Here is a 57671-nt window from a genome sequence, read left to right as displayed (position 1 = left end):
CGCACCTGGGGCGGCGTACAGAGCGCCAGCGCGTCCACCATCGGGCCCTCCGAGAACAATGCGTCGAGGCTGGAGAAATGCGGCACCCCGTCCAGGCCCGCGTGATGCGGACTGACGGTCGCCGCCAGGGCAAACGCGGCATCTCCGCGGATCGCCGGGACGTGCTGGTCGCGCGCGATCTTGCCCATGCCGATCAGGGCGATGCGGATCGTTGCCATGCTCAGAGCGCCCGAACCGTAACCGGGCCCGCATCCGCGCTCCGGGCAAGCCGATTGCGCAACGGCAGGGCGAATGGCGGCGCTGCAATCTCGAAGACGTCCTCCGGCTCGGCGCGAACGCCATCGCTGAACGACAAGGTGGCCGTGCCGAAGAAATGGACGTGCACGTCACCCGGCGCACGGAACAGCGGGTATTTGAAATGATGATGCTCGAGATTGGCAAGGCTGTGCGACATGTTCGCCTCGCCCGACAGGAACGGTTTCTCCCATAGCGTCGTCCCCGCCCGCAGGATCCGGCTGGTGCCGCGCACGTCCGAGGGGGCGGCCCCGACCAGCAGCTCGGGGCCAAGCGCCGCCTGGCGCAGCTTGGAATGGGCGAGCCACAGATAGTTATGCCGCTCGGTTACATGGTCACTGAACTCGTTGGCGAGGCAGATGCCCAGGCGCCACGGCGTCCCGTCCGGACCGATCAGATAGATGCCGGCGAGCTCGGGTTCCTCGCCGCCGTCCTGAGCGAAGCCGGGCATCTCAAGCGGGTCGCCCGGGCCCGCGACATGCATGCCGTTGCCTTTGTAGAACCATTCCGGCTGCTGTCCGACCTCGCCGGCCGCAGGCTTTCCACCTTCCACACCTTCCAGGAACATGCGCATGCTGTCGGTCTGCCGAGCGGCCGCGGCCGCCTCGCGGTGCATCTTGTCCCGCCCCTCCGCCGAGCCGAGATGCGTCAGTCCGGTGCCAGTCAGGATCAGATGCGCGGGATCGGGATGATCGATGGGCGCGATCAGCCTGCCCTCGTCGAGCGCGGCCTCAAGGTCGACGGCACCGTGCGTGCCGAGCGCGTCGACCATCTCCGCGAGCGTGCGCCCGGATCCGATGGCCTGCAACGCCAGCGTGCGGATATCGGGCACATCGGCGACGAAGCCCGCTCCCTCCGCACGCGCCGCGACCACCCGCCTCGTCCCGTCCGACTCCCGATATTGCAGCAACCGCAATGTCACGCCAAACGCCTCCCCTTGCCTATCGTCCATGCGCAGATTCAATTAGTCCGACATATTATTCGAGTGCGTCAAACGCAACTTGCATGCGGTGCGTAGTACGCTGATAAGACCGCTTTACTTGGACAGGAGCACGGGCCGGATGGCATTGCAGGAGGAGGAGGCGCAACCGGCTGCAGCAACCGCCGCGGACCCGTTGACGCCGTCTCCCAAGGGTTCCGGCAGGCGCCTGCGCGGCGCGGTTGCCCATTATCTCGGCACGGCCATCGTTTCGGGCCGGATCGCGCCCGGCGAGCGGCTGACCGGCGAGGTTGCCAACTCCGAAGCGCTCGACGTGTCTCGAAGCGCCTATCGCGAGGCAGTACAGGTCCTCACTGCCAAGGGCCTGGTCGAGAGCCGCCCCAAGGCCGGCACGCGCGTATTGCCGCGCAGCAAGTGGAACATGCTCGATCCTGCGGTATTGGCATGGGCCTTCTCTGGAGAGCCCGACCTCGAATTCGTCCGCGATCTGTTCGAGCTTCGCGGGATCGTCGAGCCCAATGCCGCCCGGCTGGCAGCGGAACGCCGCGACAAGACCGATATCAAGGCGATGAAGGATGCGATCGGCAAGATGCGCCGCCACACGCTTGCGACCGAAGCCGGGCGCGCGGCGGACCGGGACTTCCATGACGCACTGCTCCGGGCGACGCACAACAGCACGCTCATCGCCCTGAGCGCGAGCATCGGCGCTGCGGTGAACTGGACCACCCAGTTCAAGCAGCGCGCCCGCGCGCTGCCTCGCGATCCGCTTCCGGACCATGTCCGCGTGTTCGACGCGATCGCCGCCGGCGATGGCGAGGCCGCGAGCCAGGCGATGCGCATACTCGTCGACCTCGCGCTCGAGGACACCCGCTCCGCGATGTAGGCCGCGCGGCCTAGCGTCGCAGCGCCGCATCGGCCCAAGCCAGCGGATCGGGAAAGCGCGGCGCTCCGGGCGTACGCGCAACCAGCTCGATCAACCCCTTGCCCGCGACATCCGCCTCGAGAGCTACCGCCGGCTCGCCGAAACGCATGGGACGTGAGCGCGCGAGCAGCTTCCCGTCGCCATAGACCTCGAACGTCACCGCCTGGCGGCGATCCCGCGCGGAATCATCGACGCCGACCAGCGCATTGAAACGGGAATAGCCCTTGTTGCGCACTTCGATCCGGGAATTGGCAAGGATGCCGATGCCGGTATCGAAGCGCTTCCCGGCAATGCCGATCTGCTCCGAATAGGGAGTGCTGTCGGCCTGTGCGCCACCCCAGCCGCCGTAGCGCGGCGGCTCGCGCGAGATGCGCGTGCCCGCCCAGGGCAGGATGGCGCGGTGCACGAGCGGGTCGACCTCGGGAGCGACGACTCCGTCGACCGCGGGGTTCACGCTGCCCGGCATTTCCGAGAGGTAGAGGCCATCGGGCAGAACGCGCTTGCCGGTAGCGCGGAACAGCAAGGTTTCGCGCGGCGCCAGCGTGAAGTCCCGCCGGTCGCGGAGCGTAGCATGCGTGCCGGACCAGAGATCGGTGAGCGAAACGTCCGCGTCGCTCGCGAATTTCAGATGCCCCGCCGTCAGCGACGCCGTGACCGGATCGGAGGTACGGTTCAGCACCGCGATCGCCTTGTCGCCGTTGGCGAGCGCTTTAACCAGGATGCTGACATCGTCGGAATCATAGGCGAGCACCGCCTGGTTGCCCGCAGGATCCTGATTGAGCGCGATCACCTCGCGCTTGCCGAGGATCTCCATCAGCGCGGGGTCGGCGCTCCGCAGATCATAGCCGATCATCAACGGTGCGTTCAGCATTGCCCAGAGACTGAAATGCGAGCGCGCTTCGGTCAGGTGCTTCGCGTCGAAATCGCCCGTGCCGATATAGAGCATGTCGGGATCGTTCCACGAGCCGGGATGCGCATATAGCGGACGGCGGATCGACGTATCCATATTGTGGAGCATGCGCCCCCAGATCGGAAAAATGTCCTCGCTGGTCCGCGAGATGCCCGCCATCTGCCGCGCCCAGGAACGCACGTCGGCCGCCCCCCACAGACAGAGCGAGAAGATGAAGTCGTTATCGGGATTGTTGCGCTCCAATGCCTGGCGGACATGGTCATAGAGCGCCCTCGTCGCCGCGATATCCGTCCTGCCGAGCGAGCCGCTATCGACCAGCGGGGTCAGGGCCCGGAACTCACCCGACAACACTTTCGGGGATTCCGGCCAGAGCCCGCGGATGCCGCAGCCGTCGACCTTGATCAGGTCGAAGCCCCATTCGCCGAAATAGAGCGCGATATCCTGATCGACATGACCATATAGGCCGACCTCGCGCTCCAAGAGCGTGCCGCTCGGCTTGTTGGGAATGTCGTCGCTGTGGATCTGCCCGCAACTGTTCCGGCCGATATCGGAATAGATACCCGCCTTCAGCCCCATGCCGTGCAGCTTGTCGGTCAGGGGGCGGAAGCTGGTGCGGCCATCGGGAAGCCGGGCCGAGGGGAATTTGTCGGCACGGATCACCATCCGGCCGTCGGCAGCGCGGCGCGCCCACCAGCCTTCGTCGAGGTCGATATAGCGATAGCCCTTGGCGGCCAGCCCCGACGAAACGATGATCCGGGCCGAGCCGATCAGCTTGGCTTCGCTGATGTCGAGCGCAAAGGCGTTCCAGCTGTTCCAGCCCATCGGCGGCAGTTGGGCCGCGCCGCGCGTATAGGCGCTCCAGCGGCCAATCGGCGCAAGCGGATCCGACTGGGCGGCGAGCGGGCCTGCCCGGAACAGGGAGAGCGCGAGCAGCCCGGCGACAGCAGCGCGCTTCATCGACATACCTCGAATTTGAGATTGCCGAGGATCGCGGGGGAGTGGACCTTGACCAAGGCGAGCGGGGCCGCAGCCACGCCGGAATGCCTTCGTAAAGCTCGGCGGCTGAGGCCGGCATTCCAAGTTCGGCGCGCCATGGTTCAGGCCCTAGACTCGATTGCCTCCGGTGGCAGCGCGTTCGTGGGCCGCGCACCCCACAGCGCATAGAACAGGACGTAGAGCGCACAGAGCGCGGTGACGATGAAGCCCCAATGCAGGCCATAGGTGTCGGCGATCTTGCCCTGGATCGAAGCGAGCGCGCCGCCCGCAATCGACATCACCAGCAGCCCCGACCCCTCCTCGGTCAGCGGCCCCAGGCCGCGGATCGCCAGCGCGAAGATCGCGGGAAACATGATCGAGAGACCCAGCCCGACGATGATCAGGCCGTACATCGCCGCCGGGCCGGTCGCGAACACGGCGACGAGCGACCCCGCGATCGCGATGAGCGCGAACAGCGCCAGCACGCGCTCCGCCGGGATCGCGCGCATCAGCGCGGCCCCCATGAAGCGGCCGACCATCATCCCGCCCCAGAAGAGAGTCAGATAGGTGGCCGCATGCTCCTGCGTCAGATTGGCAACGCTCGGCTGCGAGACGAAATTGATGAAATAGCTGCCCACGCCGATCTCGGCGAGCACGCAGAGCGCGATGCCGACACAACCAAGGATGAGGTTGCGGTGGTGGAACAGCGACAAGCCCTTGCGCGCCTCGGCCGAGACCCGCGCGGTCGCCGATCCGAGCGCCGGCAGCTTGGCCCGCGCGATCAGCACCGCGAGGACGGCGAGGACGATGGCAACGATCAGATAGGGCAGCTCGGTCGCCTGCGCATCGGCCACGCGCTGTGCCGGAGTCAGCTCAGTGCCCTGCAGCGTCGTGCCTGCGGTGGTGCGTGCGAGGATGAGATACTTGCCGAAGAGGATCGCGAGCACATCGCCCGTCGTATTGAACGCCTGCACGAACGTGAGCCGCGATTCCGCGCTTTCCGGCGGCCCGATCACAGCGACATAGGGGTTGGCTGCAACTTGGAGCAGCGCGATCCCGCATGAGACCGTGAAGAGCGAGGCGATCGTGACGACGTACGAAACCAGATATGCGGCCAGGATCATCCCGAGCGAACCGACTGTCATCACGGCCAGCCCGATAGTGAGCGCGCGCTGGTAGCCGATGCGCTCGATCAGCCTGGCGGCGGGGATCGATGCGAGCAGATAGCCGATGAACCAGACCGACTCGATCAGCCCTGTTTCGAAATAGGTGAGGTTGAACACGCTGCGCAGATGCGGGAGCAGCGTGCCATTGATCACGCTGATGAACCCCCACATGAAGAACAGCGAGGCGAGCAAGGTGAGCGCGGGACCATAGCGTGCCGGCGATGCTGCGTCGTTATGCGCGATCGGCGCGCTAGATCCTGGCGACAAGGCCATATCCGTGGGTCCCCTCTCCTAGCCACCGTTTTCGGCGGGTTGCACTTTGCCTTCTAGTCGGAGTATTGATTGCCCGCCCTGGCGTCAACAACCGATGGGTCGGGGCATGACGAATATGCCGAACGGGAGGGGTTCAATGAAGCGAATCATCGCGCTCGCTATGGCAATTCCACTCGCTGCGCCGGGCCTCGCGAACGCCGCGACCACCGAGCGGAAGGCCTTCGGAACCTTGCCGGACGGGCGGGCCGTCGAAGCAATAACTCTGGCTAACGCCAAGGGCATGCGCGCAACCATCCTCAGCTACGGCGCCATCCTTCAGTCGGTCGAGGTACCTGATCGCGCCGGCAAGGCCGAGGAAGTCACACTCGGCTATGCCGATCTCAGGGGCTATCTCGAAAAGCCCAACTATTTCGGCGCCACCGTCGGCCGCTACGCCAATCGTATCAAGGCGGGCAGGTTCGCGATCGACGGCAAGCAATATCGGCTGGCGCTGAACAACAATGGCAATGCGCTGCACGGCGGTCCGCTCGGCTATGACAAACGCCTCTGGACAGTCGAGAAGGTGAGCGACGGCGCTGTGGCACGGGTGGTGCTGCGCTATGTGAGCGCCGATGGCGAGGAAGGCTATCCCGGCGCTCTCACCGTCACCGCCACCTATTCGCTGGACGAGGACAATACGCTCAGCGTCGAGTACATGGCGACGACGACCAAGCCCACCATCGTCAACATCACCAATCACAGCTTCTTCAACCTTGCCGGCGAAGCGTCGCAACGGAGCATCTACGACCAGTTTCTGACGATCCCCGCCGATGCGACCACGCCAGTGGACGCATCGCTGATCCCCACTGGAGCGCTCCGCCCGGTCGAAGGAACGCCCTTCGACTTCCGCCGCGCGACGCGTATCGGCGAACGCATCCGCGACGGACGCGATCCGCAGATCGTCTTCGGACAGGGCTATGACGAGAATTTCGTGATCGCCCGCGACGTCGCCAGCACGCCGCGTCTCCATGCCCGGGTCGAGGATCCGATGACCGGCCGCATCCTCGACATCTCGTCGAACCAGCCCGGCTTGCAACTCTACACCGGCAACTTCCTTGACGGCACCGCGATCGGCCGCTCCGGCCACGCCTATCGCCAGGGCGACGGCATAGCGCTCGAGCCGCAGGTGTTTCCCGACACGCCCAACCAGCCGGCCTTCGGCTCCGCGCGGCTGGATCCCGGCCAGACCTATCGCAACCTGATCATCTACCGCTTCTCGACCACCGCGCCCTCGGCCCGGAATTGAGCACGGACACACAAGGCTTCCAAATGACCGATCCCGCCGCTCCCCAGCTGCGCAGCCGCGCCTGGTTCGACAATCCGGCCAATATCGACATGACTGCGCTCTACCTCGAGCGGTATTTGAACTTCGGCTTGAGCCTGGAGGAGCTGCGCTCGGGCAGACCGGTGATCGGTATCGCCCAGACCGGTTCGGACCTGAGCCCATGCAATCGGCACCATCTGGTCCTGGCCCAGCGCGTGCGGGAGGGCATCCGCGAGGCGGGGGGCATCGCACTCGAATTCCCGGTCCATCCCATCCAGGAGACCGGCAAGCGGCCCACGGCAGGCCTTGATCGCAACCTTGCCTATCTTGGCCTGGTCGAGCTTCTCTACGGCTATCCCCTTGACGGCGTGGTGCTGATGACCGGGTGCGACAAGACCACGCCCGCCTGCCTGATGGCGGCGGCGACGGTGAACATTCCGGCGATTGCCCTGTCGGTCGGGCCGATGCTCAACGGCTGGCATCGCGGCGAGCGGACGGGATCGGGCACGATCGTGTGGAAGGCACGCGAGATGCTCGCCGCCGGCGAGATCGACGACGAAGGCTTCATCAAGCTGGTAAGCTCGTCGGCGCCGTCGACCGGCTATTGCAACACCATGGGCACGGCAACGACGATGAACAGCCTCGCCGAGGCGCTCGGCATGATGCTGCCGGGCAGCGCGGCCATCCCGGCACCCTATCGCGACCGGCAGGAGGCAGCGTATCGTACGGGCAAGCGCATCGTCGAGATGGTGGCGGAGGACCTGAAGCCGTCAGACATCCTCACCCGCGAGGCCTTTCTCAATGCGATCGTGGTCAATTCCGCGATCGGGGGATCGACCAACGCGCCGATCCACCTGAACGCCATCGCCCGCCATATCGGCGTCCCGCTCGACATCGCCGACTGGCAGGAGCACGGCCATGACGTGCCGTTGCTGGTGAACCTGCAGCCGGCGGGCGAATATCTGGGCGAGGATTATTACCGCGCCGGCGGCGTCCCCGCCGTCGTCGCGCAGCTCCTGCGCCGCGGCTTGCTCAGCGAAGATGCCCTTACCGCCAACGGCCGAACGATCGGCGAGAATTGCCGCAACGCCGCCATCGAGGACGAGGCCGTGATCCGGCCGATCGATCGGCCCTTGTCCGAAGCCTCGGGCTTCCTGGTGCTGCGCGGCAATCTGTTCGACGCCGCGATCATGAAGACCAGCGTGATCGGCGAGGAGTTCCGCGCCCGCTATCTGTCCGATCCCGCCGATCCGAATGCGTTCGAAGGGCCGGTGGTCGTGTTCGACGGCCCGGAAGACTATCACGCCCGCATCGACGATCCCGCCCTGGCGATCACCGAGCAGACCCTGCTGGTGATGCGCGGGGCCGGCCCGATCGGCTATCCCGGCGCAGCGGAAGTCGTGAACATGCGGCCGCCCGCCTATCTCATCCGCGCCGGCATCCATGCGCTGCCCTGTATCGGTGACGGCCGGCAGTCGGGCACTTCGGCCTCGCCGTCGATCCTCAACGCCGCGCCGGAAGCCGCCGCGATGGGCGGACTGGCGTTGCTGCGCAGCGGAGACCGGGTACGCGTCGATCTCGGCAGCTTCACGGTCGACATGCTGGTGCCCGCCGAGGAACTGGCCGAGCGCCGCGCCGCACTCATATCCGCCGGCGGCTTCGCCTATCCCGCCGCCCAGACGCCTTGGCAGCAGATCCAGCGCGAAATGGTCGGCCAGATGAATACGGGCGCCATTCTCGAGGGAACCGAGCAATTCCAGCGCATCGCCCAGACCAGAGGCCTGCCGCGCGACAATCACTGACCTGCCAAGAAGGGATTCCAATCGTGGCAAGACGAATGCTTGCGGCCCTCGCCTGGCAGCCCGTGCCGCGGATCGGGGTCTTCAGCCGCTGGGGCGTGCCCGCGCTCGCCGGCTATGTCGGCAATCGATCCGGCTGCCGGGCCGCCGCCCGGACCCCGCCGCCGCCCTTGTCCGAGCGGGCGACAGCCCCAGCCGATAGCGCCATCGAGAAACAGGCAAATAGAGAATGACTCAGACTGTCGGTGCCGCGGCGGGCGACTGCGAGGGCGTGTTCGACGCGAACGTCAGCTTCATTGCGGTGGATTGGGGCAGCACCACGCGGCGCGTCTATTCTCTTGGTCGCGACGGCAGGCTGGTCGATGCGCGGCAAGCGCCGCTCGGCGTTGCCGGCCTCGCCCCTGGACAGGCACGGGCGGAGGTCGCCGCCTTGCGCGCCCGGCTCGGGAAACGGCCGATGCTGCTTGCTGGAATGATCGGATCGGACCGTGGCATCGGCGGCGTCGGCTATATCGCCTGCCCCGCCGGTCTCGACGACATCACGGCAGGACTCGTCGAGATCGATCCATATGGCGCAATCGTGCCCGGCCTCGCCGAATGCGAAGGCTTGCATCGCGATGTGATGCGCGGCGAGGAAGTGATCGTCCTGGGCGCGGTGGTCGATGGGAGCGTTCCACCCGACGCAATGGCCTGCCAGCCCGGCACCCATAACAAATGGGTGACGATCGAGCGGGGATGTGTCACCGGCATTCGCACGTTGATGACCGGCGAAATCTTCGGCTTGGTCCGTGACCACGGCCTGATCGCGCCGCTGATGACCACGCCGCCCCGCGACGACGGGGCATTCCGTGAAGGCGTCGAGGCCGGCCTTGATGGGCGCGGCGCGTTCGCGGCGTTGTTCTCCGCACGGGCACGTGCGCTGCTCGATCCGAGGCTTGCCGAAACGACGTCGAGTTACGTATCCGGCCTGCTGATCGGCGACGATGTGCGCGTCGGACTCGCTGGACATTCGGGACCTGTCCATGTTCTCGGGAGCGGGGAACTGGCCGGCCTCTACCGCAGCGCGATCGACGCTGCCGGGTATCGATCGATCGAGGTCGACAGCACAACGGCTTTCCTCGCCGGCGCGCGGGCGATCGCACTAAGACTGGGATGGCTACAATGAGAATCGAGGAAATCCCCTTCATCGCGATCTTGCGCGGAGTGCGGCCCGAAGAGGTCGAGGCAATCGGCACCGCGCTGGTCGATGCGGGGATCCGGGCGATCGAAGTGCCGCTCAATTCCCCCTCGCCGATCGAAAGCATCGCGCTGTTGGCAAGACGTTTCGGCGCCGCCGCCCTTGTCGGGGCAGGTACGGTCCTGGACCTCGCCAGCGTGGCGGCAGTCGCCGACGCGGGGGGACAGCTGATCGTTGCGCCCAACACGGATCGGACGGTGATCGCCGCCGCGGCTGGCAGAGGCCTGATCACCCTGCCGGGCTATCTCACGCCGACCGAGGCTTTCACGGCCATCGACGCGGGCGCAACGGGGCTCAAGCTCTTTCCTGCCGAAGCCGCTGGCCCGGCCGTCCTGCGCGCCCATCGTGCCATTCTGCCCCCCGAATTGCCGGTCTATGTAGTTGGCGGCATCACGCCGGCTTCAGTTGCCGCATGGCATGCTGCCGGGGCGACCGGTTTCGGTCTGGGCTCGGGGCTCTACAAACCAGGCATGGCCGCGAAGGAAGTCGGAGAGCGCGCCCGCGCCTATCTGGCCGCATTACCTTCTTGATGCCGAGCGCGCATGGCGATGCACCGGCGAGGTCGCGGTGCCTCTCCCGACCGGCCTGACGTCCGCATGACTATCCTTGATGCGGATGTCAGTCGCTGATCGAGCGGTAGCCCTCGGCCCCTGACGCTTGTAGAAGCGGAAGATCGAAAGTCCGGAGAGAGACATGGACGCCAAGAAGAATGTGACGCTGGAGGTTCGGCTTCCCGATGTCGCCAAGGCCGCGTTCATGGAGCATTGCCGAAAGCAGGATCGCACCGCCAGCGAAGCGATCCGCGTGTTCATCGATGCACAACTCGATCCCAGGCCGGCGACGAAGCGGCGATCCTGGTGGCGCGTCGTCCTGGCATGGGCCCTCGGCTTGGCGTTCGGCGCCGGTCTGGCCGTACCGTCCTTGGCACGTTCAGAGCGCAGCCCGGCGCCGTCTTTCGCTCAGCTCGACACCAATCACGACGGCGTGCTGACGCCGGACGAGTTCGACGCACGCTAGCTGAAACTTGTCCGGACACGAATTGCGGAGCGTCCGGACACGTTCGCATTGGATGGGCGGCGCGCGGTCTGATTGATCGGGCCGCATGACAGACACTGCCGCCGCCCAACCATCCACCCGTTCGACCTGGCGCGTGGAGCTTCGCTATTTCGCGCTGCTCGCGCTGCTCGCGCTGCTCGTGTTCTCGCTGCACAGCTGCGTCGGGAAACCATTCTACATTCCGTCGGAATCGATGATGCCCGGGTTGATGGCCGGCGACCGGCTGATCCTCAGCAAATACCCCTATGGCTGGTCGTACATCTCGCCCAGCTTTCACATTCTGCCGTTCATGCACGGCCGGCTGTTCGGCAGGCTGCCCGCGCGCGGTGACGTGGTGGTCCTGACCCCGCCGGGCGACGATCGTCGCGGCGAGGACCTGATCAAGCGCGTGATCGGGTTGCCGGGCGACACGGTACAGATGGTCGGCGGGCGCCTGTGGCTCAACGGCAAGCCTGTCCAGGTTCGCGACGAGGGACTGAAGCCCATCGCGATCGACGGCAATTTCCGCTGCGCCGGACGTGTGTCCGCGGGAGAATGCCGGCTGCACATGATCCGGGAAACCCTGCCGGGCGGGGCAAGCTACGAAACGATCGACCTGGGGCGCAGCCGGCTGGACGATACCGCGCCCTATGTCGTTCCCGCCGATCACGTCTTCGTGATGGGCGACAACCGCGACAACAGCTCCGACAGCCGCTTGCCGTTGGACGAAGGCGGCCTTGGCGGGGCGATCCCGGTCGAGAACATCAGCGGCCGCGCCGAGTTCATCACCTTCTCGCTGAGCGGCGACGCCGGCTGGAATCCGCTCACCTGGCACTCGGCCTTTCGAATGGAGCGCACCGGAACGACATTGCGCCCCGACAAACCACGGTGATTCCATACCGTCGACGCGCTCAGCTGCCCGGTTGCGAGTTGCATCTAGCGTTCCCTCTCCTCCGATGGGGCGGGCAGCTGCTCGGTCGTGCCGTCCTGGATGGCGATGCCCTGTTCCAGCACTTCGGCTACGATCCGTAACTCCTTGGCGCTGCGCTTGTCGAACGCAGCCTCACCGGCTGATCTGTTGCTATCCAGAACATCCCTCAGTTGCGAATAACCCGTATAATCTACTGGCACCCAACCTCTCAGAAAGGGCCACCAAGATGAGAACGCCGCGAAAGTACGTCGTCGAGCCTCAGAGTGGCTGTTCCATCCGAGTTGCACTGGGCGAGCATATCACCGTGGCCGATCCGGACGGACAGCAGGTAGCGGACCTTTGGGCCATTGCGCCTAGAGGATCCATCGACTGGGTCAGTACTGACCATACCCGGGATATCAATGAGAAGATGTTTCCGGATGTGGGGGATAGCTTCTACAGCAAGCAAAGCGAACCGCTGTTGACGCTGATTGAATCCAGCTCTCCCGGACCTCATGATATGCTCTTTCCGCCTTGCGACGATGCGCTTTACGTCAGGGCCGGCTTCCATGGGCATCCCAATTGCCGGGACAATTTTTTGAAAGCGCTGTCGCGCGAAGGTGTCACGCTACCTATTGTTCCAGACCCTGTGAACCTGTTTCAGAACTCGCCCCCGCAGCCAGACGGGCGATTGGAGGTGCTTCCCTCCATCAACCCACCAGGCGGTTACGTTGTTCTTCGCGCCGATGAGGATTTGCTCATAGTCGTAACGGCGTGCTCAGTTGATTTTCACCCGACCAACGGCAGCAAATGTACATCGATAGAAGTCACCATTAGCCAGGGTCAGGACCCTTTGATGTGGGGGCCGCGATCTGATCCAGCCTTGCACTAAAGCGCCTTCCGCGCAGTGACTGAAATTGGGCCGCAAGTAGACAGGCGGTCATGAGACCGCCTGTCCGGCGGGCTCATTACATCCCAGAGTAGAAGATCACGGTGGAGAGTGGCTCCATCTGGAGTGTGCTGCCGGCGGGCATGGCGTTGCCTGAAAGCAACTCGTTACCGCCATGCTGCGGCACCTGGAATGCGAAGCGCTTCGTCTCGCTCATGTTCACAGCAATCGTGTAGCCGGCATAGCGCATGACATAGCTGTCCCCGCGTCCGGCGAATGGGCTATCCTCGCCGGGCTTCACGGTCACGCCCGCAGGCGGCTGGACCATCGGCAGCGCCTCACCCGCCTCCGCCAGCGAGACGCCGTACCCCTTGGTGACACCCTCATTCTTGAGCAGGACAGCTTTGTCCGGCCGAGTCCAGCTCTGGCCACTCGGGGTGAAGCCGGTATCGACCGCCACGGTCGCGATGCGATTGCCGCGCGGCCCCGAGAGCCACACCCGCCCGAGATTGGTGACGCCGCGGTTCGCGCGCCAGTAGAGCGAGGCATAGAAGCGCTCCTTGCCGCGCTTTACCGCCACCACGCCGTCCTCAGGGTCGGCGAAGGCGAAGTCGGGCTGATCCTCGCCCATCGGCAGCCTCGCGGCAGAGGGTCGCATGTTCGCCAGGGCCATCACATCGTCGATCACATTCAGGAAGCCATAGGTGACCCGAAAGCCCTTGTCCTTCATGTGTTCCTGAAGCGTCGGCCATAGCTGATTGTCTTCGACCATCTGCTGGGCGTAGCCGACCAGCCGCGGATCGCCCGTGATCACCGCCGCCTCGAAGGGACTGGCCGCGCCGGGCCTCGGGCGCTGCAGATACGTCACTTCGCCGGGGGACTTGAGGTCGCGCCATCCGATGTCGCTCATCATGCGCATGGCGCGCTTGCCCTCATCGTCCGTCGAGGGATAGCGGAACGGCATACGCGCGCGCGCGATCTTCGCGAGCTGGTCCCGGATCTTCGCGTCACCCGGCGCGCCCGGCGACGGCCGCGTCGCATCATAGATGATGCCGACCCAGTCCAGCACCTCGCCATAGTTGCCGACATAGCCCAGCTCACGCGTGAGCCCGGTTCGGGTCACGAGATGATATCCCTTCGGCACCCGATAGGGCTGGGCCTTGGTGCCGTCCGGTCCCCCGGCGTCGAAGCTGTGCCCGCCATCGGGCATGTCGTCGCCGCGCCACTCCTCGATCCCGACGGCCTCATAGAGATAACGCCGAGCCTGGTCCTCGGGCATGGCCCTGGAAGGATCGAGGACTGCCACCCCGCGATTGGCCATGTAGATGCCGAAACAGTCCACGATCATCGACTGGTTGGTGTAGAAGCGCCGATGCGTGCGCAACCATTCGCGGCTTGCCAGCAGCATCTCGAGATAGGCAGCGCGGCGCGTCGTGCGCCCGCCATTCTTCCACGCGATTTCCTGATCGAGATACGGCGCATAGGCTGCGGGATCGAGTGCCAGCGACGCGCCGATCGGCCCGAACCCGAACCAGTCGGGATTCCAGGTGCTCTTCTCGTAGCGGACGATCGTCGGGTCCTTGGCATAGGCGGCGGCGAAATCGTCCATGCCCTTCACGATCGTGGCGAGAAGGCGCGGATCCCCGGAGAGCTTGGACCAGCTCTTGTGGCGCATCTGCGCCAGGAACGAGATTTCGTGCTGTCCGAGCGGACGCTGCGCCTTCAGCAATCCCTCGACCGCGCCCTCCAGCCGAGCGCGGATCTGGCTGAGCACCTCGCTTCCAGGCGCGTTCGGCGCGATGCGCCCCAGTCCTTCGCGCAGGGGCGCCGGCATGATGACCCCATCGTTTGCGCCGGCGGGCCCGGTCGCCCAGGGGTCGGTGTGGACCGATAGCGCATAGAGTCCGCGCGACGGACCGGTCATCGCCTTCTGAAACTTGTCGAAGTCCTCGGCGTACGAGAAGATCGGGCCGGTGGCCTCGATCCTGCACTCGATCGAAGTCCGCCCCTTGGTGACCGCATTGGGCAAGGCGGTCGTGCGATAGAAGAACGCTCCTGGGAACTGGGCGGCATGCGACCCGAAATCGAATGCGTCGTGATCGCTCAGCAGCCGGTCCCCCACCTGCTTGCCGCCGCAAAACAGGATCAGATTGCCGTCGACCGCGTCCCCGCCCCACAGGCGCACGCTGAGATAATTGAGCCGGTCCGGCACCACGGCGATCTTGAAGGCGACGCTGCCTCCCTGCCAGCCATCGGCCTTCAACGGGTCGAGCCGCAACCCCTGCTGGCCGAGTCCACCCGGCAAAAGCGCGCCGGCCGCGACGGCGACACCATGGCTGCGCATCGACGCTTCCTGGCTGAAATCGATGGTGTCGACCGGCGCGGTCTGCGCGATCGCCATCGGACTTGCGCAGGTCATCAGTCCCGTGAGGACAAGGGAACGGATCGTGGTCATTGGCTGAATTCCTCGGATCACTTCGTGAGATCGGGGTTTTGGATCGGTTCGAGCAACGCGGTTCCGCCCCTGCAGGGGACCGTCGTGCCGAGCTGGATGGAAACCTTGCATGCGAGGCGCACGCGCGCGGACGGCTGCCGGGACAACTCGACCCTGCCACTGGTCAGATCGACATGCGCGAAGACCTTCGAGAGGGAATCGAGCAGGACTTGCTCGTCTTTGCGCACATAGCTGCCGTCCGCGACGAAGAACCGATCGGGGGAAGTGCCCCGCGACGTTCCCGCCGGCCAGCTGATGGCGAGCAGATAGGCATCGGTCTCGAACCCGCCGAGCGTCGCGTTGGCATTGCGATGTCGAAGCCGGCCGTCGGCGAGCAGGTTGAGGTAGACTTCGGTGACGCGCTCGGCGCCGGAGATCCGCAGCCCGATCCAGTTGACGCCCTCGAGGCGCTCGATCCTGGCGGGGGCGCTCCGCGACTCAAGGGGCTGGATCGCGACGACGAACTTCTCCCGCTCGCTCTTGCCCGCCGGCTGGAAGCCAAGATAGGTCTGCTTGGCCTTGGGGTCCTCGTCCTTGAGCCCTTCATGCTCGACCAGCCGCATCGCCTCGGGATAGTCGGTAGGGAGGCCAGCCTCGGGAAAGGGTTGCGGAAACAGCGGCCGCACCGCGACGGCCGCGTCGCCATCCTCGATGCGAAGCACCTGTCCGCTCCGCCTGGCAGTCCCTTGATAGTGCAGCAGCCATTCGAACTGGCCGACGTCCCAGCTCTTCAGGTCGTCGATGATCAGGATCGTATCGCCGATCCAGAGGATGTTACGGAAATTGCGCTGGAAGTTCCGCGAGGTCGGCCCCGTCGCATCGGCCCATAGGTAGCGGAAGCCCGGCGCGTCGATGAGATGATCGACGCTCCCCATGAAGCGCGACCCGTCATAGAGGTCGCTCGGCGGCTCGGCCTTTCCGTCGATCGTCACGACATTGTGCGCGACGCTCTGCCGGTAATAGCCGTCATATTCGGGCGTCGCGTAGGACGAGTGCCCCGAGTCCGCGAGCAGCGCCTTGCCATGATGATAGAGAATGAAGCTGCCCGCATCGGCATGGTTGTGGTTCCAGGTGAAGCCCGACTTGAGCGCGAACATCGTCGCCCCTTCCGCCCAGCTGTTGCGCATCGTGACCAGACCCTGGCTCGGGAAGATCGCCGCAGTCGGCAGGCCGGCCGTGCCGGCGCGCGCGCGGTCGGCGGCATCGGGCAAATAGGGAAGATTGGTCGCGTCGCCCCACGCATCCTTGTCGGCGACGCCGGCGAAACCATCGATGTAGCGCAGATACGCGGGATCATGGTCGCCCAAGGCCCAGAGGTCGGCCAGGGTGTGGCAGCCGCAACTCGGCGGGCGGCTGTCACCGAAGTTCAGGGAAACCCACCCCCCGGCCTTCGGATAGCTTGCCGCCAGGAAATAGCTGGCGGTCCGTGAAATGCCAGGGATCGCCGCAGCCGGACTGCCAAAGGCTTCCTGCCAGCTACGTCGGAACAACATCAGACTGTGCAGGCCCAGCTCGGCATAGCCGATCGTCTCGGAATAGGCGCCGTCCGGACCAAAGGTCGCGGGCTTGGACTCGAAACGCGAGCCGGCATATTCGAACCATTCGACGCCAGCCTGATCGATGCGCCTCGCCCATTCCGCCGCCCTTGGTTCGTCGCGCAGAATCGCGAGCACGCCGACACCTGCACCGAAGACGATATGCCCCCACCAGTTATGGCCCATCGTGTCGAGCGCATGGATGCGCCGCCGCCCATCGACCCAGTCGTCCAGGATCGGCGCAATCGCCCCGCGCACTAGGCCAGCGACGATCGTCCGCCGGTCCTTGAGGGAGAGCGTGTCACGGATCGCATCATAGGCAATACCGTAGCTGGCCGCGGCGAACCCCATGCCCAGGTCCGAGCGCCAGGGCGGATCGCGCCTGGCCAGAGGCAGGTCGGTAAGCCAGTCGGACGTCGCCGCGCGCTGCAGCAGCAAGGTACGTGCGCCGTCGGCGAACCGTTGCTCGCCGGTGATCCGATAGGCCAGAGCCAATGCTTCGAGGGCCGCATCGATGCGCCGCGGATCACCAGGCGCCTTGGCGAGCGCAGCCTCGGCAAGGCGATATTGCGCCTGCCATCTGGCCACCGCGACCGGGTCGCTGGCGACCAGGCGCTTCGCACGCGCGATGTTCGCCGCATTGAACGACAAGGTCGCGCCCGAGCCCGCAGACTGCGCATGCACGATCCCCGGAGTCGCCGCCAGCAGGAGCGCCGCGAGCGTTCGCGCCAGATAGGCCATCAAGACTGTTCCTCCCCGTCACCACTTGGTTCGCCGCGCGTCGCGACGTCGGGTTAACGATATCGCCGTCTTGCGTGCGGCGTTACGTGGATATTGCACGCGGGCCGGAGCGCCGGTCAATCTCATAGAGACAAAAAAAGCCACTTGCGCGTCACGGCAGTTTAGGTATCGTTACCAGTAACACTGAGTCGGCCTGAGCAAGGGACCGCCGGTGAAGCTGCCGCACGAGACGGCAATGGGAGGGGAAATGAACGGCATGATTCCACAACGGCGTGTTATTGCCGGTTCGCGAGCGGCGGCCGTGCTGATGGCCACTGCATCGCTCATCGCCCTCGGCACCGCGGAAGCGCAGACGGCACCCGGCGGCGCCAAGAAGGGCCGGAGCACGGAGGCACCCGCCGACGCGAGGCCCGTCGCGGGGTCGCAGGAACAGCCGGCGGACGCCGCGCCCGCGCCGCGCGAGGAGGAAATCATCGTCACCGGCGTTGGCGCCGCCACTTCGGCGCGCAAGGCGAACGTAGCCTATTCGGTCCTCAGCGAGGACGACATGTCGAAGTTCACGCCGATCAGCGCTGACGACATGCTCCGCGACATGCCGGGCGTCGTCGTGGAGTCGAACGACGGCGTGGCGCGCAACGAAGTCTTCACGCGCGGCATGACGATCGGCACCGGCTCCAACACTTCCGGCTATTTCTGGACCACGATCCTCGAGGACGGGCTTCCCGTGGTGCCGTTCAAGTTCGGCGGGTTCCAGGACGGCTATTTCTACCGCGCCGACATTTCCACCAGCCGCGTCGAAGCAGTCCGCGGCGGCTCCTCGGCGACCGCCGTGTCGACCTCGGTGGGCGCGACCTTCAACTACATCACCGGCGCGGTCAAAGCCGGCGCCAGCCTCCAGACGCGCATCGGCTTCGAAGGCGACGATCTCCACCTCTCGTGGAAGCAGATCGACGGACAATATGGCTGGACCAACAAGGAAGGCGATTTCGGCATCGGCGTGAGCGGCTTCTATCGCAAGTCCAACGGCCAGGTGACTCCCGGATATGACGTCAACCACGGCGGCCAGTTCAGGGTCCGCGCGACGAAGCAATATGATACCGGAAATGGCTCGGGCATGTTCGTCGTCGCCTACAAGCATCTGGACGACACCAACGCCGAACTGACCGCGTTCCAGCAACCGGTGTACGGCTTGTCGAGTGCGGAGGAGATCCCGGGGTTCGGACGCGATGCCAACCTTTTCCTGAAGGGCGGAAAGCAGACCGTCCCTAATTATTTCAAGCCGGGCACGCATACGCTCGATCCAAGCGAAAGCTTCCGGTACCGTCAGGACGCTTCGTCGCTGAACTGGACGCATCACACCGACAGCGGCTGGAACTTCTCCGCGGCGTTGCGCGCCCAGCGCTCGACCTATCGCGGGCAGGGCTACAAGACCGACACGCCCGTCTCGCTGACTGCCTCGGCAGCGGAGCGCGAGCGCTACGGCCTCAGCATCAACAATCTCGACCGCACGCCCGGCTTTTATGAGTTCCGAGACGGAAACGGGAACCTTGTCGCGCGCGTCGCGAACAATGTGAACGGCTCGCAGCTGGGCACGAACTACCGCACCGGCGCTGCCTGCCCTCGCGTCACCCAAACCACTTTCCAGGCGAGCAGCCTGTGCGTGACCTATAACGGGCTGCCCAACCGCGACATCGACGTGCGTGGCGGTGTCGTCACGGCAACCACGCCCAATGCAAACGGCACCTATACGACGGCGACTCTGCCTACCGGCACGTCGTCGCAGGACCTGGTGCTGCGCACGCGCGTCGAGGACAGCTATCGTTCGTCCAACGACATCATCGCCAACTTCGCCGCTGGTCACGAGACGCGCCAGTTCGCTATCAACGTCGGCCTCTATTTCGCGCGCTCGAAGCAGGTCAACCAGAGCTGGGCGAACGGCCAGGGTCTGTCGGCCTGGGGCGATGGGCAGGTCCAGAACCTCAACGTGACCTATGTCACGCAGTCCGGCACGACCTATCAACTGACGGACCCCGGCGGCTGGGGCTATTACGGTACCGGCCTCTTCGCGACGGTGAATCAGAATGCGCGGATCACCGAAATCGCGCCGCGCGGCGAAATCCGATGGTCGCCGAACCCCCACTGGGACTTCAACGCCAGCTTCAAATATGATCACTTCGCGGCGACCACGCATTCGGTAACCTATGACACGCGCAATTCGGGTGCGACGTCGCTCGCCAACGGTGGCCTGGATGGCAATCCGCTGACTGTGTACGACAACCTCTATTCCGTGGTCACGCCGAGCAAGGTGATCTCGGCAAAACGCACCCTCGGAGTGTGGAACTACAGCGCGGCCCTTGGCTACAACATCAACGCCAACCACAAATTTTACATCCGCTACACCGACGGCAAGCAGCCGGCGATGGGCATTGTCCAGCGCTATACCACGCAGGCGACATTGGTTCGACCACTTGGCCCGACGGCCTATGTCAAGGGCTACGAGATCGCGTACACGTTCGCCACCCGCCGGGTGAGTGGCGCCATCACCTACTTCAAGCAAGACTTCGCGGTGAATGACTACCCCACCGCGATCGACACGGACAACGTCACCACCTATCTGCTGCCCGAGAATTTCAACACCTACTTCTCGCGTGGCGTCGAGGCATGGGCCAAGGTTCGGGTGACCAAGGCGTTCGAGTGGTCGCCGTCGGTAACTTTCCTGAACGGCAAGACGACCGCTGCCTATAATTGGCTCAACACCGGCGCGAATGGGCTGGGCGCATCGGACGATGTGCTGCGCATCGACTCGGGCACGCTCGCGCGCTCTCCGCGATGGACGATCAGCAACGTCCTGTCGTATCGGCTGGGTGACGTCCGCCTGAACCTGCGGCATCGCTGGATGTCCGCGCGTCGACTGAGCACCAACGCGCTCGACCTCCGCGAACTGCCGAAGCAGGATAATTTGGACGCGTCCATCCAGTGGGAGCCGAGCCGCGGCACGCGTCTCACCTTCGATGTCCGCAACGTGATGAACAAGCAGTACATCTCTGCCTATGACGCGGTGCTGGGCACGAACCTGCCGTCGGGCCTTCAGGCCTACGACGTTGTCCAGCAGTTACCGGACACCACCTTCCTTCTGCGGCGTAACCCACCCCGGTCGATGTGGCTGACCTTCCGCCAGGACTTCTAGGTCGGCTCGATCGGGTCTAACTCGGGGCGGGGGAACGAAAGCGCTCTCCCGCCTTTCCTTTGACTGCGACGCGGTCGACGACGCCCGAGGCCCCGATGCCCAACGAACATAATCTGCAGCTTGTCGCGCCGTTCAGCCCGACGATCCTCAGGGCCACCATGCCGCCCGCCGCAGTCGAAGCGCTCAACGCCCATGCCGATGCGATCCTCGCCTCGCAAGACGAGGCAGCCGCACGCGACTGGTCGCGCCACCTGGCCGGCGTCGTCAGCCATGAGACCCGGGTTACCGATCTGATCGAGCAAATGCCGGTCTTTTCCGACTTCCTCTACGACGTGGCGCGCACCTTCACCTATCGCTGCGAGAATGCGCTGATCCACTTCGCCGACTATGACTCGACCGATGAATTGCGCGACACGAAGCTGCGCATTCAGGTCAAGGAAGGCTGGATCAACGACATGGTCGCCGGGGACTATAACCCGGTCCATTTCCATCAGGGTTGCCACTTCAGCAGCGTCGGCTTTCTTGCGCTGCCGCCCGGTTTCGATGCCGAATTCGCAGCCGACAAGGCCGCGCAGAATACCGCCGGCTGCCTCCAGTTCATCGACAGCCGCAGCGCGCTCGGCGTCAAGAACCTCTTCACGGTGAAGCCGGCGGTTGGCGACTTCTACCTGTGGCCCTCCTGGATGCTGCACTGCGTCTACCCGTTCAAGAGTCCGGGCCTGCGCCGTTCGATTGCAATCAACCTCGCCTTGGTCTGAACGCGCGCCTTGCCGCGACCGATCGGCGGCCCAGCCGATTCCGTGCGTTCGGCAAGGCTGCTATGCGCGCGCAGAGCCCGGGCTAGCGGGCATCGACCGACTTCAGGAACTCCAACATCGCGTCGGTGAAGGCTTGCGGCTGCTCGAGGTTCGCCACGTGCCCCGCATCCGCAACGATGACGGTCCGCACGTCGGGCAGCAATGGGGCCAGCAGGTTGGGCTGGTTCGCCACCGTCTCCGGCGTCAGGATCAGCGTCGGCATGTCCGGAGCGCGCCGCCGGAGAGCCGCCGCGGCGGCACGGCCGAGGATGAGCCGCGGCTCGACATTCAGCGGTTGCCAGGCGGACCACATCGAGATCATCTTCCAGAGATGGGGCCGGATAGTCTCGACCCGGCTGCCTCCCTGCGCGGTGAGCTGGTCGAGCCAGTCCCGCTTGAATTGCCAGACGCCCTTTTGGCGCAAGGCGGCAATCTCGCGCCCGCGCATCTCGCGGGCGGCGTCCGTCCAGGGTTCGTCGAAGCCCGGATAGAAATCGAAGATATCCCCGCTTGCGGCGATCGCGGACAGAAGGCGATCCGGATGGAGCGCGAGCATATCGGTCGCGACGGCGCCGCCCAGCGAGAGGCCGGCGACATGGGTGCGCGCGATCCCGAGACGATCGAGCAGCGCGACCAGATCGGCGGCGTGGGTGAAGGGCGTGTCGACAACCGGTAGGGACGAACGGCCATAGCCGCGCAGGTCGTAGCGTATCACCTGGTAGCGTAGCGCCAGCGCCGCGACCTGGGGATCCCACATCGTCCGGTCGAACGAATGGCCATGGAGCAGCACCAGGGGAGGCCCGTCGCCACACGCCTCCCAGTAGAGCCGACCATCCGGCACCGGCGCATATCCGCGCCTCCAGTCCACCCGGCCGAGGTCGGTAGCCGCATCGCGGACGACATGGGACACTACCGGGCTACTCAGAAAGGCGTTGAAGCCCCGCGCTGCGGCCCTGGGAACATCAACCTTGGCGATCACCATCCCGTGCGTGCCTGCACGGCGATCGATCCAGGGATAGGCGCCCGCCCATCCCGGACTGCTGACCAATGTCGCCTCGCCCGCTGCTCCAGTTTCCTCCCGCCATTCTCCCAGCCCATAGATGTCGGTACGATCGCTCACGCGCGCCTGGTCGACATATTGCATCGCGGCCACCCTGGCGCCGCGAACCTGATCGGCCTGCATTTCCGAAACCGCAGCCCGGCTGAGGAACTGACGGCCGCCCACCGAGCCGCCGGCTTCGATCATGGCCAGGAACTTCATCATGTCGCGCGCGCTGGTGTGCAGCCCCCCGCCCAGCATGGGTCCGAAGCCATGCTCCGGCGATACCGGGGTGAAACCGGACTGCGACATGCCAAGCGGGCCGCCGATCAGCGTCCGGAAGAGCGCGTCCCAATCCCGATTGGCGGCAATCTCGGCCATGCGCCCCGCGACCTGCATCGCCAGACCGCCATATTTGAAGCGCGCGCCCGGCGCCGCATCCGCGGGCAGGATGCGGATATGGTCCACCGCTTCCGCCAGGCTGGCATAATTGTCGACGGGGCGGTCCGCCGGCTGATAGTCGGGGTAACCGGCCGTGTGGGACAGCAGCTGGCGCAACGTTGCGCGCGCCATCATCGGATTCAATCCCTCGACGAAGCGCCCCGCCCGATCTTCCCACCGCAGAACCCCGCGATCCACCAGCGCGGCGATCGTTGCGGCAGCGACCCATTTTCCCGCGGAGGCGACATGTTCGACCGTCTCGGGCCCAAAGCCGCCATAGTGGCGCTCGAAGACCGTCCGCCCCGCCCGCGCGACGATGACGCCCACCCCGGTATAGACGCCCTCCTCCATCCATCGGCGTACCAGCGCGTCGACCTGGTCAGCGCCGTATCGCCATGGATCGTCGGGAGCGGCGAGCGGCGCGGCGGCCGCGGCCCCGAACGGGAGGAGGGCAGTGGCGGCGAAACTCCGCAAGACTGCGCGCCGGCAGAACTCGCCCGGTGGATCCTTCGGCATGGCGCCTCTCCAGTTTCCCAGACCTATCGCGATGCTCGGGCGTCGTTACCGACCCGAATAGCCTGACCCGCCGGTCACGCGGGCTCGAAGATGACCGCCTGGCCGCCGCTCGCCGCGAGGCGGAGCGTGAACTGCGAATCCGCCATGACCAGCTCCTCGCTGAGCACGACCGGCGTCTCGAACGCCTGCTCGGCCCGCACTCCGTCGGCGAAGCGCCGCGCCTTCCAGCGCCCCCGCCCGAGAAAGGAGAGCGATATGGTCAGCGTGCGTGCGTGCTCGTTGGTCAGGGCGCCGAGATACCATTTGCCCCTGGCCCTGCGTGCCACGGCGACATGCTCGCCGATCGCGCCCGACAGGGCAGCGGTGGCTTCCCAACTGGTCGGGCATTCGTCGAAGAAGGCGAGCTCGGGCCATTGCCGCCCCGCATATTTGTCAGGCCGGTCGTACCAATAGAGGAATGTCAGCGGATTATAGTAGATCGCCGCCATTGCGAGCTGATGGGCATTTGTCGTCTGGTTGCGCGGGTTGGCGAAGCAGATCGTATAGTCGATCGGCCCCGACAGCGCCCGCGTGAAGGGCAGCGTGCAATTATGGGTCGCGGTGGGGAACTGCTCATTCCCACGAACGCCCTCCAGAGCGATATAATTGGGATAGGTCCGCTCGAGACCCGCCGGGCGCAGATTATCGTGCAGATTGACCATCAGGCCATGCTCGCCGCACACCTTCACCAGGTTGGTGATGAAATCGACATCCGATTGACGGCCTTCCCAGATGAAGCCGAACTTGATGCCGGCCACGCCCCAGCGCCGATAGGTCTTCACGATGGCGTCGAGCTGGCGCATCGCGGGCACGCGATCGACATAGAGGATCATGCCCAGGCCCTTGGAGCGGGCGTATTTGATCACTCTTTCGATGTCGATCGCGGGAATCGAATAGGTCGCATCGCTGGCATCGGTACCGTCGCCATACCAATGCGCGTCCCATTCGACATAATCGAGCTTGCGCGCCGCAGCGAAGTCGACCACGTCGAGGCCATCCTGGGTGGTGTATTTGGCGATGCGCATCGCGCGCCCCGGCTTGATCCAGGAGACGTCGCCCAGACGGTTCGGGCTGGCGAGCGTCGGGATCAGATCCTGGCGCTCCAGCAGCGCCACCGGCGATGGGGCGGCGAGGACCACGCGCCAGGGCGCATCGAACGGCGCGGGCAGGCTGAACTTGTCTTCACTCGGGGTGTCTCCCGGCCCGGAATAGCCCGTCGCGCGTCCGGGAAAGCGCATCAGATAGGTCTCCACCCCGGTTCCCGCGCTCTTGAGCATGACGCGTGGATAGTGGAGCCGGTCGGATTCGCTGATCAGCAGCGCCGAGCCGTCGGCCAGCGTGACAGTCAGCGGCGTGTCCGCCAGATCCCCCTTGTCGCAGCTCGCAGTGAGATCGGGGTGCGGAACCGGTGCGATCCGCGTCTGCACGGTGTGCTGGTAGCTGCCCTCGTCGCGGCTGGCATAGAGGGTAGCGTCGGTCGGCAGGTGGAAAGCGGTGCGCTCGCCGCTCAGGGTAAGGGTGCCACCGGGCGCCGAGAGCAGCCGCCAGCGTAGCGCCGCGCCGGCATCATAGGCGCGCAGCACCAGCGCGAAGCGGATGGAGCGCCTTGCATCCACGAAAGTCGCGACCAACTCGCCGCACGCCTCCGTGCTGTGGGTGCGGATACCATAGGGCGGTGCCCAGCTACCCTGTCGCCTGCGGGTGCTGACCGAAACCAGACTTGCACCAGGGCCGAGTTCGCCACCGTCCTCGAGCAGGAGCGCGAGCGGCGACGGCGCGACGACTTGCTTGCCGCGATAGACCATCGACCAGCGGAGGGTATCCGGGTCGATCTCGATGGCGATCTGGCGATCGGGCGATGTAACGCGCCGAAGCCGAGTGCGCATTTGTCCCTTGGCAGCTGCCGGCAGGGCAAGGGCACTGCCGACCACAAAGCCGCGACGCGTGGTCCTGATCACCAATATGCCCTCCAGATGCGGCGCATGCGGACAAGCGCCTCGAGATAGAAATAGTCGCCCCAGATGCAGCATTCCCCGACGCCGACCTTGTTGGGCATGTGATAGACCCCGTCCGCGAGCAGGCCGTTCGAACCCTCCAAGGGCGCCAGATGGTGCCGATCGATCTGACGGATCATCCCCCAGGCCGCCCGGGCGTAGAGATCGCGGGCGGGATCGGAGGCCGGCAGGTGGCGGATCAGCTCCAGAAGGCCGCAGGCGGCGATCGCCGCGGCAGAGGTGTCCCGCGGCTCCTCGCCGGCGGTGAAGATCAGGTCCCAGTAGCAGATCAGGTCATCGGGCAGGCGGTTGAGATAGTAATTCGCCAGGCTCGCCGAGAGGCGGACGAGATCCTCGCGCCCGCTATGTGCGAAGCCGAGCGCGAAGCCGTAGATGCCCCAAGCCTGGCCGCGGGCCCAGCAACTGTCATCGGAATAGCCCTGATGCGTCGTGCCGTAGAGCGGCGCGCCGGTCAGCGTGTCCATGTGGAAGGTGTGGAAGGTCGAGGCGTCGGGTCGGACCAGATACCGGGCCGCCTGGGTGAGGTGCTCCTCGGCCGCGTCCCGATAGTCCAGATCACCGGTCTGCTCGGATGCCCAGTAGAGCAGCGGGAGATTGAGATTGCAGTCTATGATCATGCGGCCCGCCTGGGCTGGGTCATCAAGGTCGCCCCAGGCCTGGATGACGCGCGCCTTGGGGTCATAGCGCTTGAGTAGGAGACGGGCCGCCGCGATCCCGGCGCGCTGGGCATCGACATTGCCCGTCAGCCGCCAGGAAGCGCAGGCCGAGGGCGTGTAGAGGAACCCCATGTCATGATGTGCGACATTGATCTCCTTGTCCGCCCGTTCGACGAAGGAGCGGACCTGGAGCTTGGCGGCGTCGCAGTAGCGCGCTTCCCCGGTCAATTCCCAGGCCAGCCACAGCATCCCGGTCCAGAAGCCGTTGGTCCATTCGATATTGCCGATGGCGGGATAGACGAGGCCCTCGCTCGACGGTGCGGGGAAGCGGTCGATGAATTCGGGCAGGGCACGGTCGATCCGTGCCAGGGCGCGTGCGATGGCGCCGTCCAGCTCGGCCGCACCGGGCAGCGGGATCGCGGCAAGGCTTTCGGCGCGCGCGAGCGGCTCGTGAACGATATCGGGCATATGTCCTTCAGCGCTGCAAAGGCGCGACGTCCGCCACGCTCTGGGATGTGGAAGTCGCCGCCATGGTTTCGGGGGCGTGGTCGAGCGGCCGGCCTCGGGCATCGGTGCGTGGGGTAGACGCTAGCGCGAACCAGCTCGCGGCCCAGAAGACCAGGGCGCCGAGCGCGATCAGCGCATAGGTCGCGGGGAAGCCTAGCAGGTCGTAGCTCTTGCCGACGATCGGCGAGAGGATCGCAAGGCCGAGCGAATGGCCGAAGCTGACGCCGACCAGATAGACGGTCGAGGCATGGCGGCTATCGAAATGATAGGCGATATAGCGGAAGATCGAGACGGCCAGGATCGGCAGCTCGATGGAATGGAGCATCTTGCAGGCCGAGATGGTCAGCGGACCGGTCGCCAGCGCCGACCCGCCGATCCGTACGATCATGATGCCGGCCGCGAGCAGCAGGCCGTGCTTGGCGCCGGTGCGCATGACGATGAAGGGCGCCACGGCCAGCATGCCGGCCTCGACGAAGATCTGGGCCGAGTTCAGATACCCGAACATGACGTTGCCCTCGGCGGGCGTGGGGAACATCGAGGCGAAGTAGAAGGGGAATTGCTGATCATAGACCAGGTAGAGGTTGGTCACGCCCAGGATGAGCACCATGAAGCCCCAGAATTTGGGCTGGCGGAGCACCGAGAGCGACTCGATCGGGGTGTGGGCCGCGGCAGCTTTGTCCGCCGCTTCGTCCGCCTCGATCCGGGTGGCGAGGATCACCGGAATCAGCAGCAGGCCGGCGGCCGAGGCAAGGAAGAAGTTGATCCGCGGGTCGAGATTGTAGAGCCTTCCCGAGAAGAGGGCGGCACTGGCGAAGCCCAGCGAACCCCAGAGCCGCGCGCGGCTATATTCGAACCCGTAGCGGCGGCCGACCCGGTCGACGAAGGATTCCAGCGCGAAGCTGCCCGCGATGAAGGTCAGGCCAAGATAGAGGCCGCCGACCGCTGCGCCCAGGAGCAGGTTCGCCCGCAGCAGCGGCGAATAGACAAAGGTGAAGAACAGGCCGCACAGCGTTACCATCGCCGCGATGAAGATCGGGACATGACGCTTCAGGCCGAAGCGGTCGGACAGGATGCCGTAGAGCGGCTGGCAGCACATGGCTGCGACGAAATTGGCCGAGAAGACCGTGCCGGCCTGTACGCCGCTCAGGCCGATTGGCCCCTTGAGCCAGATCGCCAGGAAGGACATCGCCCCTGCCTGCGCAAAGAAGAAGAGGTATAGGAATGCGCTCAGCAGCACGTAGTTGCGGCGCGCTTCTGGAGCTCGAACCAATTCTTCCTCCCCAACCCTGGACTCGACCAAGTCCTATTTTGGGGTATCGTTATCAGTATCCCTCCAACCGGGCAATCCGCCTCTCTGCATTAATTTCTATGAGGAATGCCTTGAACGCACGGCCCGCTGGCTCAGCAATCTCTGGTTGATCGACCGCCCGAAACTGTTATCGTAACCAGCATATCAGCGGGAATTCTGCGGCTCCGCCCGGATCGCAGGATTGCACGAAAACGAGACTTTTGGGGAGGGGCTGGGTGAGCGCCAAGCGAAGTCGTACGATAGACGAAGACGCGCAGCCTGGCGCGCGCAAGGCGGCGGTGACCGTGCATGACGTCGCACGGCATGCCGGCGTTTCGTCGATGACGGTATCGCGCGTCGTGAACGGCACCAAGGTGCGCGAAGCGCTGCGTGTGAAGGTCGAGGCCGCGATCAAGGAACTGAACTATGTTCCGAACGTCGCTGCGCGTGCCGCGCGCTCGGGCTCGATGCGGCTCGGCGTCCTCTTCAGCAATCCGCGCTCTTCCAATCTGGGCGACTTCCTGATGGGGGCGTTCCAGCAAAGCGGGCGCGAGGGAAGCCAGCTCGTGATCGAGCCGGTAGCAGCGCATCCCAATGCGATCGATGCGGTTCGCAAGCTTGTCGATGCGGGCGTCGACGGAATCATCCTGCCGCCGCCGCTTTGCGATTCGCTGGAGGCACTGGACATCGTCTGGCAGGCCGGAATCCCGGCCCTGAGCTTCTCGACGGCCGATCCGCGTTCGCATTCTTCGGCGGTGCTGATCGATGATTTCGAAGGCGCGCGCGCCATTACGCGCCACCTTATCGGGCTCGGCCACCGCGACATCGCCTTCATCCGGGGCGATCCCAAACATTCTCCGGCACTGCGCCGCGAGGAGGGCTTTCGTGCGGCGCTGGCCGAGGCGCGGCTGACGCTCGATCCGTCGCGCGTGGTGCAGGGGATGTTCACCTATCGCTCCGGGCTCGATGCCGGCCGCCACCTTCTCGATGTCGAACCGGACGCGCGGCCGACCGCGATCTTCGCCAGCAATGATGACATGGCGGCTGCGGTGGCGGCGGTCGCGCTTGGCATGGGGATCAAGATTCCGGGCGAACTCAGCATCGCCGGCTTCGACGATACCCCGATCGCCTCGCTGATGTGGCCGCAACTGACGACCGTCCACCAGCCGATCACCGAGATGGCGAGCCGGGCCGTCGAGATCATCACCGACTATCTGCGTCGCCGCCGCGGTGCCAAGGAGCCGACGGTGACGCACCATGTCGCACCATTCGAGCTGATGCTAAGGGATTCGACCGGACCAGTGCGATCGGCCACACCTGCCTGATACCGATCAGCGGGTCAGCCTGAACCAGTCGAATTCGGCATAGCCGACGGACGTCGCGCTGAACGCCGGCGTGCCCGAGGGCGCCTGGGCAAACAGGCCGATCTGCGCACCGACCCAGCGCCCCGGCTGGCTGGTGAACGCTTCTCCGAGCGGCGTGAAGCTGCGGCCGTCGAGGCTGTAGGAGAAGCGTATCCGCGCATGGGTCGAGCGCAGCATCGAGGGCCAATAGGGCGAGAAGTTCGGGATCGGATCGGCGACGGTCACCGGCTCCGCGCGCATCTGCAGCCAGATTTCCTGGTTGACGGCGACTGCAGGCCCGGCAGCGACGCGGTCGGCGCTGCCGGCGAGGTTGGCCTTCGACCGGACGACCTGGACGAGCCGCAGCGCGCCGTCCCGGCGCTCGATGCCGATCCAGCCATAGTCGGAGCCCAGGATCGCAAGGCCCGTGCGCTCGCCGTCGCGCAGGGGCGCGAAGCGGACCTTGGTCGTGGCGGCGAAACGCTCGGCCGGAAGCTTGCGCGACAGGAGATTTCCCGCCTCCCAGAGATTTGCCGGCGTTGATGCCGAAGCAAGGCGGAGCCAGCCCGCACTGCCCGAGCCGAGCCAGCCCTGCTGGGGATTAGCGTTCCATTGCCAGGCGAGCGACGGTCGACCGCCGTCGAACGCGTCATCCTGCTCGGGTGATGTCGCCGGCTGCCGCGGCAGGGCGGGCTTGCGGTACGCGAGCACCGGCTGACCGATCCCGTCGCCATCGGGGTCCTCGCCGATGATCGGCCAGCCGTCGCGCCACCGCATCGGTTCGAGCCAGACCCGACGGCCATAGCTGTCGGTATCCTGGAAATGGAGGAACCAGTCCTCACCCTTCTGGGTGCGGACCCAGGCGCCCTGATGGGGGCCGTTGATCATGGTGGAGCCCTGGTCGAGTGCGTCGCGCCCTTCCCAGGGGCCAGCGAGCTTCCTCGCGCGGAAGACGCCCTGCCAGCCGCCCTTGACGCTGCCGCTCGGCGCGAAGAGCCAGTACCAGCCGTCCCGCTTGTACAGCTTGGGACCCTCGGTCGTCTGCCATGGACGCTCGCCGATACTGGTGCGCACTTTCGGCATCACGTCGCCGAGGATGATCCGGCGGCCCGCGCCCAGCGTGCGCGTGCCCGCAGCATTCATCCGCTTGAGGGTGATGACGTTGGAGATGCCCGCGCGGCTGCCGGCATAGGCATGCGCGAGCCAGGCCGTCCCGTCATCGTCCCAAAAGGGTGCCGGATCGATGGCGCCACGCGTCGCGTCCACCAGGACGGGTTTCGACCAGGGACCCCTGGGATCCTTCGCGGTTACGACGAAGATGCCAAGGTCCGGATCGGGATAATAGATGTGGAACCGGCCGCGACGATAAGCCCAGGCCGGCGCCCAGACGCCGCCGCCACGGCGCGGCGTGGCGAAATGCCCCTCTGGCGCCAGGCGGGGCAAGGCATGGCCGATCAGCGTCCAGTTCACCAGGTCACGCGAATGGAGGATCGGCAGGCCCGGCACATTCACGAAGGACGAGGCGGTGAGATAATAGTCGCTGCCGACCCGGATGACATCCGGGTCCGAATAGTCGCCGGCGAGTACCGGGTTGCGGTACGTGCCGTCCTGCTGGTCGGAGAGCCAGGGCGCGTCCTGCGCCGATGACGGCGCACCGAGCAGCAACAGGCCGGCAGCGGCGGCTGCTCTGATGCGCTTGCCCTGCAGCCCGGCAGGCATTGCTCCGATCCCCTCCACCACCCCTCCTCCGGCGCGTTCGCCCGCATATTTTCCGGTTGGCACGCGCCAGTTCGCATGGCTATCTGCGCTCCAGATCAGATAACGTTATCAGTTCCATTCAGCAAGTGGGACGAGGGAGGATCCCATGCACGACGGCGGGGCGAATGCACTCTATGGTGCGATCGAAGCAGGCGGCACCAAGTTCGTCTGCGGCATCGGATCCTTCTCGCGCGGCTCGCTCGAGCAGATCCGGATCACGACCGGGGAACCAGCCGACACACTGGGCGAGGTCGTCCGCTTCTTCCGCGCCCAGGCCGATCGCTTCGGGCCGATCGCGGGGCTGGGGATCGGCAGCTTCGGGCCGCTGGACGTCGATCGCCATTCCCCAACTTATGGCAGGCTGACCACCACGCCGAAGCAGGGATGGCAGGGCATCGACCTGCTGGGCGCGGTGGCCGAGCCGCTGGGCCTGCCGACCATGCTGGATACCGATGTCAACGCGGCGGCCCTGGCCGAGGCGCACCTCGCCTTCGGCGATGGGCCCGGCGTGCTTGCCTATGTCACCGTGGGGACCGGCGTCGGGGTGGGATTTGCCGAGAATGGCAGGATCTGGCAGCGCCGCGCCCTGCCGGAGGCGGGCCACCTCCTGTTGCGCCGCCACGTCCTTCACGCGGATTTCCCCGGCGTCTGCCCCTTCCATGGCGATTGCCTGGAGGGGCTCGCCAGTGGACCTGCGATCCAGGCGAGCTGGGGCGCATCGCTCGACCAGCTGCCGAGCGATCATCCTGCCTGGCCGGCTGAGGCGGACTATATCGCCCAACTCTGTGCCGCCCTGCTGCTCACCGTCGCGCCCGATCGCATCGTGATCGGCGGCGGCGTCTTCAGTCAACATGCTCTCTATGCCGCGGTGCGGACCCGTACGCTTGCGATCCTGAGCGGCTACCGGCCCGACCTTTGCACGCCGGAGTCCGCCGAGACCGTGATCCGCCCGCCGGCCTGCCCCATCCCCTCCGGCCTGGGCGGGGCCTATCTGCTGGCCGCCCAGGCCGCCGTCGCACGGGGCTGAGCCGCGCCATCTCCATTTGCCGCAAATGGTGAAGCGCCGGTCAGGCGCGTTGACATGCGCTGGAAATATCGCCTAACAGGTAACGATACCAATAAATCCGCGGCGAAATTCCGACCGGATACGCGACGGGCCTCTGCGTGGGGTTCGGGGAGAGAGCCTGATGAAGCGACTTCATGTCATCGCAGCCTTGCTGTGCGCGACCACTGCCTGGCCGGCGCTTGCCCAGACGGGCGCGGGCGCCCCCGACGCCGCACCCCAGGCCGATGCGCCGCAGGTGGAAGAAGGGGCGATCGTCGTCACCGGCATGCGCGAGAGCCTCGCCAATGCCGTGTCGATCAAGCGCAAGGCCGCCGAAGTGGTTGACTCGATCACCGCCACCGATATCGGCAAGCTGCCCGATCCGAATGTCGCCGAGACGCTCACGCGCGTGCCGGGGGTCCAGGCGTACCGGTTCGGCGGTGAGGCAGCTTCGCCGACGGGCCAGGGCAGCGGCATCACGATCCGCGGCCTCAGCGGCCAGACCGCCTCGCGCACCAACGGCCGCGCCTATTTCAGCGCGGGCCAGCGCGAATTCAACATCGAGGGCACCAGCCCGGCGATGGTCGCCGGCGTCGATGTGTACAAGAATCCCTCGGCCGAGCATATCGAGGGCGGCATTGGCGGCATCGTCGACGTCCGCACGCGGCGCCCCTTCGACTTCAAGGGCCTGACGCTGACCCTGTCGGCCGGCGGCAAGTATAATGATTTTGTGGGCAAGGTGACGCCCGACTTCTTCGGCCTGGTGTCGGACCGTTTCGACATCGGGGACGGCGAGCTGGGCGTCATGCTCGCCGGCAGCTATCTGCGTACGATCAACCGCGGCGACAACACTCCGGCGCCCGCGGGCCTGAACTTCCGCCGCGCGATCGCCGCCAACAGCGCCGAATATGCGACCGGCGCCGCGAACGGGCTGTACAATCCTGCCTATGTCGGGCGTGCGGATATCGCCTATCTCGCCACCGTCGATCCCGCCACGGTCCCGCTGGCGGACCGCGCGAACCTGATCTCTGCGATCGCCGAGCAGCCGACGGTAGGCGATGAAATCTATGTCCGGACCCGCAAGGGCGCCAATGGCGTCGTCCAGTACCGGCCCCATCCCGGCCTCGAATTCTATGTCGAGGGCGTGTACAATTATTACCTGTACAATCAGGACTATAAGTTCCTGGCTCCGGTCGACAGCCGCTACGTCCAGAACCTGGCCACCACCGGGTTCAACGCGACCGAGGGCCTGGCCAATCGCAACGCCAATGGCGGCACCGACGACCTGCTGTCGGGACGGCGGATCACCAGCGGCACCTTCCTGGGCTCGACCTTCACTTCGACGGGCGGCAACGAGCACCGCGTCTATGAGACCGGCGTGGTGTCGGGCGGGGTGAAGTGGCAGGCGGCGCCGCGCTTCGACGTCAACTTCGACTTCACCTATGTGAAGGCCTATCAGAAGCAGGACAATCGCAACGTCACGCTCGCACCGCGCGCCGGTCTGGCCTGGGACATCACCCGCGACCTGACGCGCCAGCCTTCCTATTTCACGATCGCAGGGCCCGACCTCGGATCGGCCGCGAACTGGGTCTTCAACCAGTACACCAACGGCACCAACCAGACCTTTGACGACGATGGCATCGCCGCCGCACTGGACCTGAAATACAGGTTCGAGAACGCGCCGCTCAAGGACATCAAGTTCGGGCTGCGCTACGCGACGCAGAATGATTCCTATCGCAACTATTCGTTCGCGGGGAAGAACCTGACCACGAACGGCGCGGCGCTCGCCGCCAACCAGTCCAACGCGATCCTCGCCTCGTCCATGGCCGGCCTGGTCGGCCCCGCCGATACCGACTTCTTCCAGGGTCGCGCCGGCTATAGCGGGGGCTTCCTGATCTTCACGCCCAGCGCGCTTCTAGGCGACAATGTTCGCGGCGCATTCCCCCAGGCGGGCATTCAGCCCGAGAACGCGCTCAGCGAGAACCTGATCAACCGGCGTGAATTCCGCGAGAAGACCTATGCCGCCTATGCGGTCGCCGACTTCGGCTTCCTCGAGGACCGGATCACCGGCAATGTCGGCGTGCGCGCGGTCAAGACCGACACGTTCGTGCAGGCGCAGATCGGCACGACGAGCGGCATCGCGCCGCGCGATGCGAACACCTCCTATACGGACGTGCTCCCGACCGTGAACCTGTCGGGCAAGATCACCGAGAACACGATCCTGCGCTTCGGCTATGGCAAGGGCATTACGCGGCCCGATCCCGCCGCGCTCAATCCCTCGGTGGTCGTCAACCTGACCAGCGGCGTCGCCCAGGTCGGCAATGCCGACCTTCGGCCGCAACGTGCCGACAGCTTCGATCTGTCGCTCGAGCATTATTTCTCGCGGGCAAACTATGTCTCGGTGGGCGTCTTCTCGAAGAGGATCGACGGCTTCTTCAGCGCGACCTCGTCGTGCCAGACCGTGTCGGGCTTCACCTATACCGGCGTGACCGCCAATGGCTGCTCGAACGGCCAGTTCTTCGTGACCCAGACGGTCAATGCCCAGCGCGGCACCGCAAAGGGTGTCGAGGTCGCTGCCCAGACCTTCTTCGACTACGCCTTCCTACCGGACTTCCTGCACAAGTTCGGCGCCTCCGGGTCCTTCACCTACGTCGACACCAAGAATCCCATCCTGCTGGCAAGCGGGATCCTGGTGAACTCCGTCCAGCCGTTCACGTCGAAGTACAGCTACACCGTGGCCGGCATGTACGAGGACTCGTTCCTGTCGGCGCGGATCGTCTATACGCACCGGTCGTCCGCGCTGTTTACGTCGATTGCCGTCAATCCGGTCGACAGCCGCTATGCGCAGGGTTTCGGGCTGCTCGACGCTTCGCTGAACTTCAACCTGCCCCATAATTTCCAGCTGTCGGTGACGGCGTCGAACCTGACCAACGCCGCACCCAATCGCTTCTATGGCGAGCCGGGCTACGCGACCGGAATCGAGCGCCAGCATTACCGCAACGGCCGCGTCTTCGGCGCGGCGCTGCGATATAGCTTCGGGAACTGAGACCTCCAGCCCTGCCGGGGCGGCCGCCTGGCCGCCCCGCCCTTTCAAGGGCCATAGGAAGGAAAGCGGATGTTTCACTCGATTGGGCTCGTGCTGGCGGGGGTTCTAAGCCTTCTGGGATCGGCCGTCGCTTCGGCACAGGTCCCGACGCCGAATGTGCTTCGCACCTACCAGGTGCCACGCGAGCTGCTCTATTCCGCGCATAACGACGATTATACGGTGCGCGTCCGCTCGCCCGGTGGCGCGTGGCAGAGCCTCTATGAATACAGGATCCGGGTCGATACCGACACGCTGCAGAACGCGTCGCTCGTCTATTTCGACTTTGCCGGCAAGGTCGAGATCGAGGTCGAGAAGAACAATGGCCGCTTCTCGACCGCGGAGGTCCTGCCAGCGCGGCGCGGCATTGGACTAACGCGTAGCGGCTCGGTGCTCCGCTTCACCCTGGATCGGCCCGAACGCTTTTCGATCCAGTTCGACGATGACCGACTGCACAATCTCCACATTCTGGCCGGCCCGATCCCGGCCGGGCGTCCCGCGGGCGAGAATATCGTCTATTTCGGACCGGGCCTGCATGTGCCGCCCGCGGGAAGCGATCGCTTCCCGGTCAAGTCGGGAGATCGCATCTATCTCGACGGCGGTGCAGTGCTGCGCGGCAGCTTCGCGCTCGACCATGTGCGGGACGTGAAGATCGGCGGCCGCGGCCTCCTCTACAATCCTGGAAGCGCCATCGACCTCAACGGCGCCAGCGACGTCGATATCCGCGACCTGATCGTCGTCAACGATGAGCACAGTGATGCAGCACGCATCCTCAACATCCGCAATTCCCAGAACGTAACCGTCGGCGAGATCAGCGGATTCACGGCCGGCAAATGGTCGGACGGCATCAATATCTCGACATCCCGCCACGTCCAGGTGGATGGCGGCTATCTGCGGGTCTCGGACGATGGCGTCGTCGTCTACGCAGTCACGGACTGCCCGATCTGCCGAGAGAATCCCATTCCGGCCAACGGACCGCCCGGGGCAGAGATGCCGGCCGACACATTCGACATCAAGGTCCGCAACCTCACCATCTGGAACGATGTGGCCCATGCGCTCTTCATATCGCACTTCGGCGATCCCGATGCGCCGCGGACCATCAGCGATATCGCGTTCGAGAAGATCGAGGTCGTCAATTTCGACGAGGACGACCCCCTATGGGACGGCGTCCTCGCGATCTATTCGGGGAACGCGACTCTCATCAGGAACGTGACCTTCTCGGACATCGACGTGCACCGGATCGAGGAAGGACGGCTCATCAATATCGTGGCGGGCCAGTCGAAACAGACGATCGTCAGCGCGCAGGCCAACAAGGCGCCGGGCCGCGGCATCGAAGGCGTCACACTGCGCAACATCAGCTTTGCCGGCCATGGGATGCCGAGCCGATCGATCATCAGCGGCATGGCAGCGGGCACCGAGATCAAGGGCATCCGGATCGAGAATCTGCGGATCGGCGGTCGCCGCGTGCGATCGCCCGAGGCCGCCGGGATCGATGTCGGCCCATGGGTGTCGGATTTCTCGATCCGCTGATCGGCGAACCAGGACAATGGGGAACAGGATGAGATCGATGAAAGGCCCATTCCGCTTCGCTTCGCTCCTCGTCGCCACGAGCATCGGCGACGCGACGGCGCAGACCGTCGTGCGCCCCGGCGAAGTGTGGCTCGATACGGCAGGCAAGTCGGTCCAGGCGCATGGCGGCGGCATCATTCGCCATGCCGGTCGCTACTATTGGTTCGGCGAGGACCGGACCCCGGGGAACGATCCCGACAAGCGCTATGTCGGCTGCTACTGGTCGACCGATCTGACGCGCTGGACCTCGTGCGGCCCCTCCTTCATCATGCCTACACCGCAAGGCTTTACGGCGAAGTGGGTGCTCGAGCGCCCCAAGGTCTTCTACAACAGGGCGACCCGGACCTTCGTGCTCTATGCGCATATCGACGACGTCGGAGCGGACGGAAAGGGCTACCAGCTCGCGCAAGTCGCGGTCGCGACGTCCAAGCGGATCGAAGGACCGTACCGTTTCGTGCGGCGCTTTCGTCCCTTGGGCAAGGAGAGCCGCGATATCGGTCAGTTCATAGACGATGACGGCAAGGCATATCTGATCTTTGAATCGCGGCCGAGCCAGGGCTTCTACATCGCTAGTCTCTCGCGCGATTATCTCGACGTCGAGCGCGAAATCGCCTTTGTAAAGGCGCCGATCGAGGGCGGCGCCATCGTCCATTATGGCGGGCTCTATTATGTGCTGGGATCGCAGCTCACAGGCTGGCGGCCCAACCCCAACTGGTACGCGACTGCGAAACGGCTTGCCGGGCCATGGAGCGCATTCACGGACGTCGCTCCGCCCGAGACCAACACCTACCGCTCGCAATCGAGCAACCTCATCAAGGTTACCGGCACGCGCGGAACCACGGTCATCTATGTCGGTGACCGCTGGGAGCCCAAGCAGCTGTGGGATTCGCGCTACATCTGGATGCCCCTGGATATCGGGAAGGGAACGATGCGCCTGCCTGAACCCGAACCCTGGTCGATCGATCTTCAGACGGGCCTGGCCACCACCGTAGCGCCGATACCGGAATAGCCGGCGCCGCCCGGCATAACGGCCTCTGATATCTGGAGCTTCGCCTCGATCCCCGAAATCCTCATCGAACTTGTCGACACCGGACGGACCAGTTTGACCCGAATCACAGCAGCTTTGCTAGGGTCAGGACCCATTGATGTGAGCGTCGCGATCTGATTCAGGCTCCCTGAGGGGGCTGGACTTGAGCGACCTGTACTGGCTTGACGGACGAGCAGATGGCGCGGCTCGAGCCGTATTTCCCGAAGAGCCACGGCAGGCCGCGGGTGGATGATCGGCGGATGACGACAGTTCCACGTTGAGTGAATGGACCTGTGCTCTTGGCACCGCAAACTCCCTAACCGAATGTCCGCTTCGCCTTCAGCGCTCGCGAAATCTGCCCGTCTGCTCGCGGCCCAATTGAAGACAGGGGTCGGAATGGCACCAGCGAGGCACCTTGAGTCACCAGCGAGGACCTGATGCCGGTTTGAAAATCGAGCGAATCTTGAGGCCGAGCCCCGGACATTGAGTCGCGCGGGCAGAGGCCCGCATGACACCGACAAAGCTCCTCCTTGGCCAGATGCTGGTTGTCGCCGCGATCGTCGTGGCGGGCATCTGGTTCGCGACCCAGTGGGCGGCGGCGTCGCTCGCCTACCAGCCCGAGCTCGGGGCACCATGGTTCCGGCTCGGCGCAACGCCCGTCTACGCGCCTTGGGCGATCTTCCCCTGGTGGTTCCATTTCGACGCCTATGCGCCGGTCGTGTTCGACGAGGCCGGCGCGTTCGCTGCTGCTGGGGGCTTGTTGGGTTGCGCGGCTGCGGTGGCCGGCTCGGTCTGGCGCGCACGGCAGCAGCGCAATGTCACGACCTACGGATCTGCGCGCTGGGCGGGTCCTCGCGATATTCGGGCCGCTGGCCTAAAGGCGGAGGCCGGCGTGTTCCTCGGCCGCGCCGCCGCGCACTATCTCCGGCATGACGGGCCCGAGCATGTCATGGCCTTCGCGCCGACTCGCTCGGGCAAGGGCGTGGGACTCGTCGTGCCGACCTTGCTCGGATGGACGGGCTCGACGGTCGTTCACGATATCAAGGGCGAGAACTGGCAGCTGACCGCGGGCTGGCGCGCACGCTTTTCGCATTGCCTGCTCTTCAATCCGACCGACGCGCGCTCGGCGCGGTACAACCCGCTGCTCGAGGTACGCCGCGGCGCGGACGAGGTCCGCGACGTCCAGAACATCGCGGACATCCTGGTCGATCCCGAGGGCGCGCTGGAGCGCCGAAGCCATTGGGAGAAGACCAGCCATTCGCTGCTGGTCGGCGCGATTCTCCACATCCTCTACGCCGAGGAGGAGAAGACGCTCGCCCGCGTCGCGACCTTCCTGTCCGACCCGCAGCGCCCGTTCGTCGCCACCCTGCGCGCGATGATGACGACCAATCACCTCGGCACCGATGAGATGCCGCTGGTGCACCCGGTCGTCGCCTCGGCGGCGCGCGAGGTGCTCAACAAGTCCGACAACGAGCGCTCGGGCGTGCTGTCGACCGCGATGTCGTTCCTGGGCCTCTACCGCGATCCCACCGTAGCGGCAGTCACGGCCGCATCCGATTGGCGGGTCGAGGACCTCGTCGCCGCCCCGCACCCGGTATCGCTGTACCTGGTCGTACCGCCCTCGGACATCAGCCGCACCAAGCCGCTGATCCGGCTCGTGCTCAACCAGATCGGCCGGCGCCTGACCGAGCAACTTCATGCCGCAGGCGCGCCCGGGCGCCACAGGCTATTGATGATGCTCGACGAGTTCCCGGCACTCGGCCGCCTCGACTTCTTCGAGACCAGCCTCGCCTTCCTCGCCGGCTATGGCGTCCGCGCCTTCCTGATCGCGCAGAGCCTCAACCAGATCGAGAAGGCGTATGGCGAGCACAACGCCATCCTTGACAACTGCCATGTCCGCGTCGCCTTCGCGACGAACGACGAACGCACCGCCAAGCGGATCTCGGACGCGCTCGGCACAGCTACCGAGCAGCGTGCGATGCGCAACTATGCCGGCCATCGCCTCGCGCCCTGGCTGGCGCACGTCATGGTCAGCCGCCAGGAAACCGCCCGCGCCCTGCTGACTCCCGGCGAGGTGATGCAGCTGCCGCCGACCGACGAGGTCGTGCTGGTCGCAGGCCATCCGCCGGTCCGCGCGCGCAAGCTGCGCTACTTCGAGGATGCCCGGTTCAAGGCACGCGTCTTGCCGCCGCCCGCCCACGGCCCCACCGGGTCGACGGATCTCCCCGCCGCGCGTGTACATGACTGGCACGACCGCGTCCGTCTGATCGATATGCGGCTCGCAGCGATCGCCGACGACCAGGACGAGGAAGAGGCTGGCGGTCTCGAGCAGGCGCGCCATCCCGCGCAGGAGGTCGTAACCGCTGCCCCCATCGGCCTCGCGCCGACCGACCCGCTCGGGCTGGGCGAAGACGACGGCGACCCCGCCGCCGACAAGCGCGCGATGGACCAGGCTGCCACCGGCACTGCCCCGCGCGCCTATGCCCTCGACATGGCCGACAGGCGGCCCGGCAATCTCGAGCTGGACTTCTGAGATGGCCGAGCGCGTCCGCCACCAGCTGTTCCTGCCGAAGCCGGTCAGCGAGCGCCTCGAGGCGCTTGCTGCCGCACCGGGCGCGACCAAGTCGGCCATCCTCGCCGACGCGGTGACCGCCTGGCTCAACCGCCGCGGCGCATCCGAGCTCGAGGATCGCTTCGCGCTCCGCCTCGACCGGATGTCGAACGCCCTTGGCCGTATCGAGCGTGACGGCCATGTCGCGCTCGAGACGCTCGCATTGTTCATCCGGTTCGAGCTCGCGATCCAAACGCCGCTGGCGGAGAACGACGTGGCGGGCCGCGCGCTTGCGCGTGAGCGCTTCGAGGCGTTCGTGACGCAGGTCGGCCGCGCCGTGGCGACCGGCAGGCGCACGCTCCTCCCTGCGGAGGACGAGCGGTGAGCGATATCCTCTCCGCCGACCGCCGACGCGCGATGCTGCGCACGGCAATGGGGCCCGACATCGCGGCGGCGCTCGCCGACAGCCAAGTGATCGAGGTCATGGTCAATCCCGACGGGTCGCTGCGCCTCGACCGGCTCGGCGAAGGCCGGATCGACACGGGCGTCGTAATGGAGCCGCAGCAAGTCGAACGGATCGTCCGGCTGGTCGCGAGCCACGCCCGCGCGGAGGTCCATGCCGGCCAGCCGATCATCTCCGCCGAGCTGCCGGCGCACCGCGAGGGCCGGGCCGGCGAGCGGTTCGAGGGCGTCCTGCCGCCCGTGTCGACGGGCCCCTGCTTCTCGATCCGCAAGCCCGCGCAGCGCCTCTACACGCTCGACGACTACGTCGCCGACGGGATCATGTCGGCGACGATGGCGGACACGCTCCGGGCAGCGGTCACCCAGCGATTCAACATCCTCATCGCCGGCGGCACGAGTTCGGGCAAGACGACGCTCGCCAACGCACTCCTCGCCGAGATGCGGTGGGTCGATGCGCGGGTCATCCTGATCGAGGACACGCGCGAGCTGCAGAGCCCGGCACCGGACACGGTCGCGCTGCGCACGCGGCCGGGCGTGGTCTCGATGACCGACCTGGTGCGCTCGACGCTGCGCCTCCGCCCCGACCGCATCATCGTCGGCGAGGTACGCGGCCCCGAGGCGCTCGACATGCTCAAGGCCTGGAACACCGGGCACCCCGGCGGGATCGCGACCGTCCACGCCAATTCGGCCGAGGCCGCGCTCTACCGCGTCGAGCAGCTCGTCCAGGAAGCGGTGGTCACCGTGCCCCGCCGCTTAGTCGCCGAGGCGATTGACCTCGTCGTCTTCATCGCCGGACGCGGCGCCCAACGATCGGTCGATGCGATCGCGCGGGTCGCCGGCGTCGATCCCGACACGGGCGCCTACGCGATCGCCCCCTTCCACCTTCCCACCGGCCAAGGAGCCTGACCATGAAGACCATAGACCTGCCCACCAAGCCGCGCCTGCTGGCCGGCGCCGCAATCGCCGTCCTCGCCGCCGGCCAGGCCTGGGCCTCCGGAACCGGCATGCCGTGGGAGGAGCCGCTCCAGCAGGTGCTGGAGTCGGTCCAGGGCCCGGTTGCCAAGATCGTCGCGGTGATCATCATCATCGTGACCGGCCTGACGCTGGCGTTCGGCGAGACGGCCGGCGGTTTCCGCCGGCTCATCCAGATCGTCTTCGGCCTGTCGATCGCGTTCGCGGCCTCGAGTTTCTTCCTGTCCTTCTTCTCGTTCGGCGGCGGGGCGCTGCTGGCATGATCGGTGATGGCCAGCATCTCGACGGGTTCGAGGCGCCGCTGCACCGGTCGCTCGCCGAGCCGATCCTGCTCGGCGGCGCGCCGCGCGCCATCGCGATCGTCAACGGCACCGTCGCCGCCGCGCTGGGGCTGGGCCTCCAGCAATGGATCGCGGGCGTGCTGGTCTGGGCGGTCGGGCACACCATCGCGGTGTTCGCCGCGAAGCGCGACCCGGACTTCGCGGCGGTGCTGGCGCGCCACCTGCGGCAGCGGGGGTATCTCGCATGCTGAACCTGCGCGAATATCGCAGCCGCGCCGACCGGCTGGCCGATCATCTGCCCTGGGCGGCGATGGTGGCGCCCGGGGTGGTGCTCAACAAGGACGGCAGCTTCCAGCGCACGCTGCGCTTCCGCGGCCCCGACCTCGAATCGGCGACCGAGGCCGAGCTGGTCTCCGCCTGCGCGCGCGCCAACAATGTGCTCAAGCGCTTCGGATCGGGCTGGGCGCTGCACATCGAGGCCGAGCGCCGCGAGGCGCCGGGCTATCCGGCAAGCGGCTTCCCGGACGCGGCATCTTGGCTCGTCGACGAGGAGCGCCGCGCATCGTTCGAGGCGGCGGGCGCCCATTTCGAGAGCCGCTACCATCTCACCTTGACCTTCCTGCCGCCACCCGACCAGGCCGACAGCGCCGGCCGCGCGCTGGTCGAGCGGGCCGATGCGGCGCAGGGCCGCGACTGGCGCCAGGCGCTGGCCGGGTTCGTCGCGGAGACCGATCGCGCGCTCGACCTGTTCTCGGGCTTCATGCCGGAGATCGCCGCGCTCGACGACGCGGAGACCCTCACATTCCTCCACGGCACCATCTCGACGCGTCGCCACGGCGTGGGCGTCCCCGAAACGCCGATGTATCTCGACGGGCTGCTCGCCGACACGCCGCTGACGGGCGGGCTCGAGCCGATGCTCGGGAACCAGCACCTACGCACGCTGACGTTGCTCGGCTTTCCCGGCCTCAGCCGGCCCGGGATTCTCGATGCGCTCAACCACCAGGACTTCGGCTATCGCTGGGTCACCCGGTTCATCGCGCTCGACAAGACCGATGCGACCAGGGCGCTGACCAAGCTGCGCCGCCAATGGTTCAACAAGCGCAAGTCGGTCACCGCGATGCTGCGCGAGGTGATCTACAACCAGCCGGTCCAGTTGCTCGACAGCGACGCCGACAACAAGACCGCCGATGCCGATCTCGCGCTCCAGGCGTTGGGCGGCGACCATGTCGCCTTCGGCTACCTCACCACGACGATCACCGTCGCCGACGAGGATCGCGCCCGTGTCGAGGACAAGGTCCGCGCGGTCGAGCGGATCGTCAACGGGCTCGGCTTCACCTGCATCCGCGAGGGGCTGAACGCGGTCGAGGCCTGGCTCTCGAGCCTGCCCGGGCAGGTCTATGCCCATGTCCGGCAGCCGCTCGTCCATACGCTCAACCTCGCGCACCTGATGCCGCTGTCGAGCGTATGGGCCGGGCCCGCACGCAACCGACACCTAGACGGCCCGCCGCTTCTCCACGCCGAGACCAGCGGTTCGACGCCGTTCCGGTTGTCGACCCATGTCGGCGATGTCGGGCACATGATGATCGTCGGGCCGACCGGTGCCGGCAAGTCGGTCCTGCTCGCACTGATCGCGCTCCAGTTCCGCCGCTATCCTGCGAGCCAGCTCTACCTCTTCGACATGGGCCGCTCGGCGCGCGCGGCCACACTCGCGATGGGCGGCGCGCATCACGGCCTCGGGCTCGGCGGCGACGCCGGCGATACGATCGCGTTCCAGCCACTCGCCGGGATCGCCGACGCCGGCGAGCGTGCCTGGGCGGCAGAATGGATCGCCGCGCTGCTCGCACACGAGAAGGTCGTGGTCACGCCGGAGGTGAAGGAAGCCGTCTGGTCGGCGCTGACCAGCCTGGCGAGCGCGCCGATCGAGGAGCGGACGCTCACTGGCCTCTCGCTGCTGCTCCAGTCGATGGCGCTCCGCTCGGCGCTCGCGCCCTATACGCTCGAAGGCGCGTTCGGCCGGCTGCTCGACGCGGCCGAGGACGATCTGCGCATGGCGGACGTCCAGTGCTTCGAGACCGAGGCACTCATGGGCGCCGGCAGCGTGGTCGCGCCCGTCCTGACCTATCTCTTCCACCGGCTCGAGGCGCGGTTCACCGGACGCCCGACATTGCTGATCCTCGACGAGGCCTGGAAGTTCCTCGACCACCCGCTGTTCGCCGCGCGCATCCGCGAGTGGCTGAAGACGCTGCGCAAGAAGAATGTCGCGGTGATCTTCGCGAGCCAGAGCCTCGCCGACATTGCCGACAGCGGCATCGCACCCGCCATCATCGAGAGCTGCCCCCAGCGCATCCTGCTTCCCAATGCCGCGGCGATCGAGCCGCAGGGGCGTGCGGCCTATCAGCGGTTTGGGCTTAACGACCGCCAGATCGAGCTCGTCAGCCGCGCGACGCCCAAGCGGCATTATTATCTCCAGTCCGCCGCCGGCAACCGCCTCTTCGAGCTGGGCCTCGGGCCCGTCGCGCTCGCGCTGTGCGGCGCCTCCGATCCCGCCATCCAGGCGCGCATCGACGCGCTGCTCGCGGAGCACGGCCCGGTCGGATTTGCCGCGCGGTTCCTCGATGAGGCCGGCCTCGACTGGGCCGCGGCGCTGCTCGCCCAATTCCCCGATCCCCAAGCGAAGGAGTAGAAGTGATGCGTATCCTCACCCGCAAGAACCTGATCACGACGGCGCTGGGCCTCGGCGCCCTCGGCTCGCTGACGATGGGCTTCGCCACCTCGGCGCACGCGCAGATCACGGTGTTCGACCCGACCAACTACAGCCAGACCGTCCTGACCGCGGCGCGCACGCTCCAGCAGGTCAACAACCAGATCCAGTCGCTCCAGAACGAGGCGCAGATGCTGCTCCGGCTGGACAGGAACCTGAAGGGTATCGCCTTTCCGCAGCTCCAGGCGCTGCTCGACAAGCTCGACGGCATCGACCGGCTGATGAAGCACGCCCAGAGCGTCGACTTCGAGGTGGACCAGCTCGAGGCCAGGCTGAAGTCGCTCTATCCGCGCAGCTTCGATCCCGCCTCGACGCGCGACCAGCGGCTGCAGGCGGCCCGGGAGCGCTACGACGCAAGCACCGATGCCCTGCGCCGGACGATGACCGTCCAGAGCGGGATCGTGCAGCAGGCGCGCGAGGATGCGGAGGCGCTGGCCGAGATCGCGGCACGCAGCCAAGGCGCGGAAGGCGCGCTCGCCATCGGCCAGGCCACCAACCAGCTGCTCGCGCTCACTGCCAAGCAGGGCATGGCGCTCCAGCAGATGATGGCCGCGCAGTTCCGGGCCGACGCGCTCGAGAAGCAGCGCCAGCTGACCGAGTCCGAGGCGTCGCGCGCCGCGACGCGCAGGTTCCTCGGAAGCGGCACTGCCTACACGCCCCAGCGATAGCGAGACCGGCCGCGGCGGAACGAGCCCCCTGCCGCCGCGGTCGCAGCCCGCGGGGCCCGGCCACCCGCTCCCCCTGGCCGGGCCCCGCGGCACCCAGATCCAAGGAAGAACCCGTGAACGACCTCAACGTGATCGACCGGTTCATGGCCGACTTCATCCGCTACATAGATAGCGGGTTCGGCCTGCTCGGGCCCGATGTCGGCTTCCTGACATCCGTGCTGATCGGCATCGATATCACCGTCGCTGGCCTGTTCTGGGCGATGGGTGGCGAGGACGACATGATCGGCCGCTTCCTCAAGAAGATCCTCTACATCGGCGTGTTCGCGCTGATCCTCAATCGCTTCTCCACGCTCGCCGACATCATCTTCCGCTCCTTCGCGCAGGCAGGGCTGACCGCCGGCGGGGGCACGCTCTCGGCCGACGACCTGCTCCGCCCGGGCCGTCTCGCGGGCACCGGATTCCAGGCCGCCTGGCCATTGCTCGACCAGGCCAGCGACCTGCTCGGCTTCACGACCTTCTTCGAGAACTTCATGACGATCATGGTGCTCCTGATCGCCTGGGTGATCGTGATCGTCGCTTTCTTCATCCTCGCGGTGCAGATGTTCGTCTGCATCCTCGAGTTCAAGCTGACGACGCTCGCGGGGTTCATCCTCGTGCCGTTCGCGCTGTGGAACCGCACCAGCTTCCTGGCCGAGCGCGTGCTGGGCAACGTCATCTCGTCGGGCATCAAGGTGATGGTGCTCGCCGTCATCGTCGGCATCGGCTCTGGCTTCTTCACCGAGTTCGCCTCGGCGCTCCAGGGCAAGGAGCCCGATATCGGCCAAGCGATGAGCCTGGTGCTCGCCAGTCTCGCATTGTTCGGCCTCGGCATCTTCGGCCCGGGCATCGCCTCTGGGCTCGTCTCCGGCGCGCCGCAGCTCGGCGCCGGCTCCGCGGTTGCGACCACCGCGCTCGCGGCCGGCGGTTTCGCGGTGGCCGGCGGTGCGGGTGTGGCTGCGGCGAAGGGCCTGGCCGGTGCCGGGCTCGGCGCGATCCGTGCCGGCACCTCGATGGGGTCCGCCGCATCGACCGCATACAAGCTCGGCCAGGAAACCTCTGGATCGAAATCGGTTGCGACCGGCATGGGAGGCATCGCGACCGCCGCCCGCGGCGCGCTCGCGCAGCGCATGGGCAGTGGGCTCGCTCTCCGTGCGGCTGCAGCCGATGGCCAGCGCGCCGCCTGGAATGCCGGCACGACGGGCGCGCGGCCCAACCCCGGGGGAGCGCCGGCTCCTGCGTCTAACGCCATGCCGGGTTGGGCGCGCGACCTCCAGAACACGCAATCCCGCCGTCACCATCGCCAAGCGGCGATCCACGCCCTTCAGGGCGCGGATCGTGGGGGCGGCGGCGCGACCCCCGACATCAAGGAGAAGGACTGATGCGCTTCAAACGTGCCGTCCAGCGCTACGGGCGCACGGACGAACCCGAGACACCGTACCGCCGCGCGGGCCAGCTCTGGGACGAGCGGATCGGCTCTGCCCGGGCCCAGGCGAGCAACTGGCGGCTGATGGCGTTCGGCGGGCTGGCGCTTACCACCGGCCTGTCGGCCGCGCTGGTCTGGCAGTCGATGCAGAGCCGCGTCGTCCCCTATGTCGTTGCTGTCGACAGCCTAGGGCAGCCACAAGCCGTGTCGCCCGCGGCCAGCGAGTATCGGCCGACCGACCCCCAGCTCGCCTGGTTTCTCGCGCGGTTCATCACCGATATCCGGGGCCGGTCGCTCGACGCGGTGCTGATGCGGGAGAACTGGCTCCAGGCCTATGACTTCGCCTCGAAGCGCGGCGCCATCTTCCTCGGCGAATATGCCCGCTCGGCGAACCCGTTCGCGGATGTCGGCGACAAGACCGTCTCGGTCCAAGTGACCAGCGTGGTCCGCGCATCCGCGACGAGCTTCCAGGTGAAATGGGCCGAGCGCGCCTATGACCGCGGGAGCCTCGCGGGCACGTCGCGCTGGACCGCGATCGTCACGGTCCTGCTCAAGCCGCCGCGCGACGCTGAGACGCTGCGCAGGAACCCGCTCGGCCTTTATGTCGATGCGATCGACTGGAGCCGCGAGCTCGAGACGCCTGCAGACCATGCGTCGGGCACGGCGCCGACGCCCGTGCCGTATCCCGGCGTGCCCAGCGGATCGCCACTCGATCCCCGCCTCGGCCAGCCCTCCCAAGCCCAACCGGAGAACCGCCCATGAACCGCATCCTGCTTGCGGCGAGCGCGCTCGTCGCTGTGCCCGCTTTCGCGCAAACCTCGCCGCCCCAGCCGCCCCAGGCCGCCACGGCGATTCCCAGCTCGCCGCCGGTCGCGACTACCATCGCTCCCCCGTCGGTAGTGCCTCCCGTGGTGCCCCGTCGCCACAAGCCGTCGCCGGCCGAGCTTCGGGTTCGCACGGCGAATGCGAAAGCGACCCAGGAGCCTGCGGCCCCGGCCTTCGTCAACGCCGTGCAGGTCTACCCCTATGGCGAGGGCGTCCTGTACCGACTGTTCGCCGCGCCCGAGCGGGTCAGCGACATCGCCCTGCAGCCCGGAGAAGCGATCGTCTCGGTGGCGGCGGGCGACACGGCGCGCTGGACCGTCGGCGACACGACCAGCGGTTCCGGCGAGAGCAGACGCGTCCATATCCTCGTGAAGCCGTTCGCCGCCGGGCTCTCGACCAACCTCGTCATCACGACCGATCGGCGCGCCTATCACCTGCAGCTCGACAGCACGCCGGCCACCGCCATGGCCGCCTTGTCCTGGACCTATCCCCAGGACGAGATGATCGCGATCCGCCGCCAGCAGGCGTCGGCGGAAGCGGCGCGGCCGGTCGCGGCGGGCCTCGCCGTCGAGCAGCTGAACTTCGCCTATGCGGTGACCGGCGACAGGCCTGCCTGGCGGCCGCTGCGCGCATTCGACGACGGGCGGCAGACGTTCGTCGAATTCCCGGCGAGCGTTAGCGTCGGCGAGGCGCCGCCGCTGTTTGTCATCGGCGACAGGGGCGATGCGCAGCTCGTCAACTACCGGATGACCGGCCGCTTCTATGTGGTCGACCGGCTGTTCGATACCGCCGAGCTTCGGCTGGGCACGAAGAAACAGGCCGTGGTCCGTATCGTCCGGGTCGGCGCCGATAGCAGCCGGCGGCGGAGGACGTCATGAACGAGACCGTCCCCGCTGCGGCGGCCTCGCCCAAGCTCGATCCCGAGACCCTCGTGCTGCGCGGTCGGCCGAGCCGAATCATCCGCTTCCGACGCGGCGCGATCATCGCGATCGCGGCGCTCGGGTCGACCGCGATCGTCGGGGTCACCTGGGTCGCGCTCAAGCCCGCGACCTTCCGGATCGTCGCCAGTGCCGAGGACCAGAAGGACATCGCCAACCACGCGCCGGACGACGCACTGGCCGGCGCGCCGAAAAGCTATGGCGACGTGCCGAGGCTCGGGCCGCCGCTCCCCGGCGACCTCGGGCGCCCGATCCTGCGCCGGCAGGAGGCGCTTGGCGGATTGCCGGCCGCAGGCTCCACGGACCAGGCCGCGCAGGCCGCCGAAGCCGAGAGACAGCGGCTTCTCGCCGAGCGCAAGGCGGCCCGCGAATCAGGAATCATGATGCAGCTCGGCGCCACCGAGCATGCGGCGAATGCGGCTGCGCCTGCCGCTGCGCCGGCCATCGTTCCGGCACGGGAGGCGCCATCGGCGACGATCGCAGCCGATCCGGCGCGGGATCCAGGCAACCAGCAGCGCAAGGCCGACTTCCTCGCCGGCAAGGACGAGACCGGCGATATCAACCCGCACGCGCTGGTGGCGCCCGTATCGCCCTACACGCTTAGCGCCGGCAGCATCATCGCCGCCAGCCTGATCACCGGGCTCAATTCTGACCTGCCCGGGCTCGTCACCGCCCAGGTGACCGAGAATGCCTATGACAGCGCCACCGGCCATATCCTGCTGGTTCCGCAGGGCGCCCGGCTGATCGGCAGCTACGACAGCGTCGTGGCCTATGGGCAAAGCCGGGCTCTGGTCGTCTGGCAGCGGATCGTCCTGCCGAACGGCAACTCGATCCGGATCGACAATGTGCCCGCGACCGACATGGCCGGCTATGCCGGCCTTGCGGACAAGGTCGATGCCCACACCTGGCAGCTGCTCAAGGGCGTGGCGCTGTCGACGCTGCTCGGCGTCGGCACCGAGCTGGGCTTGGGCGACAGCGAAAGCGATCTCGTCCGCGCGATCCGCGAATCCGCACAACAGGGCACGTCGCGCGCCGGCGACCAGATCGTCACCAAGAACCTCAACGTCCAGCCGACCATCAAGGTGCGGCCCGGCTGGCCACTCCGCGTCGTGGTGCACAAGGACATCGTCCTCGCGCCATGGCCCGGCCAGGAGCAATAAGATGCCCGACCTCAAGCTCGCGCAACTTCCCGACCGCACGCCGGTCAAGCTCGGCATCTCGGTGATGCCGGACCTGCACCAGGCGCTCAACGACTACGCCGCGCTTTATGCCCAGGCCTATGGCCGGGAGGAACCGGTCGCGGATCTCATCCCGGCGATGCTCACGGCCTTCCTCGAGAGCGATCGTGCCTTCAGCAAGGGGAGGTCGAAATGAGCCGGCGTGCCCTGGAGCCCGATGAGGCGACGCTCGAGCCGATCAGCGTGCGGATTTCCACCGCCGTCAGGATCACCGGCATCTGTCGCTCCACGATCTACGAGCTCATCGGCGACGGGACGATAGAGACCGTGAAGATCGGGCGATCGACCTTCATCCTCTATCCCAGCCTGAAGCGGCTGTTCGAGCGGAGTTGAAGATGGGCCGGGCACCCGCTCCAGCGTGGTGCCCGGCGCTATTGATCGCTATCGACCGGCGGAACATGCGCATACAGATGCGCGGCCCGCCGCACGAAGGCGGCACGATCGCGGCGAGCCTGTAGAACCCTCGGGGTTCGCTTCTGCCAGTCGGCCACGGCCGACACGAGTGCGCCGTTTCTGCCCAGGATCCCGTCCGCCAGCTTCACGACTACCAGATTCGGCGTAGCTTCCGGGCGGATCTCGAGCAGGTCGGCGAGCGCCTTTTCCTCACTACCGGCCCCGAGACGCGAAGCCATGATCGCGAGCGCGATCCCGGCAGACCTCCCGACGCCGTGATAGCAATGAACCAGCAGCGAGCCTGCTTGGTGCGCCTGCGCGAAGGCGAGCGCGTCGATGACTTGCTCCCGTGTCGCAACTCGAATTCCGAGGCTGTCGTCATCGACATCCTCGAATTGCAGCACCAGGTGCGCTGGCATCGGCTGCGCCGAAAAGCGCAGCCGATCCGGCAGTCGGCACCCCGGGTCCTCAAGGGTGATGACGGCGTCGTAGCGGCGCTTGTGCTTCCTGGCCTGAGCGAGGCTCGAGACCGCGAGGCTCCCTTGCTCGGGCGCCTTTATTGGCGTGGACATGCTTGCTCCATAATCCAGTGCTGTAGTGGCCTTCGCATCGATTATCGCGATCGCGCACCGCGCCGGGCGAAGTCGACAGTCACCACCTTGCTGTCTCCGGTCGGCTTGGCGCCATCGTCGCCCAGGCGAAGCTGGTCGAGATAGTCTGACCAATGCTGCATCATGCGCACGCGCTCCTCCCAATACTGGCCGCGCGCATAGGCGCGTCGCACGCCGTTATTCTCCATGTGGGCGAGCTGCCGTTCGATCGCGTCGGGGTTCCATAGTCCCATTTCGTTGAGCAGCGTCGCTGCCATCGCGCGGAAGCCATGCGCCGTCATCTCGCTGCCACTATAGCCCATCCGCCGTAGCGCGAAGGTAACGGTGTTCTCCGACATGGGGCGCTTCCAGGTATGGGAGGCCGGGAAGACATAGGGGCTGTGGCCGGTCAGCGGTCGTATCTCGTCGAGCAGGTCGAGCACCTGCCGCGACAACGGCACCTGATGCGGCCAGCGCATCTTCATCTTCTCGGCCGGGATCGACCAAACCGCGCGCTCCAGGTCGAACTCGCTCCACTCGGCGCGGCGCAACTCCCCAGGGCGCACGAACACGTGCGGCGTCATCCGCAGCGCGAGCTTGGTGATCGCGTATCCGGGGCAATCGTCGATGTCGCGAAGGAGCTTGCCCACTTCCTTCGGCCGCGTGATCGCGGCGAAGTGCTTGGTCTTGGGGACGATGATCGCGCCGCGCAGATCGCGGGCGACGTCGACCTTCGCTCGCCCCGTGGCGATGCCGTATCGGAAGACACGGCTGATCACGCTGCGCATCCGCCGCGCGCTCTCGTAGCGGCCGGTCGCCTCGATCTTGCGCAACACGGCCAGCACTTCCTGAACCTCGATCTCATGGAGCGGGAGATGGCCGAGGAACGGATAGACCTTTTCCAGCAGCCAGCGGACCTTGCTGAGCGTCACTTCCGCCCGCTCTTCGCGGGTGATCTTGACGAACCATTCCTCGGCGACACCCTTGAAGGTGATGTTCTCGTCGATCTGAGCGCGGAGCTTCCGGCGCTGCTTCTCGACCATGGGATCGACGCCGTCGGCCACCATCTTCCGCGCGGAATCGCGCTTGTCGCGTGCCTCGGCGAGACTGACTTCCGGCCAGACGCCGAGGGCGAGTGCCCGCTGCTTGCCAAGGAATCGGTAGCTCAGGCGCCAGTATTTGGCGCCATTCGGCATCACTAGGAGGTAGAGGGATCGCCCGTCGCCGAGCTTGTAGGCCTTCGCCCGGGGCTGGGCGTTCCTGATTGCGAGTGCGGTAAGAGCCATGTTGGTATCTCCGTCCGAAAACGGGTGAATCCAGGGCCGAAATAGACCAACAAAAGTGTTGGTATGTCGGCGGACCCGCCCAAATCTCGTCGGAAAGATATTTGGAAAAAGGCTTTTAACCCAGCCACTTACGCGACGCTGATGGACGTCAATGGACCGGGAAAATGGTGCCCAGAAGAGGACTCGAACCTCCACGCCCTTGCGAGCGCCAGCACCTGAAGCTGGTGCGTCTACCAATTCCGCCATCTGGGCACGGGGTAGGCGAGCGCCTCTACGGGTGTGCCTTTGGGCTGTCAACCGCGCCTGGAGCAAATTTCGCGCATCTCGCCATTTTTCCGATCGGGCCCTGCGTAGCTTTCAAGCTCCGGCATGTGAGAAACCCCGATACCCCTGACATATAGCCCGCAAATCTTACGCCTCCTTGGCGTTGCCCACTCCGCGCGGCCGCCCGTCCTGCACGCTCGCCGACTGGAAGCTGCCGCTCGGGCCATTGGTGTACCAGGTGTTCTGCGCCGCGCTCCCCGCCACCGCATAGGATACCTGCGCCTGCACCGCCCCGTCGAACCACGCATAGCCGATCGTCGTCGTCGCGCCCGGAGAAGCCTGATAGCTATAGCCGTTGACGTAGCGATGGCCGGTGCTCACCGACGACGTCAGCGCCCCCAGCGCATAGCCGCTGCCGGCATCGTCCGAATAATAGTTGGTGGTGTTGGTGGTGACCAGGTCGTTGCCCTGCTTCTGATAGACATTGTCCTGCCACACCCGCCCCTTGGCATCCCAGACCTGGCTATGGTCGTAGAGGACCGCCCCGCCCTCCACCGTGTCGGTCTGGCCGGTCAGCCGCCCCAGCAGGTCGTAGAGATAGGCACCCCCGCCCATCTCCCGGTCGATCGCGCCCGTCCCGACCAGCGACCCGCCGCGTCTCCAGTGAACGGCTCGATCGCGCGTTTGCCATTTGCCGGACGAAGATAAATCTCACTTTGGATCGAAGCACCGGGGGAATTGAGTCTCCAATTCTGGGCGAGCAAGCACTTCGCGTCCTGAGCCCGTTTGTCCGCACGCCGGTGAGCGCTTCACTCTCCGCGGCTACAAATTTCTAACTTTTGCACCCCAATCCCATTCATTATAGGTATAAATGAAACCAGAATAATCATTATTTTCGGAATTTTCGTTAATCACCACCGCCCCATTCAACCTTATCCCAGAAAAACCTTCGAGGTCGTTCGGCTCGGGGAAAATACATTGCAGATGGTATTTATAGCGACCGGCAATCGCCGTATCCGCTACCAACACGCGGGCTTCACCATCCAGGGTTTCAAATCCATTCTGCTCTGAAGAGAAAATTTCACATTCTGTTGCATTACCGTCGAGAACAACCTTCAATCTCAGCCTGATATTTCTCCGTACCTGCCGGCTTATTCTTTCGATGATTGGTCGAAGAAAACCAGATCCGATGACTTCACCGATGTCCTTTGCTGTCGCCATCTTAATTTCTCACTCTCGGCCGAATGTCCGTAATAGGAATGTTCCCGAAATACTCACGATAATATCCCCCAACGGGGGGCTTCGTTGCATTTAACGTGATGTCATAGCCGCTTACAACTTGCCTCAGGCCATGCTGATTCGCCAACGCGGTCATATCGACAATGCCTGCATCCAGCCGGCGTGATCCTGGGTAAGCGAACAGGCGAGGCGCTCCGTCGCTGCCCATAATCAATGGAGATGTCGCATCACCACGATGCATCCAGATGAAGCTAGGCACTCGCTCACCTCCGCCGATTGCAGCGGGTTGCAGTTCAACCGCATACCCACTCCCGGTACGGGCTAATCGGGCATCCGCCAACGAGAGATAGCGATTGAAGAGTGCCTCAGATTGTGCCCAATCTCCGCCAGAGTTTCGTAGCGCGCGCTGACCCAACGCGGCGGCGGTATCGTTGATCGCGCCAAGATCCGAACTCCAAGCGACATGCCTCGCGGATGCCCCCTCTGCGACCCCAGCGCCCCCACGCACGCCCATTCCCCTAGCGCCGACCAGAGAAACCACGGTAGCGGCGATGATCTCTCGCTTCTCCGCATTGCTGGAAACATGGTTGGGATCGAGCAGGAACGGATGCCGTGCATTGTTCGCAGCGCGGGCCTGTGCCGAGAACATGTCGTCATTGTCCGGATATAGCGACCCGAGGGTCTCGCTCACGATCGCTGTGGCCGCATGGCTCCCATTGCCTATGGCGTCCCTGAACATCTGCCCGGTGTTGCCACCGGAAGATACGATACTCTTCAGGGTGCTGGCAGTGAGGCCCTGAACATAATGCCCCACACTTCCGACCACGTTACTCCCATATCCCAAGGCACCGCGTGGAGCGCTGCTGATGCTCGTTCCAGGCGGCCGCGCGGGCGGGCTTTGATAGCCGTCGAAGCGTCTGACCTGATCGCGCAGGCTGAGGGTGGAGGTAATCCGCTGCTGTTGAAGCAAATCGGCAAAGCGGTTTCCGACGGGGCCGTAGGCAATGTCGCGCCAGGATTCCCGTTGGCCGGTGACGACGATCGAAGCCTCGTCGGAGAGGCCAAGCATTTGACGAGCAGCCTCGACAATCAAGCGAAAGAGGTCCCCTCCCCCCAGGTCGGATGCCCCCTCCGTCGCAGTCGAGGCTCGTATTCCCGACAGGGATTCATGCCTTTCGGTATTCCGTGCCGCAACCTTGCCGGCGACCGCATCCCCAATGGTCTGCCCGATGATATCGGGCAGTGCGGCGAGGATATTGTCGCCGAAGCTGGTGCCGTCGAGCAAGCTGCGCGCCGCGGCATTGGCGAGGCCGCCGGCGGTGTTGCTCAGCAGCCTGCCTTCAAAGCCGCCCAGCCCGATCGCCCCGGAGACGCCCATTCCCAGCCCCGCCGCAGCCACCCCGGCAAAGTCGAACTTCGATTGCAGCCCGGTTGCCACCCCGATGCCCTGGCCGATCGCGCTGCCCAGCGCACCGCGCACGGCGTCGCCCAGGAAGGGGCTGCCGGCAACCTCGCCGAAGCTGCCCGCCAGCCCCGCCGCCACGCCTGCGCTGATCCCCGCCAGCGCTACCCCCTTCCAGCTGAACTTGCCCTGGATCCCCGCCGCAACCCCGAACGCCTGGCTCGCCACGCTCCCCGCCACCCCGCCGCCACGCCGCCCGCGCCGTGATCAGCACCACCCGGTCATCGTGCCATAGCGATACCAGAAGCCCGTCGACCGCTGCCCGTCCACCGTCGAGACCCTACCATTGCCGCCGAGCAGGGACTGGTCTCCGTTGACGCGTCCATGTGCGCGAGAAAGCGCAACCGGATGGTTGAACAATACCGGGGCTTACCGGATCAAAGAGTGACAGGCACATGCCCGCCGGTGCAGCACGACATCGTATCGAGATGAACGCCGATCAACTCAGGGAGTAAGCTCAGTGTATCTCGGCGACGATTCTCGTCCGCTCGATATTATTAATGCTATCCCACTCGCCCTCTTCCTCAATACCTCGAAGCGTACGGAACCTCATTGGGTGACCGATATCGCTGTGTTCCGGATCGAAGAACCGGACTCCGGTGCACCCCGCACGTAAAACGTGAACAGCCAGATTATCCGTACAATATTCGCGACCAAGATGACCCTGGATATGAAATATTTGATGCTTGACCTCCGCATACGAACTTATCAATGGCTCGCGCCCGAAGAGTTCACCGAACTCGTGAAACTGCGGATCCATCGCCGCTAACACACGAGGGTCAATCTCAGAATAACCAGAGGATATACCCTCAGTTACGGGAACGCTCATCACCATGTAGTTTTGCGACCTAGGCACCGGTGCAGACAAAGTTGAGTCTACTGGAAAATACTCCACTTCTGCTCCGACACCTTCAAGAGCACCTCGCATCTTTTCCGAAATAAGCGTGAAAGAATTCCACATGAAGCAATCAATCGCAAAATATTTCAAAGTAAGGGCAAGCCGAGGGATTGGGAATGGCGTATCACGTTTACGACCCGGGCTCATTCCAGCTGAGAAAACCTCTTCGTCATTGACGAACTTACAGTTCGCAACGAGTTCTTTCAACTCTACGTCATAGGGAAGCCAGGGAACAAATTTCCATATTCTGTTCATTGACATCAATTCACCCTCGGGTTCCACTGGCCGGTTAGTATCCCAACCCGCTGCCGTGCAGAAATAAGTTCCATCACACCTCTCGCTTGGTACGCGTTCAACCGGCCGCCTGCCGAGGCGATATACGTTTGGATTTCTACACCTACAGCAAGGTTATATCGTGGATGAGACCCGTTATGGATTGGCAGAGTCAGCGCGGTAGAGGCTTGGGCAGCCGCATCTGCGGGCAGTGCGATGAGATTGCTTGGACCATCTTGGTTCCACCCTTGCTGACGTGCTAAGCGTGCAATGCCGGGGTTGGCACCCCATATTTCGGCAGGGATCAAATGATGAGCCTGCCATTTCCCGGAAAGAAGATTAGCTGCAATCGCGGCCCTCGCCGCCCTACTCGATGTTTGCAGTGCTGGCTCCACCCCCTGCGGCCTAGCCCGGCTGATCGAGCCAGTCGCCGCTCCGACGGCGGCATACCAGAGAAGCTGCTGATTATACGAAGAACCACTCAATGCGTTAATGAAAATGCTAGGATCAATCATTGTGACCCGCATTAGCGCTTGGGATGCGTTATCGAGAGTCGGACCGGAAAACCCGATCTGGTCCGACATCGCAGGCAGACGATATTGACCCCATACGTATGCACTTGCAGATAGAACATCTGACGCACTATCTGAGCTTAACCCGAACCTACTAATGACATTATCTATCTGGTATTTTTCAGAATAAGACCTGGCTATTTCTAATATCGCACTGGCAGTATATATTCCATTTCCGATCTTCAATCTTCCACCGGTTAATCGATCAACCGTGATAGATTTTGCCCCAGCCACCTGTGCAATTTGATTATAACTGGCCGGCATATATGCCGCATCGGAGAGTTTTTTTCCCGTAACGACGATCTCCGTGTCATTGTCACTACCCTTATCTGTGGCATTTGGCGAAGCACCGTTCGCGACTGCACCGGCGACGGCCCGCACCACATAGCCGCGGTTAGCCTCGGCCGCCGTCACCGCATTGGCGCTATTCTCGGCCTCGGCCACCAGCGCTCTTTCACCCGGTGACATCTTGCCGCTACCGGCAACTTGATCAGCCACCATCCCCCCAATGGTCTGCCCGATGATATCGGGCAGTGCGGCGAGGATGTTGTCGCCGAAGCTGGTGCCGTCGAGCAGGCTGCGGGCCGCGGCGTTGGCGAGGCCGCCGGCGGTGTTGCTCAGCAGCCTGCCTTCAAACCCGCCCAGCCCGATCGCGCCCGACGCGCCCATTCCCAGCCCCGCCGCCGCAACGCCGGCAAAGTCGAACTTCGATTGCAGCCCGGTCGCCACCCCGATGCCCTGGCCGATCGCGCTGCCCAGCGCACCGCGCACGGCGTCGCCCAGGAAGGGGCTGCCGGCAACCTC

At 65.6% G+C, this 57671-nt stretch carries 47 protein-coding genes, 1 tRNA gene and 1 pseudogene (1 of these 49 running past the window's edge); 29 read left to right on the top strand and 20 right to left on the bottom strand.

All coding sequences use genetic code 11. The annotated features are described in order from the left end of the window. Together BGP17_RS10870 and araD1 are read right to left on the bottom strand one after the other, a co-directional pair. Positions 1-218, bottom strand: partial view of a Gfo/Idh/MocA family protein gene (locus tag BGP17_RS10870; RefSeq protein ID WP_286711934.1) — the 5' portion only. Its footprint begins 709 nt before the window's first position; 218 of the gene's 927 nt are visible here — the first part of the coding sequence; it begins with the start codon at positions 216-218; its stop codon lies off the left edge, out of view. 2 nt (positions 219-220) lie between these two features. Then, positions 221-1216 (bottom strand): AraD1 family protein, encoded by a 996-nt coding sequence (araD1, locus tag BGP17_RS10865; RefSeq protein ID WP_286711933.1) that lies wholly within the window; start codon positions 1214-1216, stop codon positions 221-223. A 139-nt stretch (positions 1217-1355) separates the two neighbouring features. On the opposite strand from araD1, the gene BGP17_RS10860 reads away from it, so the two are divergent. Continuing rightward, positions 1356-2117 (top strand): FadR/GntR family transcriptional regulator, encoded by a 762-nt coding sequence (locus BGP17_RS10860; RefSeq protein ID WP_286711932.1) that lies wholly within the window; start codon positions 1356-1358, stop codon positions 2115-2117. A gap of 10 nt (positions 2118-2127) precedes the next feature. Here the strand turns inward: BGP17_RS10860 and BGP17_RS10855 are convergent, their stop codons facing one another. Beyond that, a complete protein-coding gene (locus tag BGP17_RS10855; RefSeq protein ID WP_380926034.1) occupies positions 2128-4023 on the bottom strand; it encodes an NPCBM/NEW2 domain-containing protein in 1896 nt (631 codons plus the stop codon). 140 nt (positions 4024-4163) lie between these two features. Beyond that, the gene (locus BGP17_RS10850) at positions 4164-5474 is read right to left on the bottom strand and encodes a sugar MFS transporter (RefSeq protein ID WP_286711930.1); all 1311 of its coding nucleotides are present in this window, start codon (positions 5472-5474) and stop codon (positions 4164-4166) included. A 166-nt stretch (positions 5475-5640) separates the two neighbouring features. Here BGP17_RS10850 and BGP17_RS10845 point away from each other — a divergent pair, with 166 nt between their 5' ends. The 6 genes from BGP17_RS10845 (at position 5641) to lepB (ending at position 11746) form a co-directional block, all read left to right on the top strand. Further along, positions 5641-6765 (top strand): aldose epimerase family protein, encoded by a 1125-nt coding sequence (locus BGP17_RS10845; protein ID WP_380926324.1) that lies wholly within the window; start codon positions 5641-5643, stop codon positions 6763-6765. 23 nt (positions 6766-6788) lie between these two features. Continuing rightward, the gene (locus tag BGP17_RS10840) at positions 6789-8585 is read left to right on the top strand and encodes an IlvD/Edd family dehydratase (protein WP_286711928.1); all 1797 of its coding nucleotides are present in this window, start codon (positions 6789-6791) and stop codon (positions 8583-8585) included. Between the two features lie 268 nt (positions 8586-8853). Further along, the gene (locus BGP17_RS10835; RefSeq protein ID WP_286711927.1) at positions 8854-9747 is read left to right on the top strand and encodes a 2-dehydro-3-deoxygalactonokinase; all 894 of its coding nucleotides are present in this window, start codon (positions 8854-8856) and stop codon (positions 9745-9747) included. Then, positions 9744-10349, top strand: coding sequence for a 2-dehydro-3-deoxy-6-phosphogalactonate aldolase (locus BGP17_RS10830; protein ID WP_286711926.1), 606 nt, complete (start codon positions 9744-9746; stop codon positions 10347-10349). The genes BGP17_RS10835 and BGP17_RS10830 overlap by 4 nt, the downstream gene beginning before the upstream one ends. 163 nt (positions 10350-10512) lie before the next feature. After that, on the top strand, positions 10513-10836 hold the full coding sequence (locus BGP17_RS10825) for a hypothetical protein (RefSeq protein WP_286711925.1): 324 nt from the start codon (positions 10513-10515) through the stop codon (positions 10834-10836). 85 nt (positions 10837-10921) lie between these two features. Further along, positions 10922-11746, top strand: coding sequence for a signal peptidase I (gene lepB / locus BGP17_RS10820; RefSeq protein ID WP_286711924.1), 825 nt, complete (start codon positions 10922-10924; stop codon positions 11744-11746). Positions 11747-11790: 44 nt separating this feature from the next. Here the strand turns inward: lepB and BGP17_RS10815 are convergent, their stop codons facing one another. Then, on the bottom strand, positions 11791-11985 hold the full coding sequence (locus BGP17_RS10815; RefSeq protein ID WP_286711923.1) for a hypothetical protein: 195 nt from the start codon (positions 11983-11985) through the stop codon (positions 11791-11793). A gap of 26 nt (positions 11986-12011) precedes the next feature. Between BGP17_RS10815 and BGP17_RS10810 the strand changes: the two genes are divergently transcribed. Beyond that, complete coding sequence (locus BGP17_RS10810) at positions 12012-12656, top strand: DUF1989 domain-containing protein (protein ID WP_286711922.1); 645 nt, start codon at positions 12012-12014, stop codon at positions 12654-12656. A gap of 76 nt (positions 12657-12732) precedes the next feature. On the opposite strand, the gene BGP17_RS10805 is transcribed toward BGP17_RS10810, so the two are convergent. Both BGP17_RS10805 and BGP17_RS10800 read right to left on the bottom strand, forming a co-directional pair. Continuing rightward, on the bottom strand, positions 12733-15108 hold the full coding sequence (locus tag BGP17_RS10805; RefSeq protein ID WP_286711921.1) for a hypothetical protein: 2376 nt from the start codon (positions 15106-15108) through the stop codon (positions 12733-12735). Positions 15109-15125: 17 nt separating this feature from the next. After that, on the bottom strand, positions 15126-17423 hold the full coding sequence (locus BGP17_RS10800; protein WP_286711920.1) for a heparinase II/III domain-containing protein: 2298 nt from the start codon (positions 17421-17423) through the stop codon (positions 15126-15128). A gap of 307 nt (positions 17424-17730) precedes the next feature. Between BGP17_RS10800 and BGP17_RS10795 the strand changes: the two genes are divergently transcribed. Continuing rightward, positions 17731-20610 carry a TonB-dependent receptor plug domain-containing protein gene (locus BGP17_RS10795; RefSeq protein WP_286711919.1) on the top strand — a complete coding sequence of 960 codons (2880 nt, stop codon included), beginning with the start codon at positions 17731-17733 and terminating at the stop codon, positions 20608-20610. 95 nt (positions 20611-20705) lie between these two features. Continuing rightward, on the top strand, positions 20706-21368 hold the full coding sequence (locus BGP17_RS10790; protein ID WP_286711918.1) for a putative 2OG-Fe(II) oxygenase: 663 nt from the start codon (positions 20706-20708) through the stop codon (positions 21366-21368). A gap of 82 nt (positions 21369-21450) precedes the next feature. Here BGP17_RS10790 and BGP17_RS10785 read toward each other — a convergent pair whose 3' ends face one another. The 4 genes from BGP17_RS10785 to BGP17_RS10770 form a co-directional block, all read right to left on the bottom strand. Next, complete coding sequence (locus BGP17_RS10785; protein ID WP_286711917.1) at positions 21451-23403, bottom strand: alpha/beta fold hydrolase; 1953 nt, start codon at positions 23401-23403, stop codon at positions 21451-21453. Between the two features lie 74 nt (positions 23404-23477). Then, positions 23478-25328: a glycoside hydrolase family 97 protein gene (locus BGP17_RS10780; RefSeq protein ID WP_286711916.1), complete on the bottom strand. Its 1851-nt coding sequence runs from the start codon at positions 25326-25328 to the stop codon at positions 23478-23480. A 68-nt stretch (positions 25329-25396) separates the two neighbouring features. Further along, positions 25397-26581 (bottom strand): glycoside hydrolase family 88 protein, encoded by a 1185-nt coding sequence (locus tag BGP17_RS10775; RefSeq protein ID WP_286711915.1) that lies wholly within the window; start codon positions 26579-26581, stop codon positions 25397-25399. Between the two features lie 7 nt (positions 26582-26588). Further along, a complete protein-coding gene (locus BGP17_RS10770) occupies positions 26589-27890 on the bottom strand; it encodes an oligosaccharide MFS transporter (RefSeq protein WP_286711914.1) in 1302 nt (433 codons plus the stop codon). A gap of 254 nt (positions 27891-28144) precedes the next feature. Between BGP17_RS10770 and BGP17_RS10765 the strand changes: the two genes are divergently transcribed. Continuing rightward, positions 28145-29233, top strand: a complete 1089-nt coding sequence (locus tag BGP17_RS10765; protein ID WP_286711913.1) for a LacI family DNA-binding transcriptional regulator — start codon at positions 28145-28147, stop codon at positions 29231-29233. Between the two features lie 6 nt (positions 29234-29239). Here BGP17_RS10765 and BGP17_RS10760 read toward each other — a convergent pair whose 3' ends face one another. Next, positions 29240-30970, bottom strand: a complete 1731-nt coding sequence (locus BGP17_RS10760) for a glycoside hydrolase family 43 protein (RefSeq protein WP_286711912.1) — start codon at positions 30968-30970, stop codon at positions 29240-29242. A gap of 145 nt (positions 30971-31115) precedes the next feature. Here BGP17_RS10760 and BGP17_RS10755 point away from each other — a divergent pair, with 145 nt between their 5' ends. The 18 genes and pseudogenes from BGP17_RS10755 (at position 31116) to BGP17_RS10670 (ending at position 50223) form a co-directional block, all read left to right on the top strand. Continuing rightward, on the top strand, positions 31116-32036 hold the full coding sequence (locus tag BGP17_RS10755) for an ROK family protein (protein WP_286711911.1): 921 nt from the start codon (positions 31116-31118) through the stop codon (positions 32034-32036). Between the two features lie 160 nt (positions 32037-32196). Then, the gene (locus BGP17_RS10750) at positions 32197-35100 is read left to right on the top strand and encodes a TonB-dependent receptor (RefSeq protein WP_286711910.1); all 2904 of its coding nucleotides are present in this window, start codon (positions 32197-32199) and stop codon (positions 35098-35100) included. 69 nt (positions 35101-35169) lie between these two features. Beyond that, the gene (locus BGP17_RS10745) at positions 35170-36666 is read left to right on the top strand and encodes a hypothetical protein (RefSeq protein WP_286711909.1); all 1497 of its coding nucleotides are present in this window, start codon (positions 35170-35172) and stop codon (positions 36664-36666) included. Positions 36667-36703: 37 nt separating this feature from the next. Then, the gene (locus BGP17_RS10740) at positions 36704-37714 is read left to right on the top strand and encodes a family 43 glycosylhydrolase (RefSeq protein WP_286711908.1); all 1011 of its coding nucleotides are present in this window, start codon (positions 36704-36706) and stop codon (positions 37712-37714) included. A 181-nt stretch (positions 37715-37895) separates the two neighbouring features. Next, positions 37896-37995 (top strand): annotated as a pseudogene (locus BGP17_RS10735) (transposase); the annotation flags it as partial. A gap of 245 nt (positions 37996-38240) precedes the next feature. Then, positions 38241-40265 carry a conjugal transfer protein TraG gene (locus BGP17_RS10730; RefSeq protein WP_286711907.1) on the top strand — a complete coding sequence of 675 codons (2025 nt, stop codon included), beginning with the start codon at positions 38241-38243 and terminating at the stop codon, positions 40263-40265. 1 nt (position 40266) lies between these two features. Beyond that, positions 40267-40668 carry a CopG family transcriptional regulator gene (locus BGP17_RS10725; protein ID WP_286711906.1) on the top strand — a complete coding sequence of 134 codons (402 nt, stop codon included), beginning with the start codon at positions 40267-40269 and terminating at the stop codon, positions 40666-40668. 32 nt (positions 40669-40700) lie between these two features. After that, positions 40701-41651, top strand: a complete 951-nt coding sequence (gene trbB, locus BGP17_RS10720; protein WP_455431371.1) for a P-type conjugative transfer ATPase TrbB — start codon at positions 40701-40703, stop codon at positions 41649-41651. Between the two features lie 2 nt (positions 41652-41653). Next, positions 41654-41980, top strand: a complete 327-nt coding sequence (locus BGP17_RS10715) for a TrbC/VirB2 family type IV secretion system protein (protein WP_286711904.1) — start codon at positions 41654-41656, stop codon at positions 41978-41980. After that, positions 41977-42249, top strand: a complete 273-nt coding sequence (locus BGP17_RS10710; protein WP_272623623.1) for a VirB3 family type IV secretion system protein — start codon at positions 41977-41979, stop codon at positions 42247-42249. Before BGP17_RS10715 ends, BGP17_RS10710 begins: the two co-directional genes overlap by 4 nt. Further along, entirely contained in the window at positions 42243-44681 is a 2439-nt protein-coding gene (trbE, locus tag BGP17_RS10705; RefSeq protein ID WP_286711903.1) for a conjugal transfer protein TrbE, read from the top strand. The genes BGP17_RS10710 and trbE overlap by 7 nt, the downstream gene beginning before the upstream one ends. A gap of 5 nt (positions 44682-44686) precedes the next feature. Continuing rightward, positions 44687-45427: a P-type conjugative transfer protein TrbJ gene (trbJ, locus tag BGP17_RS10700; protein WP_286711902.1), complete on the top strand. Its 741-nt coding sequence runs from the start codon at positions 44687-44689 to the stop codon at positions 45425-45427. 113 nt (positions 45428-45540) lie between these two features. Continuing rightward, positions 45541-46845, top strand: coding sequence for a P-type conjugative transfer protein TrbL (gene trbL / locus BGP17_RS10695; protein ID WP_286711901.1), 1305 nt, complete (start codon positions 45541-45543; stop codon positions 46843-46845). Continuing rightward, complete coding sequence (gene trbF, locus BGP17_RS10690) at positions 46845-47651, top strand: conjugal transfer protein TrbF (RefSeq protein WP_286711900.1); 807 nt, start codon at positions 46845-46847, stop codon at positions 47649-47651. Before trbL ends, trbF begins: the two co-directional genes overlap by 1 nt. Then, a complete protein-coding gene (trbG, locus tag BGP17_RS10685; protein ID WP_286711899.1) occupies positions 47648-48592 on the top strand; it encodes a P-type conjugative transfer protein TrbG in 945 nt (314 codons plus the stop codon). The genes trbF and trbG overlap by 4 nt, the downstream gene beginning before the upstream one ends. After that, complete coding sequence (locus BGP17_RS10680; protein WP_286711898.1) at positions 48589-49812, top strand: TraB/TrbI/VirB10 family type IV secretion system protein; 1224 nt, start codon at positions 48589-48591, stop codon at positions 49810-49812. The genes trbG and BGP17_RS10680 overlap by 4 nt, the downstream gene beginning before the upstream one ends. Before the next feature lies 1 nt (position 49813). After that, positions 49814-50026 (top strand): DUF2274 domain-containing protein, encoded by a 213-nt coding sequence (locus tag BGP17_RS10675; protein WP_286711897.1) that lies wholly within the window; start codon positions 49814-49816, stop codon positions 50024-50026. Beyond that, on the top strand, positions 50023-50223 hold the full coding sequence (locus BGP17_RS10670; RefSeq protein ID WP_286711896.1) for a helix-turn-helix domain-containing protein: 201 nt from the start codon (positions 50023-50025) through the stop codon (positions 50221-50223). The genes BGP17_RS10675 and BGP17_RS10670 overlap by 4 nt, the downstream gene beginning before the upstream one ends. A 38-nt stretch (positions 50224-50261) precedes the next feature. On the opposite strand, the gene BGP17_RS10665 is transcribed toward BGP17_RS10670, so the two are convergent. The 8 genes from BGP17_RS10665 to BGP17_RS10630 all read right to left on the bottom strand — a co-directional run. Further along, positions 50262-50855: a tyrosine phosphatase family protein gene (locus tag BGP17_RS10665; RefSeq protein WP_286711895.1), complete on the bottom strand. Its 594-nt coding sequence runs from the start codon at positions 50853-50855 to the stop codon at positions 50262-50264. 41 nt (positions 50856-50896) lie between these two features. Then, the gene (locus tag BGP17_RS10660) at positions 50897-52159 is read right to left on the bottom strand and encodes a tyrosine-type recombinase/integrase (protein ID WP_286711894.1); all 1263 of its coding nucleotides are present in this window, start codon (positions 52157-52159) and stop codon (positions 50897-50899) included. Between the two features lie 165 nt (positions 52160-52324). After that, positions 52325-52411, bottom strand: a tRNA-Leu gene (locus BGP17_RS10655). Between the two features lie 159 nt (positions 52412-52570). Further along, positions 52571-53038 (bottom strand): hypothetical protein, encoded by a 468-nt coding sequence (locus tag BGP17_RS10650; protein ID WP_286711893.1) that lies wholly within the window; start codon positions 53036-53038, stop codon positions 52571-52573. 207 nt (positions 53039-53245) lie between these two features. Beyond that, positions 53246-53644: a hypothetical protein gene (locus BGP17_RS10645; protein ID WP_286711892.1), complete on the bottom strand. Its 399-nt coding sequence runs from the start codon at positions 53642-53644 to the stop codon at positions 53246-53248. 1 nt (position 53645) lies between these two features. After that, positions 53646-55292, bottom strand: a complete 1647-nt coding sequence (locus BGP17_RS10640; protein ID WP_286711891.1) for a hypothetical protein — start codon at positions 55290-55292, stop codon at positions 53646-53648. A 289-nt stretch (positions 55293-55581) separates the two neighbouring features. Next, positions 55582-56229, bottom strand: coding sequence for a hypothetical protein (locus BGP17_RS10635; protein WP_286711890.1), 648 nt, complete (start codon positions 56227-56229; stop codon positions 55582-55584). Positions 56230-56282: 53 nt separating this feature from the next. Beyond that, a partial coding sequence (locus BGP17_RS10630) for an AHH domain-containing protein (RefSeq protein WP_286711889.1) occupies positions 56283-57671 on the bottom strand: 1389 nt, incomplete at its 5' end.

Source organism: Sphingomonas sp. 67-41, from assembly GCF_001899725.1.
Classification (GTDB): Bacteria; Pseudomonadota; Alphaproteobacteria; order Sphingomonadales; family Sphingomonadaceae; genus Sphingomonas; species Sphingomonas leidyi.
Note: the sequence above shows the minus strand (reverse complement) of the source record. Positions and strands in the feature narration are given on the sequence as shown.

Coding starts and splice junctions, on each gene's coding strand:
- BGP17_RS10860 (WP_286711932.1), top strand. CDS start 1,356: ATGGCATTGCAGGAGGAGGAGGCGCAACCGGCTGCAGCAACCGCCGCG.
- BGP17_RS10855 (WP_380926034.1), bottom strand. CDS start 4,023: ATGAAGCGCGCTGCTGTCGCCGGGCTGCTCGCGCTCTCCCTGTTCCGG.
- BGP17_RS10845 (WP_380926324.1), top strand. CDS start 5,641: ATGGCAATTCCACTCGCTGCGCCGGGCCTCGCGAACGCCGCGACCACC.
- BGP17_RS10840 (WP_286711928.1), top strand. CDS start 6,789: ATGACCGATCCCGCCGCTCCCCAGCTGCGCAGCCGCGCCTGGTTCGAC.
- BGP17_RS10830 (WP_286711926.1), top strand. CDS start 9,744: ATGAGAATCGAGGAAATCCCCTTCATCGCGATCTTGCGCGGAGTGCGG.
- BGP17_RS10825 (WP_286711925.1), top strand. CDS start 10,513: ATGGACGCCAAGAAGAATGTGACGCTGGAGGTTCGGCTTCCCGATGTC.
- lepB (WP_286711924.1), top strand. CDS start 10,922: ATGACAGACACTGCCGCCGCCCAACCATCCACCCGTTCGACCTGGCGC.
- BGP17_RS10810 (WP_286711922.1), top strand. CDS start 12,012: ATGAGAACGCCGCGAAAGTACGTCGTCGAGCCTCAGAGTGGCTGTTCC.
- BGP17_RS10805 (WP_286711921.1), bottom strand. CDS start 15,108: ATGACCACGATCCGTTCCCTTGTCCTCACGGGACTGATGACCTGCGCA.
- BGP17_RS10800 (WP_286711920.1), bottom strand. CDS start 17,423: ATGGCCTATCTGGCGCGAACGCTCGCGGCGCTCCTGCTGGCGGCGACT.
- BGP17_RS10795 (WP_286711919.1), top strand. CDS start 17,731: ATGGCCACTGCATCGCTCATCGCCCTCGGCACCGCGGAAGCGCAGACG.
- BGP17_RS10790 (WP_286711918.1), top strand. CDS start 20,706: ATGCCCAACGAACATAATCTGCAGCTTGTCGCGCCGTTCAGCCCGACG.
- BGP17_RS10785 (WP_286711917.1), bottom strand. CDS start 23,403: ATGCCGAAGGATCCACCGGGCGAGTTCTGCCGGCGCGCAGTCTTGCGG.
- BGP17_RS10780 (WP_286711916.1), bottom strand. CDS start 25,328: ATGCGCACTCGGCTTCGGCGCGTTACATCGCCCGATCGCCAGATCGCC.
- BGP17_RS10775 (WP_286711915.1), bottom strand. CDS start 26,581: ATGCCCGATATCGTTCACGAGCCGCTCGCGCGCGCCGAAAGCCTTGCC.
- BGP17_RS10760 (WP_286711912.1), bottom strand. CDS start 30,970: ATGCCTGCCGGGCTGCAGGGCAAGCGCATCAGAGCAGCCGCCGCTGCC.
- BGP17_RS10755 (WP_286711911.1), top strand. CDS start 31,116: ATGCACGACGGCGGGGCGAATGCACTCTATGGTGCGATCGAAGCAGGC.
- BGP17_RS10750 (WP_286711910.1), top strand. CDS start 32,197: ATGAAGCGACTTCATGTCATCGCAGCCTTGCTGTGCGCGACCACTGCC.
- BGP17_RS10745 (WP_286711909.1), top strand. CDS start 35,170: ATGTTTCACTCGATTGGGCTCGTGCTGGCGGGGGTTCTAAGCCTTCTG.
- BGP17_RS10740 (WP_286711908.1), top strand. CDS start 36,704: ATGAAAGGCCCATTCCGCTTCGCTTCGCTCCTCGTCGCCACGAGCATC.
- BGP17_RS10730 (WP_286711907.1), top strand. CDS start 38,241: ATGACACCGACAAAGCTCCTCCTTGGCCAGATGCTGGTTGTCGCCGCG.
- BGP17_RS10725 (WP_286711906.1), top strand. CDS start 40,267: ATGGCCGAGCGCGTCCGCCACCAGCTGTTCCTGCCGAAGCCGGTCAGC.
- trbB (WP_455431371.1), top strand. CDS start 40,701: ATGCTGCGCACGGCAATGGGGCCCGACATCGCGGCGGCGCTCGCCGAC.
- BGP17_RS10715 (WP_286711904.1), top strand. CDS start 41,654: ATGAAGACCATAGACCTGCCCACCAAGCCGCGCCTGCTGGCCGGCGCC.
- BGP17_RS10710 (WP_272623623.1), top strand. CDS start 41,977: ATGATCGGTGATGGCCAGCATCTCGACGGGTTCGAGGCGCCGCTGCAC.
- trbE (WP_286711903.1), top strand. CDS start 42,243: ATGCTGAACCTGCGCGAATATCGCAGCCGCGCCGACCGGCTGGCCGAT.
- trbJ (WP_286711902.1), top strand. CDS start 44,687: ATGCGTATCCTCACCCGCAAGAACCTGATCACGACGGCGCTGGGCCTC.
- trbF (WP_286711900.1), top strand. CDS start 46,845: ATGCGCTTCAAACGTGCCGTCCAGCGCTACGGGCGCACGGACGAACCC.
- trbG (WP_286711899.1), top strand. CDS start 47,648: ATGAACCGCATCCTGCTTGCGGCGAGCGCGCTCGTCGCTGTGCCCGCT.
- BGP17_RS10680 (WP_286711898.1), top strand. CDS start 48,589: ATGAACGAGACCGTCCCCGCTGCGGCGGCCTCGCCCAAGCTCGATCCC.
- BGP17_RS10675 (WP_286711897.1), top strand. CDS start 49,814: ATGCCCGACCTCAAGCTCGCGCAACTTCCCGACCGCACGCCGGTCAAG.
- BGP17_RS10670 (WP_286711896.1), top strand. CDS start 50,023: ATGAGCCGGCGTGCCCTGGAGCCCGATGAGGCGACGCTCGAGCCGATC.
- BGP17_RS10665 (WP_286711895.1), bottom strand. CDS start 50,855: ATGTCCACGCCAATAAAGGCGCCCGAGCAAGGGAGCCTCGCGGTCTCG.
- BGP17_RS10660 (WP_286711894.1), bottom strand. CDS start 52,159: ATGGCTCTTACCGCACTCGCAATCAGGAACGCCCAGCCCCGGGCGAAG.
- BGP17_RS10650 (WP_286711893.1), bottom strand. CDS start 53,038: ATGGGCGGGGGTGCCTATCTCTACGACCTGCTGGGGCGGCTGACCGGC.
- BGP17_RS10645 (WP_286711892.1), bottom strand. CDS start 53,644: ATGGCGACAGCAAAGGACATCGGTGAAGTCATCGGATCTGGTTTTCTT.